Source organism: Aquimarina macrocephali (genome assembly GCF_051627225.1).
GTDB lineage: Bacteria > Bacteroidota > Bacteroidia > Flavobacteriales > Flavobacteriaceae > Aquimarina > Aquimarina macrocephali.
The window spans coordinates 518586-575567 of record NZ_CP151795.1 but is presented as its reverse complement, the minus strand read 5'-3'; the positions used below and the strand labels follow the sequence as shown (position 1 = coordinate 575567).

At 33.7% G+C, this 56982-nt stretch carries 67 protein-coding genes (2 of these 67 running past the window's edge); 50 read left to right on the top strand and 17 right to left on the bottom strand.

Translation table 11 applies throughout. The features are described 5' to 3' along the window. The 36 genes from fusA to AAFU52_RS02420 form a co-directional block, all read left to right on the top strand. Window positions 1-1245: the 3' portion of an elongation factor G gene (gene fusA, locus AAFU52_RS02595; RefSeq protein ID WP_438425193.1), read on the top strand. The gene continues 882 nt to the left of window position 1, outside the view; 1245 of the gene's 2127 nt are visible here — the last part of the coding sequence; the start codon falls outside the window, past its left edge; its stop codon occupies window positions 1243-1245. An 11-nt stretch (window positions 1246-1256) separates the two neighbouring features. After that, on the top strand, window positions 1257-1562 hold the full coding sequence (rpsJ, locus tag AAFU52_RS02590) for a 30S ribosomal protein S10 (RefSeq protein ID WP_010181931.1): 306 nt from the start codon (window positions 1257-1259) through the stop codon (window positions 1560-1562). Between the two features lie 179 nt (window positions 1563-1741). Then, window positions 1742-2359, top strand: coding sequence for a 50S ribosomal protein L3 (gene rplC, locus AAFU52_RS02585; protein ID WP_438425188.1), 618 nt, complete (start codon window positions 1742-1744; stop codon window positions 2357-2359). Then, window positions 2359-2988, top strand: coding sequence for a 50S ribosomal protein L4 (gene rplD, locus AAFU52_RS02580; RefSeq protein WP_438425185.1), 630 nt, complete (start codon window positions 2359-2361; stop codon window positions 2986-2988). Before rplC ends, rplD begins: the two co-directional genes overlap by 1 nt. Before the next feature lie 5 nt (window positions 2989-2993). Continuing rightward, on the top strand, window positions 2994-3284 hold the full coding sequence (gene rplW, locus AAFU52_RS02575; RefSeq protein WP_024770878.1) for a 50S ribosomal protein L23: 291 nt from the start codon (window positions 2994-2996) through the stop codon (window positions 3282-3284). Between the two features lie 9 nt (window positions 3285-3293). Next, window positions 3294-4118, top strand: coding sequence for a 50S ribosomal protein L2 (gene rplB / locus AAFU52_RS02570; protein WP_438425182.1), 825 nt, complete (start codon window positions 3294-3296; stop codon window positions 4116-4118). A 7-nt stretch (window positions 4119-4125) separates the two neighbouring features. Further along, the gene (gene rpsS, locus AAFU52_RS02565; protein ID WP_024770876.1) at window positions 4126-4404 is read left to right on the top strand and encodes a 30S ribosomal protein S19; all 279 of its coding nucleotides are present in this window, start codon (window positions 4126-4128) and stop codon (window positions 4402-4404) included. Between the two features lie 8 nt (window positions 4405-4412). Next, the gene (rplV, locus tag AAFU52_RS02560) at window positions 4413-4820 is read left to right on the top strand and encodes a 50S ribosomal protein L22 (RefSeq protein WP_024770875.1); all 408 of its coding nucleotides are present in this window, start codon (window positions 4413-4415) and stop codon (window positions 4818-4820) included. A gap of 8 nt (window positions 4821-4828) precedes the next feature. Continuing rightward, window positions 4829-5557 carry a 30S ribosomal protein S3 gene (rpsC, locus tag AAFU52_RS02555; protein ID WP_024770874.1) on the top strand — a complete coding sequence of 243 codons (729 nt, stop codon included), beginning with the start codon at window positions 4829-4831 and terminating at the stop codon, window positions 5555-5557. Between the two features lie 20 nt (window positions 5558-5577). After that, window positions 5578-5997, top strand: a complete 420-nt coding sequence (gene rplP / locus AAFU52_RS02550; RefSeq protein WP_024770873.1) for a 50S ribosomal protein L16 — start codon at window positions 5578-5580, stop codon at window positions 5995-5997. A 12-nt stretch (window positions 5998-6009) separates the two neighbouring features. Next, on the top strand, window positions 6010-6204 hold the full coding sequence (gene rpmC, locus AAFU52_RS02545; RefSeq protein WP_024770872.1) for a 50S ribosomal protein L29: 195 nt from the start codon (window positions 6010-6012) through the stop codon (window positions 6202-6204). 12 nt (window positions 6205-6216) lie between these two features. Continuing rightward, the gene (rpsQ, locus tag AAFU52_RS02540; RefSeq protein ID WP_024770871.1) at window positions 6217-6474 is read left to right on the top strand and encodes a 30S ribosomal protein S17; all 258 of its coding nucleotides are present in this window, start codon (window positions 6217-6219) and stop codon (window positions 6472-6474) included. Window positions 6475-6476: 2 nt separating this feature from the next. Beyond that, the gene (gene rplN, locus AAFU52_RS02535) at window positions 6477-6845 is read left to right on the top strand and encodes a 50S ribosomal protein L14 (protein ID WP_024770870.1); all 369 of its coding nucleotides are present in this window, start codon (window positions 6477-6479) and stop codon (window positions 6843-6845) included. Window positions 6846-6858: 13 nt separating this feature from the next. Continuing rightward, window positions 6859-7170, top strand: coding sequence for a 50S ribosomal protein L24 (gene rplX, locus AAFU52_RS02530; protein WP_024770869.1), 312 nt, complete (start codon window positions 6859-6861; stop codon window positions 7168-7170). A gap of 2 nt (window positions 7171-7172) precedes the next feature. Beyond that, window positions 7173-7724 (top strand): 50S ribosomal protein L5, encoded by a 552-nt coding sequence (rplE, locus tag AAFU52_RS02525; RefSeq protein ID WP_024770868.1) that lies wholly within the window; start codon window positions 7173-7175, stop codon window positions 7722-7724. 2 nt (window positions 7725-7726) lie between these two features. Further along, complete coding sequence (gene rpsN, locus AAFU52_RS02520; protein ID WP_024770867.1) at window positions 7727-7996, top strand: 30S ribosomal protein S14; 270 nt, start codon at window positions 7727-7729, stop codon at window positions 7994-7996. A 70-nt stretch (window positions 7997-8066) separates the two neighbouring features. Continuing rightward, window positions 8067-8465, top strand: a complete 399-nt coding sequence (rpsH, locus tag AAFU52_RS02515; RefSeq protein ID WP_438425173.1) for a 30S ribosomal protein S8 — start codon at window positions 8067-8069, stop codon at window positions 8463-8465. Between the two features lie 20 nt (window positions 8466-8485). Continuing rightward, window positions 8486-9028, top strand: coding sequence for a 50S ribosomal protein L6 (rplF, locus tag AAFU52_RS02510; protein ID WP_024770865.1), 543 nt, complete (start codon window positions 8486-8488; stop codon window positions 9026-9028). An 11-nt stretch (window positions 9029-9039) separates the two neighbouring features. Continuing rightward, window positions 9040-9396 carry a 50S ribosomal protein L18 gene (gene rplR / locus AAFU52_RS02505; protein WP_024770864.1) on the top strand — a complete coding sequence of 119 codons (357 nt, stop codon included), beginning with the start codon at window positions 9040-9042 and terminating at the stop codon, window positions 9394-9396. A gap of 6 nt (window positions 9397-9402) precedes the next feature. After that, on the top strand, window positions 9403-9927 hold the full coding sequence (gene rpsE, locus AAFU52_RS02500) for a 30S ribosomal protein S5 (protein ID WP_024770863.1): 525 nt from the start codon (window positions 9403-9405) through the stop codon (window positions 9925-9927). An 11-nt stretch (window positions 9928-9938) separates the two neighbouring features. Then, entirely contained in the window at window positions 9939-10118 is a 180-nt protein-coding gene (rpmD, locus tag AAFU52_RS02495; RefSeq protein ID WP_024770862.1) for a 50S ribosomal protein L30, read from the top strand. A 9-nt stretch (window positions 10119-10127) separates the two neighbouring features. Beyond that, a complete protein-coding gene (gene rplO / locus AAFU52_RS02490) occupies window positions 10128-10580 on the top strand; it encodes a 50S ribosomal protein L15 (RefSeq protein ID WP_024770861.1) in 453 nt (150 codons plus the stop codon). 10 nt (window positions 10581-10590) lie between these two features. Further along, entirely contained in the window at window positions 10591-11928 is a 1338-nt protein-coding gene (gene secY / locus AAFU52_RS02485; RefSeq protein WP_024770860.1) for a preprotein translocase subunit SecY, read from the top strand. Continuing rightward, window positions 11928-12143 (top strand): translation initiation factor IF-1, encoded by a 216-nt coding sequence (infA, locus tag AAFU52_RS02480; RefSeq protein ID WP_008613577.1) that lies wholly within the window; start codon window positions 11928-11930, stop codon window positions 12141-12143. Before secY ends, infA begins: the two co-directional genes overlap by 1 nt. A 117-nt stretch (window positions 12144-12260) precedes the next feature. Further along, on the top strand, window positions 12261-12377 hold the full coding sequence (gene ykgO, locus AAFU52_RS02475) for a type B 50S ribosomal protein L36 (RefSeq protein WP_013621733.1): 117 nt from the start codon (window positions 12261-12263) through the stop codon (window positions 12375-12377). Between the two features lie 2 nt (window positions 12378-12379). After that, window positions 12380-12754, top strand: a complete 375-nt coding sequence (gene rpsM, locus AAFU52_RS02470) for a 30S ribosomal protein S13 (RefSeq protein WP_024770859.1) — start codon at window positions 12380-12382, stop codon at window positions 12752-12754. A gap of 8 nt (window positions 12755-12762) precedes the next feature. Beyond that, entirely contained in the window at window positions 12763-13146 is a 384-nt protein-coding gene (gene rpsK, locus AAFU52_RS02465) for a 30S ribosomal protein S11 (RefSeq protein WP_024770858.1), read from the top strand. 132 nt (window positions 13147-13278) lie between these two features. Then, window positions 13279-13884: a 30S ribosomal protein S4 gene (gene rpsD / locus AAFU52_RS02460; RefSeq protein ID WP_024770857.1), complete on the top strand. Its 606-nt coding sequence runs from the start codon at window positions 13279-13281 to the stop codon at window positions 13882-13884. A gap of 23 nt (window positions 13885-13907) precedes the next feature. After that, complete coding sequence (locus AAFU52_RS02455; protein WP_024770856.1) at window positions 13908-14900, top strand: DNA-directed RNA polymerase subunit alpha; 993 nt, start codon at window positions 13908-13910, stop codon at window positions 14898-14900. A gap of 63 nt (window positions 14901-14963) precedes the next feature. Beyond that, a complete protein-coding gene (gene rplQ, locus AAFU52_RS02450) occupies window positions 14964-15443 on the top strand; it encodes a 50S ribosomal protein L17 (RefSeq protein ID WP_024770855.1) in 480 nt (159 codons plus the stop codon). 222 nt (window positions 15444-15665) lie between these two features. Next, window positions 15666-16781 (top strand): glutamine-hydrolyzing carbamoyl-phosphate synthase small subunit, encoded by a 1116-nt coding sequence (gene carA, locus AAFU52_RS02445; RefSeq protein ID WP_438425166.1) that lies wholly within the window; start codon window positions 15666-15668, stop codon window positions 16779-16781. A 184-nt stretch (window positions 16782-16965) separates the two neighbouring features. Continuing rightward, a complete protein-coding gene (gene eno / locus AAFU52_RS02440; protein WP_438425164.1) occupies window positions 16966-18255 on the top strand; it encodes a phosphopyruvate hydratase in 1290 nt (429 codons plus the stop codon). Window positions 18256-18430: 175 nt separating this feature from the next. Further along, the gene (locus AAFU52_RS02435; protein WP_024770852.1) at window positions 18431-19717 is read left to right on the top strand and encodes a citrate synthase; all 1287 of its coding nucleotides are present in this window, start codon (window positions 18431-18433) and stop codon (window positions 19715-19717) included. A 204-nt stretch (window positions 19718-19921) separates the two neighbouring features. After that, window positions 19922-20884, top strand: a complete 963-nt coding sequence (locus AAFU52_RS02430; protein WP_024770851.1) for an arginase — start codon at window positions 19922-19924, stop codon at window positions 20882-20884. Window positions 20885-20920: 36 nt separating this feature from the next. Beyond that, window positions 20921-21829, top strand: a complete 909-nt coding sequence (ctlX, locus tag AAFU52_RS02425) for a citrulline utilization hydrolase CtlX (RefSeq protein WP_035092098.1) — start codon at window positions 20921-20923, stop codon at window positions 21827-21829. Window positions 21830-21890: 61 nt separating this feature from the next. Next, complete coding sequence (locus tag AAFU52_RS02420) at window positions 21891-22301, top strand: RrF2 family transcriptional regulator (RefSeq protein WP_024770849.1); 411 nt, start codon at window positions 21891-21893, stop codon at window positions 22299-22301. A 14-nt stretch (window positions 22302-22315) separates the two neighbouring features. Here the strand turns inward: AAFU52_RS02420 and AAFU52_RS02415 are convergent, their stop codons facing one another. Beyond that, the gene (locus tag AAFU52_RS02415) at window positions 22316-22960 is read right to left on the bottom strand and encodes a chromophore lyase CpcT/CpeT (RefSeq protein ID WP_024770848.1); all 645 of its coding nucleotides are present in this window, start codon (window positions 22958-22960) and stop codon (window positions 22316-22318) included. 344 nt (window positions 22961-23304) lie between these two features. Here AAFU52_RS02415 and argS point away from each other — a divergent pair, with 344 nt between their 5' ends. The 4 genes from argS to AAFU52_RS02395 all read left to right on the top strand — a co-directional run bounded on the left by argS (window position 23305) and on the right by AAFU52_RS02395 (window position 28289). Beyond that, entirely contained in the window at window positions 23305-25083 is a 1779-nt protein-coding gene (argS, locus tag AAFU52_RS02410) for an arginine--tRNA ligase (protein WP_438425160.1), read from the top strand. Between the two features lie 149 nt (window positions 25084-25232). Beyond that, a complete protein-coding gene (locus AAFU52_RS02405) occupies window positions 25233-25700 on the top strand; it encodes a GNAT family N-acetyltransferase (RefSeq protein ID WP_084050375.1) in 468 nt (155 codons plus the stop codon). A gap of 338 nt (window positions 25701-26038) precedes the next feature. Further along, on the top strand, window positions 26039-27367 hold the full coding sequence (gene ffh, locus AAFU52_RS02400; protein WP_024770845.1) for a signal recognition particle protein: 1329 nt from the start codon (window positions 26039-26041) through the stop codon (window positions 27365-27367). Between the two features lie 37 nt (window positions 27368-27404). Continuing rightward, on the top strand, window positions 27405-28289 hold the full coding sequence (locus tag AAFU52_RS02395; protein WP_024770844.1) for a bifunctional 5,10-methylenetetrahydrofolate dehydrogenase/5,10-methenyltetrahydrofolate cyclohydrolase: 885 nt from the start codon (window positions 27405-27407) through the stop codon (window positions 28287-28289). Between the two features lie 371 nt (window positions 28290-28660). On the opposite strand, the gene AAFU52_RS02390 is transcribed toward AAFU52_RS02395, so the two are convergent. The 3 genes from AAFU52_RS02390 to rho all read right to left on the bottom strand — a co-directional run bounded on the left by AAFU52_RS02390 (window position 28661) and on the right by rho (window position 32889). Next, window positions 28661-29815, bottom strand: a complete 1155-nt coding sequence (locus AAFU52_RS02390; RefSeq protein ID WP_438425155.1) for an SH3 domain-containing protein — start codon at window positions 29813-29815, stop codon at window positions 28661-28663. A 607-nt stretch (window positions 29816-30422) separates the two neighbouring features. Beyond that, a complete protein-coding gene (msrA, locus tag AAFU52_RS02385; protein WP_438425153.1) occupies window positions 30423-31094 on the bottom strand; it encodes a peptide-methionine (S)-S-oxide reductase MsrA in 672 nt (223 codons plus the stop codon). Window positions 31095-31236: 142 nt separating this feature from the next. Further along, complete coding sequence (gene rho, locus AAFU52_RS02380; RefSeq protein WP_024770841.1) at window positions 31237-32889, bottom strand: transcription termination factor Rho; 1653 nt, start codon at window positions 32887-32889, stop codon at window positions 31237-31239. Window positions 32890-33090: 201 nt separating this feature from the next. Between rho and AAFU52_RS02375 the strand changes: the two genes are divergently transcribed. After that, window positions 33091-33501 carry a DUF4293 domain-containing protein gene (locus AAFU52_RS02375; protein ID WP_438425151.1) on the top strand — a complete coding sequence of 137 codons (411 nt, stop codon included), beginning with the start codon at window positions 33091-33093 and terminating at the stop codon, window positions 33499-33501. Window positions 33502-33558: 57 nt separating this feature from the next. Here the strand turns inward: AAFU52_RS02375 and AAFU52_RS02370 are convergent, their stop codons facing one another. Continuing rightward, window positions 33559-34053, bottom strand: coding sequence for a metallophosphoesterase family protein (locus AAFU52_RS02370; protein ID WP_438425149.1), 495 nt, complete (start codon window positions 34051-34053; stop codon window positions 33559-33561). A 181-nt stretch (window positions 34054-34234) separates the two neighbouring features. Between AAFU52_RS02370 and truA the strand changes: the two genes are divergently transcribed. Both truA and AAFU52_RS02360 read left to right on the top strand, forming a co-directional pair. Beyond that, the gene (gene truA, locus AAFU52_RS02365) at window positions 34235-34978 is read left to right on the top strand and encodes a tRNA pseudouridine(38-40) synthase TruA (RefSeq protein WP_438425146.1); all 744 of its coding nucleotides are present in this window, start codon (window positions 34235-34237) and stop codon (window positions 34976-34978) included. 5 nt (window positions 34979-34983) lie between these two features. Continuing rightward, window positions 34984-36747: an ABC transporter ATP-binding protein gene (locus tag AAFU52_RS02360; RefSeq protein WP_024770837.1), complete on the top strand. Its 1764-nt coding sequence runs from the start codon at window positions 34984-34986 to the stop codon at window positions 36745-36747. 14 nt (window positions 36748-36761) lie between these two features. On the opposite strand, the gene AAFU52_RS02355 is transcribed toward AAFU52_RS02360, so the two are convergent. From AAFU52_RS02355 to folP, 3 genes are all read right to left on the bottom strand, one after another. Then, window positions 36762-37544, bottom strand: coding sequence for a DUF3667 domain-containing protein (locus AAFU52_RS02355; RefSeq protein ID WP_438425142.1), 783 nt, complete (start codon window positions 37542-37544; stop codon window positions 36762-36764). Beyond that, window positions 37544-38320 carry a diadenylate cyclase gene (locus AAFU52_RS02350; protein ID WP_024770835.1) on the bottom strand — a complete coding sequence of 259 codons (777 nt, stop codon included), beginning with the start codon at window positions 38318-38320 and terminating at the stop codon, window positions 37544-37546. The genes AAFU52_RS02355 and AAFU52_RS02350 overlap by 1 nt, the downstream gene beginning before the upstream one ends. Window positions 38321-38433: 113 nt before the next feature. Next, a complete protein-coding gene (gene folP, locus AAFU52_RS02345) occupies window positions 38434-39258 on the bottom strand; it encodes a dihydropteroate synthase (protein WP_024770834.1) in 825 nt (274 codons plus the stop codon). Between the two features lie 169 nt (window positions 39259-39427). On the opposite strand from folP, the gene AAFU52_RS02340 reads away from it, so the two are divergent. From AAFU52_RS02340 to AAFU52_RS02310, 7 genes are all read left to right on the top strand, one after another. Beyond that, window positions 39428-39973 carry a DUF1599 domain-containing protein gene (locus AAFU52_RS02340; protein ID WP_024770833.1) on the top strand — a complete coding sequence of 182 codons (546 nt, stop codon included), beginning with the start codon at window positions 39428-39430 and terminating at the stop codon, window positions 39971-39973. A 160-nt stretch (window positions 39974-40133) separates the two neighbouring features. Continuing rightward, the gene (locus tag AAFU52_RS02335; protein WP_438425139.1) at window positions 40134-41798 is read left to right on the top strand and encodes a BT_3928 family protein; all 1665 of its coding nucleotides are present in this window, start codon (window positions 40134-40136) and stop codon (window positions 41796-41798) included. Continuing rightward, the gene (locus AAFU52_RS02330) at window positions 41798-42871 is read left to right on the top strand and encodes an ABC transporter permease (protein WP_024770831.1); all 1074 of its coding nucleotides are present in this window, start codon (window positions 41798-41800) and stop codon (window positions 42869-42871) included. Before AAFU52_RS02335 ends, AAFU52_RS02330 begins: the two co-directional genes overlap by 1 nt. Window positions 42872-42934: 63 nt before the next feature. Then, complete coding sequence (gene tpiA / locus AAFU52_RS02325; RefSeq protein ID WP_438425137.1) at window positions 42935-43687, top strand: triose-phosphate isomerase; 753 nt, start codon at window positions 42935-42937, stop codon at window positions 43685-43687. A gap of 118 nt (window positions 43688-43805) precedes the next feature. Then, a complete protein-coding gene (prmA, locus tag AAFU52_RS02320) occupies window positions 43806-44645 on the top strand; it encodes a 50S ribosomal protein L11 methyltransferase (protein WP_024770829.1) in 840 nt (279 codons plus the stop codon). A gap of 62 nt (window positions 44646-44707) precedes the next feature. Further along, window positions 44708-44983, top strand: coding sequence for an ATP-dependent Clp protease adaptor ClpS (locus AAFU52_RS02315; protein ID WP_024770828.1), 276 nt, complete (start codon window positions 44708-44710; stop codon window positions 44981-44983). Window positions 44984-45531: 548 nt separating this feature from the next. After that, window positions 45532-46383, top strand: a complete 852-nt coding sequence (locus AAFU52_RS02310; RefSeq protein ID WP_024770827.1) for a M57 family metalloprotease — start codon at window positions 45532-45534, stop codon at window positions 46381-46383. A gap of 75 nt (window positions 46384-46458) precedes the next feature. Here the strand turns inward: AAFU52_RS02310 and AAFU52_RS02305 are convergent, their stop codons facing one another. The 9 genes from AAFU52_RS02305 to AAFU52_RS02265 form a co-directional block, all read right to left on the bottom strand. After that, complete coding sequence (locus AAFU52_RS02305) at window positions 46459-47667, bottom strand: hypothetical protein (RefSeq protein WP_438425133.1); 1209 nt, start codon at window positions 47665-47667, stop codon at window positions 46459-46461. Then, window positions 47657-48040: a hypothetical protein gene (locus AAFU52_RS02300; protein ID WP_438425131.1), complete on the bottom strand. Its 384-nt coding sequence runs from the start codon at window positions 48038-48040 to the stop codon at window positions 47657-47659. The genes AAFU52_RS02305 and AAFU52_RS02300 overlap by 11 nt, the downstream gene beginning before the upstream one ends. A 10-nt stretch (window positions 48041-48050) precedes the next feature. Then, window positions 48051-48824, bottom strand: a complete 774-nt coding sequence (locus AAFU52_RS02295) for an outer membrane lipoprotein-sorting protein (protein ID WP_438425129.1) — start codon at window positions 48822-48824, stop codon at window positions 48051-48053. Between the two features lie 29 nt (window positions 48825-48853). Then, the gene (locus tag AAFU52_RS02290) at window positions 48854-51241 is read right to left on the bottom strand and encodes an efflux RND transporter permease subunit (RefSeq protein WP_438425127.1); all 2388 of its coding nucleotides are present in this window, start codon (window positions 51239-51241) and stop codon (window positions 48854-48856) included. Window positions 51242-51508: 267 nt separating this feature from the next. Further along, the gene (locus AAFU52_RS02285; protein ID WP_438425126.1) at window positions 51509-52105 is read right to left on the bottom strand and encodes a TetR/AcrR family transcriptional regulator; all 597 of its coding nucleotides are present in this window, start codon (window positions 52103-52105) and stop codon (window positions 51509-51511) included. Between the two features lie 294 nt (window positions 52106-52399). Beyond that, window positions 52400-52915, bottom strand: a complete 516-nt coding sequence (locus AAFU52_RS02280; protein ID WP_438425124.1) for a cupin domain-containing protein — start codon at window positions 52913-52915, stop codon at window positions 52400-52402. A gap of 6 nt (window positions 52916-52921) precedes the next feature. Next, on the bottom strand, window positions 52922-53536 hold the full coding sequence (locus AAFU52_RS02275) for an FMN-dependent NADH-azoreductase (RefSeq protein WP_438425122.1): 615 nt from the start codon (window positions 53534-53536) through the stop codon (window positions 52922-52924). A 55-nt stretch (window positions 53537-53591) separates the two neighbouring features. Next, window positions 53592-54446, bottom strand: coding sequence for a sigma-70 family RNA polymerase sigma factor (locus tag AAFU52_RS02270; RefSeq protein WP_438425119.1), 855 nt, complete (start codon window positions 54444-54446; stop codon window positions 53592-53594). Between the two features lie 188 nt (window positions 54447-54634). Continuing rightward, window positions 54635-56982 carry the 3' portion of an ATP-binding protein gene (locus tag AAFU52_RS02265; RefSeq protein WP_438425117.1) on the bottom strand. The gene runs 1747 nt beyond the window's last position, so only the last 2348 of its 4095 coding nucleotides appear in the window; the start codon falls outside the window, past its right edge — the gene reads right to left on this strand; its stop codon occupies window positions 54635-54637.

Here is a 56982-nt window from a genome sequence, read left to right as displayed (position 1 = left end):
ACGGATAAAGAAGGTATTGCAGGTATAAATCCTAATACAGATCAAGAAGAAATACGTAAACCAGATGTAAAGGAGCCTTTTGCGGCTTTAGCTTTTAAAATTGCTACAGATCCTTTTGTGGGACGTTTGGCATTCTTTAGAGCTTATTCTGGTCGTTTAGATGCAGGTTCTTATGTGTTAAACAATCGTTCTGGTAAAAAAGAACGTATTTCTCGTATCTATCAAATGCATGCTAATAAGCAAAATGCAATTGACTATATAGAAGCTGGAGATATTGGAGCTGCTGTTGGATTTAAATCTATCAAAACAGGAGATACACTTACAGATGAGAAAAACCCTATTGTTTTAGAATCTATGGACTTCCCTGATCCCGTAATTGGTATCGCGGTAGAGCCTAAGACTAAGGCAGATGTTGATAAATTAGGGATTGGCTTAGGAAAATTGGCTGAAGAAGATCCAACATTTACAGTACGTTCGGATGAAGCTTCAGGACAGACTATTATATCTGGAATGGGTGAACTTCACTTAGAAGTTATTGTAGATCGTTTAAAACGAGAATTCAAAGTTGAAGTAAATCAAGGTCAACCACAAGTAGAGTACAAAGAAGCTATTACTGCTGTAGCAGAACATAGAGAAGTGTACAAGAAGCAATCTGGTGGACGAGGAAAATTTGCAGATATTGTATTTACAATTGAACCAGCAGATGAAGGTGTAGTTGGACTTGAGTTTATTAATAAGATAAAAGGAGGAAACGTACCAAAAGAATTTGTTCCTTCTATAGAGAAAGGTTTCAAAATGGCAATGGTAAATGGGCCTTTAGCTGGTTATGAAGTGGATGCTATTAAAGTAACATTGACTGACGGATCTTATCACGATGTGGATTCTGATCAACTATCTTTCGAATTAGCTGCTAAATTAGGTTTTAAAAATTCAGCAAAAGCTGCTAAAGCCGTAATTATGGAGCCAATTATGAAATTAGAGGTTATTACTCCAGAAGAAAACATGGGTGATATCGTAGGTGATCTTAACCGTCGTAGAGGGCAAGTAAGTGATATGGGAGACCGTGCAGGAGCAAAAACTGTAAAAGCAACTGTTCCGCTTTCTGAAATGTTTGGATATGTGACAACATTAAGAACATTGTCATCTGGTAGAGCAACGTCTACAATGGAATTTTCTCACTATGCAGAAACTCCTTCTAATATTTCAGAAGAAGTAATTGCTGCAGCAAAAGGAGTTAACGCTTAATTATTACAGAAATGAGTCAAAAAATCAGAATAAAACTAAAATCTTACGATCATAACTTAGTGGATAAGTCTGCTGAGAAAATCGTAAAGACGGTAAAGAGTACAGGAGCTGTAGTAACTGGGCCAATTCCTTTGCCAACACATAAGAAAATTTTTACGGTGCTTCGTTCTCCACACGTAAACAAAAAATCCAGAGAGCAATTCCAATTAAGTTCTTATAAAAGACTTTTGGATATCTATAGCTCTTCTTCAAAAACGATTGATGCGTTGATGAAGCTGGAATTACCAAGTGGAGTAGAAGTGGAGATTAAAGTGTGATAAAACTTTAAGAGTAAGTGCGCTTACAATAAAATGTCCCAAGCTGTATGCAAGGGAAAAACGGCAAAAAAATACATTCAGGGTTGAAAGTATTTTGACCCTGTTTTTTTGTAAAAGAATAAAATAAATTGAAAGTAATTTCAATAGAGAATAAGTAAATCATTAATAAATAATTAAATATGTCTGGGTTAATAGGAAAAAAGATCGGCATGACCAGCATCTTCGATGAAAATGGAAAGAACATTCCATGTACAGTAATCGAAGCTGGACCATGTGTGGTAACCCAAGTCAGAACTGAAGAGGTTGACGGTTATGAAGCTGTTCAGCTAGGTTTCGATGACAAAGCAGACAAAAATGCTACTAAAGCGGCTTTAGGTCACTTTAAAAAAGCAGGAACTGTTGCTAAACGTAAAGTTGTCGAATTCAAAGGTTTTGATGAGGAGTACAAATTAGGAGATACAGTAACTGTTGGGCACTTTGCCGAAGGAGAATTTGTTGATGTGTCAGCAACCTCAAAAGGAAAAGGTTTTCAAGGAGTTGTGAAGAGACACAATTTTGGTGGTGTTGGTCAAGCAACTCATGGTCAGCATAACCGTTTAAGAGCTCCAGGTTCTATCGGTGCTGCATCATATCCTGCAAGAGTTTTCAAAGGAATGAAAATGGCAGGAAGAATGGGTGGAGAGCAAGTAAAAATTCAAAACTTAAGAGTGTTAAAAGTAGTTCCTGAAAAGAATATACTTGTTGTTAAAGGATGTGTTCCTGGACATAAAAACGCTTATGTAACGATTCAGAAGTAATGAAAGTAGCGGTAATTGATATAAACGGAAAAGAAACAGGAAGAAAGGCAGACCTTTCAGACGCTGTTTTTGGTATAGAACCAAATGATCATGCTGTATACTTAGATGTGAAGCAATACTTGGCTAATCAACGTCAAGGTACTCATAAGGCTAAGGAGCGTGCAGAGATTGTAGGTAGTACTAGAAAAATAAAGAAACAAAAAGGGACAGGTACCGCGAGAGCAGGTAGTATAAAGTCTCCTATATTTAAAGGTGGAGGTAGAGTTTTTGGTCCAAGACCACGTAGCTACTCTTTTAAATTAAATAAGAACTTGAAGAGATTAGCGCGTAGATCTGCGCTAAGTATTAAGGCAAATGACAAAGCAATAACTGTAATCGAAGACTTTACTTTTGATACAGTAAAAACTAAGAATTTTACAGCAGTTTTAAAGTCTTTAGGACTTGAAAACAAAAAATCTTTGTTTGTGTTGGCAGAGTCGAATAAAAATGTATATTTGTCGTCACGCAATTTGAAAAGTTCAGATGTCATAACTTCCTCAGAATTAAGTACTTATAAAATACTTAATGCGAATAATGTTGTGTTTTTGGAAAGTTCTTTGAAAGGAATTGAAACGAATTTAAGTAAATAGAAGCCATGAGTATCTTAATAAAACCTATTATTACAGAAAAGGCTACTGCAGATAGTGAAGTGTTTAATCGCTATGGTTTTGTAGTAGACAAGAAAGCGAATAAGGTAGAGATCAAAAAAGCAGTTGAAGCTGCTTATGGTGTATCTGTTACTAAGGTTCGAACAATAAATGTCCGTCCAGACCGTAATACTCGTTATACAAAAACAGGTATGGTTACTGGTAAAACAAGTGCCTATAAAAAGGCAATTGTACAGGTGGCGGAAGGTGAAGTAATTGATTTATATAGTAATCTTTAAGACTAAGAAATGTCAGTAAGAAAATTAAAGCCAATTACCCCAGGTCAGCGTTTTAGAGTAGTAAATGGATATGACGCCATTACTACTGATAAGCCGGAAAAAAGCCTATTGGCTCCGAAAAAAAGATCTGGTGGTAGAAACAGTCAAGGAAAAATGACCATGCGCTACAAAGGTGGTGGTCATAAAAAAAGGTATCGTATCATTGATTTTAAACGAGATAAGCAAGGAGTTCCTGCTACCGTTGCTACAATAGAATACGATCCAAACAGAACTGCATTTATAGCGTTGCTAAATTACCAAGATGGTGAAAAGCGCTATGTTATCGCTCAAAATGGTTTACAGGTAGGTCAGAATATCGTTTCTGGTAGTGATATTGCTCCAGAAATCGGTAACGCTATGCCGCTTAGTGATATTCCACTAGGTACGATCATTTCTTGTATAGAGTTACGTCCAGGTCAAGGTGCTGTTATGGCGCGTAGTGCTGGATCATTCGCTCAGCTTATGGCTAGAGATGGTAAGTTTGCTACGGTAAAATTACCTTCTGGTGAAGTGAGAATGATATTAGTTAACTGTATGGCTACCATTGGTGCTATATCTAATAGTGATCATCAATTGATCGTTGGAGGTAAAGCTGGTAGAACAAGATGGTTAGGTCGTCGTCCTCGTACAAGACCAGTAGCGATGAACCCTGTTGATCACCCAATGGGTGGTGGTGAAGGACGTTCTTCTGGAGGTCACCCACGTTCTAGAAAAGGTCTTCCTGCAAAAGGATTTAGAACCCGTTCTAAGACGAAAGCGAGTAATAAATATATTGTAGAACGTAGAAAGAAATAATTAAGATATGGCACGTTCATTAAAAAAAGGACCTTACGTTCACTATAAGTTAGAGAAAAAAGTAGCTGCAAATGTAGAAGCTAATAAGAAGTCTGTTATTAAGACTTGGTCTAGAGCATCTATGATTACTCCTGACTTTGTAGGGCAAACAATTGCAGTTCATAATGGTCGCCAGTTTGTACCGGTATACATTACCGAGAATATGGTAGGTCATAAATTAGGAGAATTTTCGCCAACACGTTCCTTTAGAGGACACGCTGGTGCTAAAAATAAAGGTAAAAAATAATTTAAGTCATGGGAGTTCGTAAAAGAGAAATGGCAGAAAGAATTAAGGAAGAGAAAAAGCAAATTGCTTTTGCTAAACTTAATAACTGCCCTACGTCACCTCGTAAGATGCGTTTAGTAGCAGATTTGGTTCGTGGTGTAAAAGTTGAAAAGGCGCTTCATATTCTTAGATTTAACCCTAAAGAAGCATCACGTCGTTTAGAGAAGTTATTGCTTTCGGCAATAGCAAACTGGCAGGCGAAAAATGAAGACGCTAGCATCGAAGATGCAGATCTTTTTGTAAAAGAGATTCGTGTAGATGGAGGAAGTATGTTAAAAAGACTTCGTCCTGCTCCACAGGGTCGCGCGCACAGAATAAGAAAACGCTCTAACCACGTAACAATAGTGGTTGCAGCAAACAATAATACACAAAGCTAATATAAACTATGGGACAGAAGACAAATCCAATCGGAAATCGCCTTGGTATTATCAGAGGATGGGAATCCAACTGGTACGGAGGTAATGACTACGGTGATAAACTTGCCGAAGACGATAAGATTAGAAAGTATGTACACGCACGTTTATCAAAAGCTAGTGTATCTAGAGTAATTATTGAGCGTACGCTTAAACTTGTAACCGTTACTATCACTACTGCCAGACCTGGTATCATTATCGGAAAAGGTGGTCAAGAGGTAGACAAGTTGAAAGAAGAGCTTAAGAAAATTACTGAAAAGGAAGTTCAGATCAATATTTTTGAAATCAAAAGACCAGAACTTGATGCATTTTTGGTAGGATCGAGTGTTGCAAGACAAATCGAAAGCCGTATCTCATATCGTCGTGCTATTAAAATGGCTATTGCGGCAGCAATGAGAATGAATGCAGAAGGTATCAAAATCCAGATTTCGGGACGTTTGAATGGTGCAGAAATGGCACGTACAGAGTCTTATAAAGATGGTCGTATTCCTTTATCAACATTTAGAGCCGATATTGATTATGCTTTAGTAGAATCTCACACTACTTATGGTAGATTGGGTGTTAAAGTATGGATCATGAAAGGTGAAGTATATGGTAAAAGAGAGCTTTCTCCTTTGGTTGGTTTATCCAAAAAACAAGGAAAAGGTGACAGAGGTGGACGAAGTGGTGGAGGTAATAACAAATCACGTCGTAGAAAGTAATTTTTTAAAGTAAATTAACAATGTTACAGCCTAAAAGAACAAAATTCCGTAAGCAACAAAAAGGACGTATGAAAGGTCTTTCTCAAAGAGGACACACGCTTTCTAACGGTACTTTCGGAATCAAATCATTAGATTCAAGTTTTGTTACTGCTAGACAAATAGAAGCAGCTCGTATTTCTGCTACTCGTTATATGAAGAGAGAAGGTTCTCTGTGGATTAAAATTTTCCCAGACAAGCCGATCACCAAGAAACCTCTCGAAGTACGTATGGGTAAAGGAAAAGGTGCTGTTGAGTATTGGGCAGCAGTAGTAAGACCAGGAAGAATATTATTTGAAATAAGTGGAGTGCCATATGACGTAGCGAAAGAAGCTTTACGTCTGGCCGCTCAAAAACTTCCTGTAAAAACTAAGTTTATCGTAGCTAGAGATTATCAAGCTTAATATTTGAGGATTATGAAACAATCAGAAGTAAAAGAATTATCTACAGCTGAATTACAAGAGGAACTTGGTAAAACTCAAAAAGCGTATTCAGATTTAAGAATGGCTCACGCTATGTCTCCGTTAGAAAACCCTTTACAATTACGTAAAGTGAGAAGATCTATTGCAAGAATGGCTACAGAGCTAACAAAAAGAGAATTAAACGGTTAATTCTGCTGAAAGATGGAAAAAAGAAATTTAAGAAAAGAGCGTATAGGAGTTGTTACTAGTAACAAAATGCAGAAATCCATTGTGGTTGCTGAAGTTAAAAAAGTAAAACACCCTATGTACGGAAAGTTCGTGTTAAAAACGAAAAAATACGTTGCACACGACGAGAAAAACGACTGCAATATTGGTGATACTGTAAAGATCATGGAAACAAGACCTATGAGTAAAACCAAATGCTGGAGATTAGTAGAAGTAATTGAAAGAGCGAAGTAATTATGGTACAACAAGAGTCTAGATTAAAAGTAGCCGATAACACAGGTGGAAAAGAAGTTTTAGTCATTCGTGTTTTAGGCGGTACAAAAAGAAGATACGCCTCTGTAGGAGACAAAATCGTTGTCAGTGTAAAAGAAGCAACTCCAAATGGAAACATTAAAAAAGGAGCAGTTTCAACTGCAGTTGTAGTTCGTACCAAAAAAGAAGTGCGCAGACCAGACGGTTCTTATATCCGTTTTGATGATAATGCGTGTGTTCTATTGACTCCTACAGGAGAAATGAGAGGAACACGTGTATTTGGTCCTGTTGCAAGAGAACTTCGTGATAAGCAATTCATGAAGATTGTTTCACTAGCGCCAGAAGTGCTTTAAAACATTTGTAAAGATGACAAAGCTAAAAATAAAATCAGGAGATACAGTACGAGTTATCGCTGGAGACAATAAAGGTCAAGAGGGAACAGTACAAAAAGTATTGAAAGATAAAAACAAGGCGATCGTAGAAGGTGTGAACTTAGTGTCAAAACACCAGAAGCCTAGTGCTACAAATCCACAAGGTGGTATTGTAAAACAAGAAGCAGCTATTCATATTTCTAACTTATCATTGTTAACCGCTAAAGGTGAAACTACAAGAGTTGGATATAGAGTAGAAGGAGATAAGAAAGTGAGATTTTCTAAAAAATCTAATGAAGTAATATAATTATGGCTTATATCCCAAGATTAAAACAAGAGTATAAAGACAGAGTAGTGTCAGCTCTTACAGAAGAATTCAGCTATGATAATGTAATGCAAGTACCAAAGCTTAAAAAAATAGTTTTAAGTAGAGGTGTTGGAGCAGCAGTAGCTGATAAGAAGTTAATCGACTATGCAGTAGACGAATTAACAAATATAACAGGTCAGAAAGCTATATCAACGATTTCTAAAAAAGATGTTGCTTCTTTCAAATTACGTAAAGGAATGCCAATTGGGGCAAAAGTTACGTTAAGAGGAGAAAGAATGTATGAGTTTTTAGATCGTCTAATTACTTCAGCTTTACCACGTGTTAGAGATTTTAACGGAATTAAAGCTACAGGTTTTGATGGTAGAGGTAATTACTCTTTAGGAGTTCTGGAACAGATTATTTTCCCTGAAATCGATATCGATAAGGTAAATAAGATTTCTGGAATGAATGTTACCTTCGAAACTTCGGCAAAAACCGATAAAGAAGCAAAATCATTGTTAACCGAACTAGGATTACCTTTTAAAAAGAATTAATTATGGCTAAAGAATCAATGAAAGCCCGTGAGGTGAAGAGAGCTAAAACTGTAGAAAAATATGCAGAGAAACGTAAAGCTTTAAAAGAAGCTGGAGATTATGATGCATTACAGAAATTGCCTAAAAATGCTTCACCAGTTCGTAAGCATAATCGATGCAAGTTAACAGGAAGACCAAAAGGATATATGCGTCAATTTGGAATTTCTCGTGTAACATTCAGAGAGATGGCAAACAAAGGATTAATTCCGGGAGTAACAAAAGCTAGTTGGTAATAATAAAGTAAATTAATTGGTTTAAGGTTCAATTAAAAAAATTGAAAACCAAAACCATAAATTATAAACAATGAATACAGATCCTATAGCAGATTATTTAACCAGAATTCGTAATGCAAATAGTGCTCAACACAGAGTAGTTGAGATTCCTGCATCGAAGGTTAAAAAAGAGATCACTAAAATATTATTCGATCAAGGATATATTTTAAGTTATAAATTTGAAGATAATACAACACAAGGTACTATCAAAATAGCGCTTAAATACGATAAGATAACTAAAGAACCAGTTATTAAAGAATTACAGAGAATCAGTAAGCCAGGATTACGTAAGTATGCTGGGTCTAATGATATCCCAAGAATTCTTAACGGATTAGGTGTTGCGATAATCTCTACTTCTCATGGTGTAATGACCGGTAAACGTGCAAAGCATGAGAATGTAGGTGGTGAAGTACTTTGTTACGTATATTAACAGTATAAAAGACAAAAGAAATGTCAAGAATAGGAAAAAATCCAGTAACTATTCCGTCTGGTGTCACTGTTGAAGTGACAGGTAATGTTGTTACTGTTAAAGGAAAATTAGGAGAGCTTTCTCAAGAAATCGATAGTATCGAAGTGAAAGTCGAAGATGGCCAGGTTGTTTTTGAAAGACCTAGTGAAGCCAAAGATCATAAAGCAAAGCACGGTTTATATAGAGCTTTGATTAATAATATGGTCAATGGTGTTTCTGAAGGATTTAGCAAAGAGTTAGAATTGGTAGGGGTTGGTTATAGAGCTTCTAATCAAGGTCAAAAATTAGACTTGGCTTTGGGATTCTCTCATAATATAGTTTTAGATATAGCACCAGAAGTTAAGGTCGAAACTATTTCAGAAAAAGGTAAAAACCCTATAGTAAAATTAACCTCTCATGATAAGCAATTGGTGGGTCAGGTAGCAGCTAAGATTAGAGGCTTCCGTAAACCAGAGCCTTATAAAGGAAAAGGTATCAAATTCGTAGGAGAACAATTAAGAAGAAAAGCAGGTAAATCTGCATAATAACTAACGTTATGGCATTCTCAAAAGATTTAAGAAGATTAAAGATAAGAAAGCGTATCCGCGGAAATGTAAGCGGTACAGAACAACGTCCTAGATTATCTGTTTTTAGAAGTAATAAAGAAATCTATGCACAAGTCATAGATGATGTAACTGGTAAAACAATCAGTGCTGCTTCTTCAAGAGATAAAGACATTGCTTCAGCAACAGGAAGTAAGATAGAAAAAGCAAACTTAGTAGGTAAAGCGCTTGCTGAAAAAGCTAAGAAAGCTGGTGTAGAAACAGTATCCTTTGATAGAGGAGGGTATTTGTATCACGGTAGAGTAAAATCATTAGCAGACGGTGCTAGAGAAGCAGGACTTAAATTCTAAGAAAATATGTATCAAAAATATAAAAACGCAGAATTAGTAAAACCAAGCGGGCTTGAACTTAAAGATCGTCTAGTTGGTGTACAACGTGTAACTAAAGTAACTAAAGGTGGTAGAGCATTTGGTTTCTCGGCTATAGTTGTTGTAGGTGACGAAAACGGTGTTGTAGGTCACGGTTTAGGTAAGTCTAAAGAAGTAGCAGAAGCTATCTCTAAGGCAGTAGAAGATGCAAAAAAGAATTTGGTTCGTATTCCATTACATAAAGGTACATTACCTCATGAACAAAAAGGTAAGTACGGTGGTGCAAGAGTATTACTCTTACCTGCTGCTACAGGTACCGGGGTAATTGCTGGTGGAGCAATCCGTGCAGTATTAGAATCAGTAGGAGTGCATGATGTACTTTCTAAAAACCAAGGATCGTCTAACCCTCACAATGTGGTGAAAGCAACGTTTGATGCTCTGTTACAATTGCGTAGTGCGCAACAAGTAGCAACTCAACGTGGAGTTTCACTAGAGAAAGTGTTTAAAGGATAAATTCAGGAACGATGGCAAAGATTAAAATTACTAAAGTAAAAAGTGCGATTAACCGTACTCAAAGACAGAAGAGAACCCTAGAGGCTCTAGGTCTTAAAAAGATCGGCCAGGTTGTGGAGCATGAAGATACTCCTAATATCCTTGGGATGGTAAATAAAGTTAAACATTTAGTTTCGATAGAAACAAAATAATAAAAGCACATGGATTTAAGTAACTTAAAACCTGCTGCAGGTTCGGTAAAAAACAATAGCAAACGAGTAGGTCGTGGACAAGGTTCTGGAAAGGGAGGAACTGCTACTCGTGGACATAAAGGAGCAAAATCACGTTCTGGATATTCTAAAAAGATAGGTTTTGAAGGAGGGCAAATGCCACTTCAAAGACGTGTGCCAAAATTTGGTTTTAAAAACATTAATAGAAAAGAGTATCAAGGGATTAATTTAGACACACTACAGAAATTAGTAGATGATGGCAAAATTAAAGATACTGTTGATCTAGATGTTATTTTAACTACAGGCTTGGCGGGGAAAAATGATTTGGTTAAAATATTGGGAAGAGGTGAACTGAAAGCAAAATTAAAAGTTTCAGCTCACAAATTTACAGCCACTGCAAAAGCTGCTATAGAAGCAGCAGGTGGTGAAGCAGTAACCTTATAATAGACAATTCATGAAATTTATTGACACAATAAAAAACATTTGGAAAATCGAAGAACTAAAGAATAGAATCTTAGTTACACTGGGATTACTTTTAGTATATCGATTTGGGGCGCAAATAGTACTTCCAGGAATAGATGCTTCAGAATTAGCAAACCTGGGAACACAAACTCAAGATGGTTTGTTGGGGTTACTTAATGCGTTTACAGGAGGAGCTTTCGCTAACGCTTCAGTATTTGCATTAGGTATTATGCCGTATATATCAGCCTCGATTGTAGTTCAGTTAATGGGAATAGCAATTCCTTATTTACAAAAACTACAAAAAGAAGGAGAAAGTGGTAGAAAAAAGATCAACCAAATTACTCGTTGGTTAACTATCGCTATTACTTTGGTTCAAGGACCAGGATATATTTATAACCTGTTTGCAACACTTCCGGCAGAAGCTTTTGTAGTTCCTAATCAAACAGTTTTCGTTGTGTCTTCTGTAATCATTATATCTACAGGTTGTATTTTTGCAATGTGGTTAGGTGAAAAAATTACAGATAAAGGTATAGGTAATGGTATCTCCCTATTAATTATGGTTGGTATTATTGCTACGCTACCACAATCATTTGTGCAAAACTTTGCATCAAGAACTTCAGGAGATGGAGGAGGAATGATTATGGTATTAATAGAACTGGTTATCTGGTTTGTGATTATACTAGCATCAGTGTTATTGGTTATGGCTGTACGTCAAATACCAGTTCAATATGCTAGAAGAACAGCCGGAGGAGGATATGAGAAGAATGTCTTTGGATCTCGTCAGTACATACCTTTAAAATTGAACGCTTCAGGAGTAATGCCTATCATTTTTGCTCAAGCAATTATGTTTGTGCCTGCTGCTGTAGCTGGTCTGTCAGATTCAGAAACCTCTCAAGGTATTGCTGCAGCATTTAGTGATATTTTTGGATTTTGGTATAATGTTTTGTTTGCAGTATTGATTATCATATTTACATATTTTTATACGGCTATCACGGTGCCAACTAATAAAATGGCGGATGATTTGAAGCGTAGTGGTGGTTTTATTCCGGGTATTCGACCAGGAAGTGAAACATCAGAATATTTAGATAAAATCATGTCTCAGATCACATTACCAGGATCAATATTCTTAGCGTTAATTGCAGTATTTCCTGCAATAGCAGTTAAGTTATTGAATGTACAACAAGGTTGGGCATTGTTTTTCGGAGGAACTTCTCTACTTATTATGGTAGGTGTAGCGATCGATACAATGCAACAGGTTAATTCATACTTGTTAAACAGGCATTATGATGGATTAATGAAAACTGGTAAAAACCGTAAAGCAGTAGCATAATGGCAAAACAACCAGCAATAGAACAAGACGGAAGTATCATCGAAGCATTATCAAATGCAATGTTTCGTGTAGAACTGGAAAATGGTCACGTAGTGACAGCTCATATATCTGGTAAAATGCGTATGCATTACATTAAATTATTACCAGGAGATAAGGTGAAGTTAGAAATGAGTCCTTATGATTTAACAAAGGCTCGTATAACATATAGATACTAAATAATTTAAGATTATTGTAAATTAAGATTTTTTGTGTACTTTTGCAGGCCGAAAAATCTTGTTACTGATACCTCCAAAAGATATAATTTGTATGTTTTGGAAACTAAAAACAAAGAGATGAAAGTTAGAGCATCAATAAAAAAGAGAAGTGCCGAGTGCAAGATTGTGCGTAGAAAAGGCCGACTTTACGTAATTAATAAAAAGAATCCTAGATTTAAACAAAGACAAGGGTAATTATGGCAAGAATTGCAGGGGTAGATATACCTAAACAAAAGCGAGGAGTTATAGCATTAACCTATATCTTCGGAATTGGTAGAAGTAGAGCTAAAGAAATTTTAGAAACTGCCAAAGTAGATGAAAGTGTAAAAGTTTCAGACTGGGATGATGATCAAATAGGTCGTATCCGTGAAGCTGTTGGAGTCTATACTATTGAAGGAGAATTACGTTCTGAGGTACAATTAAACATCAAACGTCTTATGGATATTGGGTGTTATAGAGGTATCCGTCATAGAGCTGGTTTGCCACTTAGAGGACAACGCACTAAGAACAATTCTAGAACACGTAAAGGAAGAAGAAAAACAGTTGCTAACAAGAAAAAAGCAACTAAATAATAAGTAGTATGGCAAAGTCAACTTCAAAAAAACGTAAAGTAATTGTTGAATCTGTAGGAGAAGCGCACGTAACAGCTTCTTTTAACAACATAATTATTTCGTTAACAAATAAAAAGGGAGACGTTATTTCTTGGTCTTCTGCTGGTAAAATGGGTTTTAGAGGTTCTAAGAAGAATACTCCTTATGCTGCCCAATTAGCCGCAGAAGATGCTTCTAAAGTAGCTATCGAGGCTGGACTTAAGAAGGTGAAAGTATATGTTAAAGGTCCTGGTAATGGTAGAGAATCAGCAATACGTTCTCTTCATAATGCTGGTATAGAGGTTTCAGAAATTATTGATGTTACTCCAATGCCGCATAATGGATGCCGTCCTCCAAAAAGACGTAGAGTATAATTTTTATCCCGAATTTTAATTTCGGGATCTTTTATATATAAACAACAATAGGTAAATCTAAATTAGGAATATTGATTATCGAAGGAAAGAGACCTTAATTCATAATCATCCTAAGTAACTAAATTATTAATAATGGCAAGATATACTGGTCCAAAAACTAAAATCGCTCGTAAATTTGGTGAAGCGATCTTCGGAGACGATAAGTCATTCGAGAAAAGAAATTACCCACCGGGACAACACGGGAATAACAGACGTAGAGGAAAGAAAAGTGAATATGCTATCCAGTTAATGGAAAAGCAAAAAGCAAAGTATACGTATGGTGTTTTAGAACGTCAGTTCCGTAACATGTTCGAAAAAGCAACACGTTCTCAAGGAATTACTGGTGAAGTATTACTTCAACTTTGTGAATCTCGTTTGGATAATGTAGTATTCAGAATGGGATTAGCAAATTCTCGTAGAGGAGCAAGACAGTTAGTTTCTCATAGGCATGTAACTGTTAACGGACAACAAGTTAACATCCCTTCTTATCAATTAAAAGCAGGAGATGTTGTTGGAGTAAGAGAAAAATCAAAATCATTAGAAGTAATTCAAAACTCACTAGCTAATAATAGCAAAGTGTATGAGTGGATTACGTTCAATAATGATACTAAAGAAGGTACTTTTGTATCTGTTCCGGCAAGAATTCAGATTCCGGAAAATATCAATGAACAATTCATCGTCGAATTATACTCTAAGTAATAACTCAAAGAAGAAACAATAACATGGCAATATTAAATTTTCAGAAGCCCGATAAAGTTATCATGATCGACTCCACAGAGTTCGATGGTAAATTTGAATTTAGACCATTAGAACCTGGGTACGGATTAACAGTTGGTAACGCTTTGCGAAGAGTTTTGCTATCTTCTTTAGAGGGATTCGCTATAACTTCTCTTAGAATAGAAGGTGTAGATCATGAGTTCTCTACGATCTCTGGAGTAGTAGAAGATGTTACCGAGATTATCTTAAATCTTAAGCAAGTACGTTTTAAGCGTCAAATAGAAGATATAGATAATGAATCTGTTACAATCTCTATTTCGGGTCAAGAGCAATTAACTGCTGGTGATTTTCAGAAATTTATTTCTGGATTCCAGGTGTTAAACCCTGATCTTGTAATCTGTAACATGGATAAAAAAGTAGCACTTAACCTAGAAATTACTATCGAAAAAGGTAGAGGTTATGTTCCTGCTGAAGAAAATAAGAAAGCTAACGCTCCTATTGGAACCATTTTTACAGATTCTATTTACACTCCAATCAAAAATGTTAAGTATAGCATTGAGAACTATCGTGTAGAGCAAAAAACAGATTACGAAAAATTAGTTTTCGAAATTGTAACAGACGGATCTATTCATCCAAAAGACGCATTAACCGAAGCTGCTAAAATATTAATCCATCACTTCATGCTATTCTCTGATGAGCGTATTACATTAGAAGCTGATGAAATTGCACAAACAGAAACTTATGATGAAGAATCACTTCACATGAGACAGTTGTTAAAAACTAAATTGATCGATATGGATCTTTCTGTACGTGCTCTTAACTGTTTAAAAGCTGCAGAGGTAGATACTTTGGGAGATTTGGTATCTTACAATAAAAATGACTTAATGAAGTTCCGTAACTTTGGTAAGAAATCTTTAACAGAACTTGAAGAATTAGTGAATGTTAAAGGGCTTAACTTTGGTATGGACCTTTCAAAATACAAATTAGATAAAGACTAACTCATCATAGTTTGCTCTCTGCATGAGGCGGATTGAGCAAGATGATGATTAAAATAAAATGTCATGAGACACGGAAAAAAAGTAAATCACTTAGGGAGAAAAACAGCACACCGTAAAGCAATGCTTGCGAATATGGCTTGTTCTCTAATTGAACATAAAAGAATCAATACTACAGTTGCAAAAGCAAAAGCGCTTAAGCAATTTGTAGAGCCATTAGTGACAAAATCTAAAGATGATACTACACATAATCGTCGTATCGTATTCAGTAGATTGCGTAATAAATACGCAGTAACAGAATTGTTTAGAGATGTTGCTCCTAAAGTAGGAGATAGACCAGGAGGATATACAAGAATTATAAAACTTGGTAATCGTCTTGGGGATAATGCAGATATGGCTATGATCGAATTGGTGGATTACAATGAGCTATACAATGCTGGTAAGCCTGCTAAGAAGAAATCAAGAAGAAGAGGTGGTAAAGGAAAAAAAGCTGAGACTGCTCCTGTAGCACCAGTAACCGAAACCGCTAGTTCTGAAGAAGAGTAAATGAGAAATGCGAATCGCACATAATAAAAAAAGGATAAACGTTCGTCGTTTATCCTTTTTTTTTGAATAATTCTAAAAGGTTTGGTTTCCGCCAAAACGGAAATTTTATAATCAAATAAAGTTAAAAATGATGAAATAAACATAGTAATAAAGATTGAAATACCAATCAAAATAAATACTATGTGAATTTTGTCGGACCATTAAAAACAATAGGTATAACAAATGAAATATCAATCTCGAAAAAAAGCAGTTCTTTTATTAGCAGACGGTACTATTTTTCATGGCAAAGCTGTGGGAAGAGAAGGTAGTGCTTTTGGTGAAGTATGTTTTAATACTGGTATGACAGGTTACCAGGAAATTTTTACAGACCCTTCGTATTATGGGCAATTAATGGTGGCTACCAATGCACATATAGGTAATTATGGAACTAATGAAAACGAAATAGAATCTGATTCCATTAAAATTGCAGGTTTGATTGTTAAGAATTTTAGTTACGAATATTCACGGGATCTCGCAGATAGTTCGTTGCAAGAATTTTTAGAAAAACATAATCTGTTGGCAATTTCTGATGTAGATACCAGAGCATTGGTAAGTTATATTAGAGATAATGGAGCAATGAATGCTGTAATCTCTACAGAGGTAGATGATATAGATAAACTTAAAAAAGAACTAGCAGCAGTTCCTGATATGAATGGGTTAGAGCTAGCTTCAAAAGTTTCTACTACAACACCCTATTTTGTAGGTGATCCTAATGCTACTTATAAGATTTCAGCTTTGGATATAGGAATAAAGAAAAATATACTTCGTAATCTGACTAACAGAGACGCATATATAAAAGTATTCCCTTATAATGCTACATTCGAAGAAATGAGCGGATGGGAACCAGATGGATATTTCCTTTCTAATGGTCCTGGTGATCCAGAACCATTAACTCAGGCAATTGCAACAGCAAAAGAGATTCTTGAAAAAGATTTACCACTATTTGGTATTTGTTTGGGGCATCAGGTAATAGCATTGGCTAATGGGATAAGCACATATAAAATGCATAATGGGCATAGAGGAATAAACCACCCGGTTAAAAACCTGATTACTGGCAAAGGAGAAATTACTTCACAGAATCATGGTTTCGCAATACATAGAGAAGAAACAGAAAAACATCCTGATGTAGAAATAACTCATGTGCATCTTAATGATGATACTGTTGCAGGAATCAAAATGAAAAATAAAAACTGTTTCTCTGTACAATACCATCCAGAGGCTAGCCCTGGGCCCAATGATTCAATCTATTTGTTTGATCAATTTATTGAGAATATTAAGAAAACAAAAGTTATAACATAATATAACAGTAGCATGGTAGCTTTTGGCTCTTTTGGTAAAACTATAACCTATAACGTTATAGTTGATAACTTGACTGTTATATCATGGTTTCTATGGTAAATTATGGTTTTTTTGAAGAGCTTAAAGGATACTGGTTTTGTATATTGCGAAGAATTAAAATTATCCAACAAAATAAATTAAAAACATGAGTGTAATTATTAATATTCACGCTAGACAGATTTTAGATTCACGTGGTAACCCAACTGTAGAAGTAGACGTGATTACCGAAAACGGTGTTTTGGGAAGAGCAGCTGTTCCTTCGGGAGCATCTACAGGAGAACACGAAGCTGTAGAACTACGAGATGGTGGTGCAGCATATATGGGTAAAGGAGTTCTTAAAGCTGTCGAAAATGTAAATACAATAATTGCTGAGGAGTTATTAGGATATTCTGTATTTGATCAAAATTTATTAGATCAAACTATGATCCAATTAGATGGCACTTCTAACAAATCAAAACTTGGTGCTAATGCAATATTAGGAGTTTCATTAGCAGCAGCAAAAGCAGCAGCAAACGAACTAGGTATGCCACTATATCGTTATGTTGGAGGAGTAAGTGCTAATACGCTACCGGTACCAATGATGAATATTATCAATGGAGGTTCGCATAGTGATGCTCCAATAGCATTTCAGGAATTTATGGTTATGCCAGTAAAAGCCAAAAATTTTACACATGCAATGCAAATGGGAACCGAGATCTTTCATAACCTTAAAAAAGTATTACATGACCGAGGTCTGAGTACTGCTGTAGGTGATGAAGGAGGATTTGCTCCAGCATTAGATGGTACAGAAGATGCTTTAGATTCAATTGCTCTTGCAGTAGAGAAAGCCGGATACAAGTTTGGTGATGAAATAATGGTTGCACTAGACTGTGCAGCAGCAGAGTTTTTTGTTGATGGTAAATATGACTATACAAAATTTGAAGGCGATACAGGAGTAATACGAACGAGTGAAGAGCAAGCAGATTATCTTGCCGAACTAGCTTCAAAATACCCTATTATTTCTATAGAAGATGGTATGGATGAGAACGATTGGGAAGGGTGGAAATACCTTACAGATAAGGTAGGAGATAAAGTTCAATTGGTTGGCGATGATTTATTTGTTACTAATGTAGAACGACTTTCAAGAGGAATTGAAAATGGTATCGCCAATTCAATATTGATTAAAGTTAATCAAATAGGAACGCTTACCGAGACTATTGCAGCAGTAAATATGGCACATAATGCAGGATATACCTCTGTGATGTCACATCGTTCTGGTGAAACAGAAGATAATACTATTGCCGATCTGGCCGTTGCCTTAAATACAGGGCAAATCAAAACAGGATCTGCTTCTCGTAGTGATAGAATGGCAAAATACAATCAATTACTTCGTATTGAAGAAGAGTTGGGAAGTATTGCGTATTTTCCAAAAGAAAATGCATTTAAAGTAAAGTAACAAAGGTTATAAATAGAATATAAAGCGACTATCTAAATTAGGTAGTCGCTTTGTTTTTTATATAATTTTGAAAATGAGTGTAAGGGTGAAAATGATCTTACGATTAATACTATGTTAACACTATATTTCGTAATTTAGCAATCCTACAATAATAGCAAAATTCTAAAATAATCAAATGTCAAAAATAGCAACGTTAGAAATCGACGGTAATAAATATGAGTTTCCGATAATAGAAGGAACAGAGAAAGAATTAGGAATTGATATTAAAACACTTAGAGGGGCAACTGGAGGGGTTACAACCATTGATCCCGGGTATAAAAATACCGGAAGTTGTGAGAGTGGTATTACATTTCTAGATGGAGAAAAAGGAATTTTAAGATACCGAGGATATTCTATTGAAGAATTGGCAGAAAAGGCAGATTTCTTAGAAGTTGCTTATTTATTGATTTTTGGGGAACTACCTACAAAAGTAGAATTAGAAAAATTTGATAGTGATATAAAAGAAGAATCTCATGTCGATGAGGATATGAAGAAAATCTTGGACGGATTTCCTAAAAGTGCACACCCAATGGGAGTGTTGTCTTCTTTGACTAGCGCATTGATAGCTTTTAATCCAGGATCAGTAGATGTTGATTCTGAAGAAGAAATGTATAATGCTATTGTAAAAATATTAGCAAAATTTCCAGTACTAGCGGCCTGGACAATGAGAAAAAGAAAAAGTCTTCCATTGGATTATGGAGATAACTCATTAGGATATGTAGAGAATTTACATAAAATGATGTTTGCAAGACCTAATAAGGCTTATGAGCCAAATAAGCTTGTATATGATGCACTGGATAAATTATTGATACTTCATGCAGATCATGAGCAAAACTGTTCTACTTCTACCGTTAGAATTGTAGGGTCTTCTCATGCTGGATTATTTGCGTCATTATCAGCAGGGATGTCTGCATTATGGGGTCCGCTTCATGGAGGAGCAAACCAGGCTGTTATAGAAATGCTTGAAGCAATCAAAGCAGATGGAGGAGATACGGCTAAGTATATTGCTAAAGCTAAAGATAAGAGTGACCCTTTCCGTTTAATGGGATTTGGTCATAGAGTATATAAAAATTTTGATCCAAGAGCTAATATTATCAAAAAATCTGCAGAAGAAGTATTAGGCGATTTAGGGATTGAAGATCCGGTTCTTGATATTGCCAAAGGACTAGCTAAAGTAGCTCTCGAAGATGAATACTTCGTAAAAAGAAAACTATATCCTAATGTAGATTTTTACTCAGGTATTATTTATAGAGCTTTAGGTATACCAACAGAAATGTTTACTGTGATGTTTGCTTTAGGGAGATTACCAGGATGGATAGCTCAATGGAAAGAGATGAGACTTCGTAAAGAACCAATCGGAAGACCAAGACAAATATATGTTGGTGAAAACTACAGACCTTTTGTGAAAGTAGAAAATAGATAAAAGTTAGATATTTAAAATATAAAGGCCTTACGTTATAATTAATAGTAGTAAGGCTTTTTTATTTTATCTTTATACGCCTCTAAAGAGAGATGGATTATTAAAATTAGTTATGAATTCATGATGAGTTCAATAAAACAGATTGTATAAAGATGTTTTAATTGTAGAATATATTTCTGAAAGCGATTAAAAACAGTAGCATAAGTAATGAAAGAAATTAAATTAGTTAAAAATAGATCAGATATTGGCGCAGGAACAAGAGGTTCTGATCTGGGAGTTGATGCAATAGAAATTGCAGCTATTAATAAAAATGATGATTATTTTAATCTGTATTCTTATGAAAATGTAGAAACAGAGAATGAAACTATTTATAATAAGGTAAACAACTCATTCGCTAAGCGAATAGGTAGTGTACTTAACGTGTGTACTCGATTAAGTGATAGCGTGTCAAGAAACCTTAAAAAAGATATATACCCGATTGTGTTATCGGGAGATCACTCATCAGCTTTGGGTACAATTAGTGGAGTAAAAGCAGCTTTTCCCACCAAAACATTAGGAGTGGTGTGGATAGATGCTCATGCCGATGTACATTCACCGTATACATCACCATCAGGGAATATTCATGGCATGCCATTGGCAGCAGCACTTTCTAATGATAATTTGAATTTTAAGATCAATGAGGTGTCAGAAGAGACAGCCGATTTGTGGAACAAGATGAAAAATATTGGCATTGAAGGGCAAAAAATTGAACATCAAAATATTGTGTATTTTGGAGTAAGAGATACAGAAGAACCAGAAGAAGGAGTAATTGCAGAAAATGGGATTAAAAATTATATGGTAGAAGAAATGCGCTACCGTGGATTTGAACAATGCCTTGAAGAAGCAATTCAAAGATTAGAATCCTGCGATATGATATATATATCTTTTGATGTTGATAGTATGGATTGTGATTTGATTTCTAAAGGAACAGGAACACCTGTTTCTAGAGGATTTGATATTAATGAGGCAATTCGTATTATTCAGGCATTTGTGAGAACAGAGAAAACAGTTTGCTTTGAAGTAGTAGAAGTTAACCCTACATTGGATAATAAAGGGAATAAAATGGCAGAAGCTGCTTTTGATGTATTAAAAGCGACAACAGCAACGATTACAGAAAAAATGATAAGCTAAATTTATTTGGAAAAACAGATAACCAATACCATAGTAATGATTCGTCCGGTTCAATTTAGGATGAATGAACAAACTGCTGTAAATAATTACTATCAGGAAACTGCAGGTATAGATCCAAAAGCAGCTAATATCAAAGCTCAACAAGAATTTAATCAATTTGTAAAAGTATTAAGAGAAGCTGGAGTACAAGTAATTGTAATCGACGATGATCCTCAAAATGATACTCCTGACTCTATTTTTCCTAATAACTGGGTGTCTTTTCATGCAAATGGAGATGTGGGATTATATCCAATGTTTGCAGTAAATAGGAGAAAAGAACGTAGACCCGAAGTTTTGGATCAAATAGAAGTTTCTGGTTTTGAAATAAATAATATTATAGATTATACCAGTGCTGAAGATGAAGAACTATTTCTTGAAGGTACTGGTAGTTTGGTGTTAGATAGGGTAAATAGAAAAGCATATTGCGCATTATCTCCTCGCGCAGATGAAGATTTGTTTATAGAATTTTGTGAAGACTTTGAATACACACCTGTTGTCTTTACTGCTTATCAAACTGTTAATAAAAAACGATTACCAATATATCATACCAATGTTATGATGGGAGTAGGAGAAACATTTGCAGTTATATGTCTGGAATCTATAGATGATAAAAAAGAACGTAAAAATCTTGTTAATCATTTAAAAGATGATGGTAAAGAGATTATTGCAATTACAGAAGATCAAGTAAACAACTTTGCGGGTAATATGCTCCAAGTTGTTGGTTTGGGAGATAAGCGCTATATTGTCATGTCATCCGCAGCATTTAAGAGCCTAACTAAAGATCAGATTGTCAAGATAGAAAAGCATTGCGCAATTCTTCATAGCGATCTGAATACAATTGAAACATTAGGTGGAGGGAGTGCACGTTGTATGATGGCAGAAGTTTTTCTTCCGAAAAGTTTGTAGTTCTATAAGCTGTAGTTAAAACTTCACTAGTAACTATAAATTACAAGAAATCAATTAAAGTATGCTTTCAAAAAAAACTAAATATGGCCTAAAGGCACTTACATATATTGCAAAAAAGAGGTGCGATGACCCCGTACTAATCTCAGAGATTGCATCTAATGAGAATATTTCTCAAAAGTTTTTAGAAAGCATTCTATTAACACTAAGAAAAACAGGTTTTTTAGGATCTAAAAAAGGAAAAGGAGGAGGATATTATTTGATTAAAGAACCAGAAAATATCACAATGGCATCTGTAATTAGAGTTTTAGAAGGGCCTATTGCTATGGTGCCTTGTGTGAGTCTTAATTTCTATGAAAAGTGCGACGATTGTCCCGATGAAGATAAGTGCGCGGTACATAGTGTTATGATTGAGGTGAGAGATAGCACGTTAAAAGTTCTGGAAAATAAAACATTAGCAGATTTTGTGAAGTAATCACAAAGTGATCTTTAATTGCTGATTCTTTTGTATTTATAAGGTCCTTTGATTTTACCCCATACTTGTTTTCCACTGTTGTTATATCCTTTAGTCCATATAGATATTTTGCTTTTACTAACCACATAGGTGCTCATGATATAATCAATATAATCAATATTGTTATTGCAAGATCCTTTACCTGTTTTACCAGAATATATTGTTGAAGTCTTTTTCTTGAAATATACTTGGCATCCGGTTTTCATTTTCAGGCTATCCAAAGTTAATCTATCGAAGAGTTCGGGCGAAGGTTTGCTAGAAAATTCAGGATTGTCTAGATCTGTAGTATGATCTTTTACACTAATGATTTTATAACTTGTGCTTTTAATAGTCGAGGAATCTAATCTCTCATAGTTTAATATAGTCTGATTGTATACGTAATGATCTCCTTTTGCATCTGATACTTCAGAATATATCCAATACCCAGGTTTGTCTTTCCAGATTCTAATATTAATTAAGTTAAGATGGGCAAAGCTAGAATCATTTTCAGCTTGTTCTTTATTAGAAAATTCACCAATTAATAAAGCTACCAAATTGTGTAATTCAAGATCTTTTACAGGATTAGAATTACAGGATGAAAGTAATGTTGATAGAAAAATAATTAGTAATAGTTGCCTCATATGATTGTTTTAATAAATATATAAAAAATACGAAAAAAAATGCAATTTATCGATAAAACTTAGCGTTTTGTCCTAGTAAATTTGATTTAACTATACAATCTTGCAGATCGAAACCTCAAATGCAAAATAATAAATAGATATCATTTGTGTCATAAATAATCAATCTACCTATGCTGATACAAAAGGAAGGATGATTTCTAGATATGTTTTCTAATTTAACTCAGGGGGTTTTTGTACGAGTTGTTGACTAGTGTTTTTTTATGTACAATATAATGAAATGATGTGAAAACACGTAGTATCGCTGTGTAATTTCTATTATCTTTACAGCTTAATTTTTTAAGAAGATGAGTTTACAACAAACCATTTCAGAAAAAGTAAAAGATGCGATACGACAATTGTATAGTGCTGATCTGGAATCTGTAGAATTACAAGCCACCCGAAAAGAGTTTGAGGGAGATGTTACCGTAGTGGTATTTCCTATGCTTCGTGTAGTAAAAGGAAATCCTGTGCAGATAGGAGAATCTATAGGTAAATATTTGATAGAGAATGTAGAAGAAATTGACGCTTATAATGTGGTTAAAGGGTTTCTGAATTTAGTAATTTCGGATTCATATTACCTTAATTTTTTTACAGAAATCAGAAATATTGAGCATTATGGTTTTGTTACCCCTTCAGAAGGAGATAAAGCGATTATGGTAGAGTATTCCTCACCTAATTCAAATAAACCTTTGCACTTAGGTCATGTAAGAAACAACCTTTTGGGGTATGCTGTAGCAGAGATTATTAAAGCTAGTGGTAAAAGAGTGCTTAAGACCCAAATTATTAATGACCGAGGCATACATATCTGTAAGTCTATGTTAGCCTGGCAGAAATATGGTGAAGGAAAAACACCAGAATCTACTGGGTTAAAAGGAGATAAATTAGTTGGAAATTATTATGTAAAATTTGATCAAGTCTATAAGGGTCAAATTGCACAGTTAGTTGCGGATGGTAAAACAGAAGAGGACGCAAAAAAAGAAGCTTCAGTTATAGTAGAAGCCCAGGAAATGCTTCGTAAATGGGAAGCAGGAGATGAAGAAGTGGTGAAGCTTTGGGAAATGATGAATGGTTGGGTGTATGAAGGTTTCGACCAGACGTATAAAACTTTGGGAGTAGATTTTGATAGTTATTATTATGAAAGTAGTACATACCTCCTTGGTAAAGATAATATCGAAGAAGGGTTAGCTAAGGGTGTATTTTTTAAAAAAGAAGATGGGTCGGTATGGTGTGATCTTACCGATGAAGGTCTTGATGAAAAAATAGTACTACGTAGTGATGGTACTGCAGTGTATATGACTCAGGATATCGGAACAGCCATACAACGGGTTAAGGATAATCCAGATATAGGAGGGATGATTTATACTGTAGCGAATGAGCAGGATTATCATTTCAAAGTGCTATTTTTAATTTTGAAGAAATTAGGATATGATTGGGCACAATATTTACACCATCTAAGTTATGGTATGGTTGATTTGCCTAGTGGTAAAATGAAAAGTAGAGAAGGAACCGTAGTAGATGCTGATGATTTAATTAATCAAATGGTAGTAACTGCTGGTGAGATTTCTAAAGATTTGGGTAAGTTAGATGGTTATACCGAAGATGAGAAAACAGAAATTTACCGTACTATTGGACTTGGGGCATTAAAATATTTTATTTTGAAAGTAGATCCCAAAAAACGCATTCTTTTTAATCCTGAAGAATCAGTAGATTTTCAAGGAAATACAGGCCCATTTATACAATATACCTATGCACGTATTCAAGCAATTCTACGCAAAGCAGACTTTGATTACAATAGCCCGATTGTCGATATAGCATTACATGAAAAGGAAAAAGAGCTCATTAAACAATTAGAGCTTTATCCAGAAGTTATTCAAAATGCTGCGAATGAACTTAGTCCAGCTATAATTAGTAATTATACCTATGATCTGGTAAAGAGTTATAATTCGTTTTTTCAGAATGTATCTATATTTGGAGCAGATACAGATCAGGAAAAAGCATTTAGAGTTCAGATTTCTAGTCTGGTAGGTAACACTATTAAATCGGCATTTAAACTTTTGGGGATTAGCGTGCCTAAACGAATGTAGTTTTTGATATAGGTGTAAAACCTTTAGGATCGATATTTTTTGAATAAAAAGGAGAAGAATATCGATTTTTTATTCCTTTTGTCTAAATATGTAGTAAAAATCAATAGTAAAATGCTAAATTAAATCATCTGTTTTTTTATTTTAGTATTATGAAGTGTCAAATATCAAGAGCAACTGACCAAGATTTACCGTTGATGCAACATTTGTTTTATCAGACGGTTATTACTTATGGTTCTATGGTATTTACAAAATCTGAAATCAAAATTTACTCTCGATTGGCCATAAACAAAGTATACTGGCAAAAGAAATTTAATAAAGACTTTATCTATAATGCTAAGTTAAATGGTGAAATCGTAGGTTCTTTTTCTATGGATTCAAAAGGAAATATTGAGTATATATTTGTTCATATGAATTATCATGGACGAGGAATTGCTAGTGAATTATATCACACTATTGAAGAGATAGCACAAAAAACAAATATAAAGACATTAACTACACAGGTTAATATGTTAACCCGTTCGTTTTTTCAGAAAAATGGCTTTGAAATTATAAAAAATGCTTCAAAAGTAGTTGGGGGAGAAGAAATAATAAGCTATAGTGGAGTAAAACATCTCTAAGACTAATATCAAAAATCAAATCGGATGTAAATTCTAGTTCTACTTCATTTAGAACACATTTTCTATGAATAATTTTGGAAGAATACTTTTATTTTGAAAGAATTTTGAAAAATAGATTCATGATTTAGATATATAAATGGTCTTCAGTTTTTTATAGTAAAATAAAACGCAAAACCTTATGCAGATCTTGTTTTTGGTAAAAAAAATGCATGCGTTGCTATATTGTTTGGTATTGATTCTGTAATTCTATAATTCCATCCTTTATTTATACACTTCAAATCCTTAAATTTGCACCGATCTATCGATAAAGGTAGTGTTTTCAAAATACGAGAAAATATATGTTTGATAATTTAAGTGATAAGCTAGATAAGGCTTTACATATTCTAAAAGGTCACGGGCAGATAACAGAAGTAAATGTTGCAGAGACACTTAAAGAAGTACGAAGAGCATTAGTTGATGCCGATGTAAATTATAAAATTGCCAAAGAATTTACTGCAACCGTAAAAGAAAAAGCATTAGGTCAAAATGTTTTGAAAAGCCTTAAGCCTGGGCAGTTGATGGTAAAACTTGTCAAGGATGAATTGACAGAATTGATGGGTGGTGATGTTGTGGATATTGATTTATCTGGTAAACCATCGGTTATTTTGATGTCGGGATTACAAGGTTCTGGTAAAACTACTTTTTCGGGGAAACTGGCTAATTTTCTTGCAACCAAAAAAACTCAAAAACCACTTCTTGTTGCTTGTGATGTATATAGACCTGCAGCGATTGATCAGTTACATGTAGTTGGAGAACAGATTGATGTAGAAGTTTTTAGTGATAGAGGTAACAATGACCCGGTTGCCATCGCTAAAGCTGGTGTGGCACATGCAAAGGCAAATGGATTTAATGTGGTTATTATTGATACCGCAGGGCGTCTGGCAGTTGATGAAGTGATGATGACAGAGATTGCAAATATCCATAAAGCCGTTACTCCTAATGAAACCTTATTTGTTGTTGATTCTATGACAGGACAGGATGCGGTTAATACTGCAAAAGCCTTTAATGATGTGCTTAATTTTGATGGAGTAATCTTAACCAAACTGGATGGTGATACTCGAGGTGGAGCGGCAATATCTATAAAATCGGTTGTCAATAAACCTATTAAATTTATTGGTACAGGAGAGAAAATGGAAGCTATTGATGTGTTCTATCCTTCTCGTATGGCAGATCGTATTTTGGGAATGGGAGATGTTGTATCTCTGGTAGAGCGTGCTCAAGAACAGTTTGATGAAGAAGAGGCGAGAAAACTACAAAAGAAAATTGCCAAAAATCAGTTTGGATTTGATGATTTCCTAAAACAAATTCAGCAGATTAAGAAAATGGGTAATATGAAGGATTTGATCGGAATGATACCAGGAGCAGGAAAAATGATGAAAAACATGGATATCGATGATGATGCGTTTAGACATATTGAAGCTATTATACATTCTATGACGCCAGAAGAACGATCAAAACCGCAAATCATAAATTCTAGCAGAAAGAAACGTATTGGTAAAGGTTCGGGAACATCCATACAGCAGGTGAATCAATTGTTAAAACAATTTGATCAGATGAGTAAGATGATGAAGATGATGCAAGGTGGCGGTGGAAAACGAATGATGCAGATGATGGGTAAAATGAAATAATTATAATTTTTTTGGAAATAACTGGTAATTTAGGCAAATGGAAATATTAGATGGAAAAAAGGTAAGTAACGATATTAAAGATGAAATAGCTGTTGAGGTCCAGAAAATGAAAGAACGTGGTGAGAAAGTACCACATCTTGCAGCAGTTTTGGTAGGTAATGATGGTGCAAGTTTAACCTATGTGGGTAGCAAAGTTAGAGCGTGTGAACGAATAGGTTTTGAGTCTACTTTGGTTAAAATGCCTGATACTACCAGTGAAACAGAATTGTTGGCAAAGATCAAAGAGCTTAATGAAGATGATGATATCGATGGCTTTATAGTGCAATTGCCACTACCTTCCCAAATTGATGAACAAAAAATACTTTTAGCAGTACACCCTGATAAGGATGTAGATGGTTTTCATCCTATGAATTTTGGGAAAATGGCACTAGAGATGCCAGCTTTTATTTCTGCTACACCATTTGGTATTTTAGAATTATTAGAGCGCTACAATGTAGAGACCAAAGGAAAACATACTGTGGTAATTGGTAGAAGTCATATTGTGGGTAGGCCCATAAGTATTTTAATGGGAAGAAAAGGTTCTCCTGGTAATTCTACAGTTACATTAACCCATAGTCATACCAAAAATATTGAACAAATCATTGCTCAGGCAGATATTGTTATTTCTGCATTGGGAGTTCCGAATTTTTTAAAGGCAGAGATGGTGAAAGAAAATGCGGTTGTTATTGATGTTGGGATTACAAGAGTTTCTGATGAGTCTAACCCAAAGGGATATAGGATTGTTGGGGATGTGGATTTTGAAAATGTAAGCAAAAAAGCGTCTTTTATTACTCCTGTACCAGGAGGAGTAGGACCAATGACAATAGCGATGTTGCTTAAAAATACATTATTAGCAAGAGAAAGACACCGTAGTAATAAATAGGTATCGGCTGTTTAGGTTTAATAGAGTAAATCAGTCTAAGTTTTTTTACAACAGTAAAGGTGTGTCAATACTTAGAGTCTTTGTTAAAAAGAGCTAACGTGGATTTAATTTTTCTGCATTATGTTTGAAATCCTTGATTTGGGAGCTTTTAATCATCTGTATTCTTAGAATCTAAGGAATATCATAACTAATAACTAAAAAGCCTGTATATACGATCGTATATACAGGCTTTTTAGTTATGTAAAAGGATTTCCTTCTAAAAAATCCTTACTGTGCTTATATACAAACGCCAGAACTCAAAAAGTCCTGGCGTTTATTATATGTTACATTTATATTTTGGTGATTATAAAATGTATATTGTATTTTTATTCCTATTCGTCAACATTAAACTGATCTGCAGAGATATTATCTTTGCTACCAGTACTATATCCACCTCCACTAGGAAGAAGGTCTAATGCTAAGTTATAAGAAGGAACGTTAATACCTTTAGATGTTTTAACTGTATTAAAATCTAAGATTTGCTCACTTTTTTCATATAGTGCATTCTTAGTAAAAGTTCCATATTTCTTACCATTCTTAGTAGTTTCTGCCCACTGCTTACCGTAAGCAATTTTAAGATAGTACTCTCCTTCGGGAACGTTTCTGATAAACTGAGTAGCGTTAGAGTTGATAAAGGTTACACGTACTAACTGATCATCAGCTTTGGTTTTACCCATTTTGTACATCTTAACAACTACCTCTGTATTTTTTCCTACTTTAATTTTAAGGTAGTTATCTAGTTTGTAGTCAAACTTACCTTTAAAGTTAAATGATTTTGGAGTAGCACCAGACTTATAAGTCTTTTTCTCCCAGCTAGAGTATTTATCCTCTCTAGATACTTCTATAGAAGCAGCTTTAGGAGAACTCGTATTTGAGCTAGAACCATAAGATGGTGTTGTAGATTCGATAGGATTAGAGGCTACATTCGAACCTCTTGCAGCTCTTTTGTTAGCTTCTTCTACCGCTCTTCTTGTTTCTTCTGTATCTGCAAGAGCTCTTTGTGCAGCAACGTCTTTTGATCGTTTTGCTGCTTCTGCATCGGCAATAGCTTTTGCAGCCGTTGCTTCTGCTTCTCTTTTTAGACGTTCTGCATTAGCAATCGCTCTTCTTGCTGCTTCTTCTGCAGCTTTCTTGGCAGCTTCTGCCTGTGCAATCGCTTGTGCTGCAGCTTGTTTTGCTGCTTCTCTTTTTGCTGCTGCCTCTTGAGCAGCTTTTTCTGCATCTGCAATTCGGCTATCCTCGGTTAATAGGCTACTAAGTACAAAACCGTTCATTTTCTTGAACTGTATTGCACTCCACTCTCCATAATTAGAGCTCATTACATACACCTGAGTTCCTTGAGGAACCTCGGCGATGGTATTAAATTGTAGACCTGGACCACTTCGAACTTCTAATTTATTAGAAGACATTAAGTATTGCCCATCCTGAGCATGAGCAGACGAGAAAGTAATCACCAAAAGCAGAATAAATGTAAAAATAGACTTCATATCGCTTGTTTTAAGTAGATTGGGTTATAATTCAAATTTAATATTACTATTTCTTTAATTAAAAATTTATAAAAAAACATAATTTACCGTCAAAAATCGATCTTCAAAAAAGATGCCAAAAATATTTTAGCTCTAATTTCTTCTTTTAAAACGTTCTAATGAACAATAAAAGAATTACAATTTTTTAAAGAACAATCTAATCTGTAATGATCTGTTTTTCAATAATTTAAAGTGTTTTTGCTCTAGCAAAACTTCAATACTTTCGATTAAAATACTGAAAAGAAAACCATTAAATCAGACTCAAAAGTAATGTTTTAATATGAAAAACACAACTTGTTTTCATTTTATTTCAATAAAAATAACAATTTATTTTCATCGTTTTGTGTTTTTCAACGATTTTTTTTGTCAATACAACCGATTTAATTATAATTCTTCAATAGCATTGTCGGTTTTGTAAGTCATGTATTAAAGATGTATGTAAAAGTGAAAAAGGCTTGATTTGATGGGGGCAACGACTATATTTGTTTTAACATAGGTTTAACACGCGGTCTGTGGGCTCTGGTAATAACGTTTAAATCCGATCCTTAAATTAAAATGTGAGCAAACTCTAATGTTTCTCTTTAATAAGGTCAGGGAACTTTGCTTGAAATCTTTTTAATCTGGGAACAGATATATTGCGTATGTAGGGATTACCTGGATTTCTTTTTTCATAATCCTGATGATAAGCTTCTCCTTTCCAGAATTTTTGAAATGGTAAAACTTCTGCTGCTATTCTTCTGTTTAGTTTTTTACCCAATACTTCTTTTTTGTCGTCGACTATTTTTTTCTGTTCTTCATTTTGATAAAAGATAATTGATCTGTATTGAGAACCATGATCTGGGCCTTGTCCGTTAACCTGTGTTGGGTTTTGTGATCCAAAATATACGTCTACCAAAGTCGAGAAAGAAACAGTTTTTGGGTCATAGATAATCTCTACCGCTTCTGCGTGCCCTGTTCGTCCTGTATTGCTGGATTGGTATGTTGGGTTTGTAGTATGACCTCCTGAGTAACCAGAGATAGATTCTTTAACACCTTTTACGCTTTCATAAACAGCTTCTACACACCAAAAACATCCACTTGCAAAATAAGCTCTTTCTAAACCGTCTACAGGTTCAACTCTCACGGGAGTGATGTTTTCATTTTGTGTTACTTCTTTTTTGTTTTTAGCAGATTGACTATTGCTCTGGCAACTTGAAAATAATAAAACGGCACTCCATATTATATATAATATATTTTTCATAATAATTTAGGTTTTAATACTTGGTCAATTTCTTCTCAGAAAACTTTCAGTTAATTTATTAAAAATGATGAAAATAAAATGATAAAGCAAAGGCGGCTTATCAATTTGATAGCCGCCTTAGTTATTTATTATAAATGTATTGTTATCCGTTCATAGAAATAAGGAACTCATCATTATTTCTTGTTTGCTTAAAGCGTTCATTAATGAACTCCATTGCTTCTACAGGATTCATGTCTGCAAGATATTTTCGCATTACCCACATTCTTTGGATAGTTGTTTCGTCTAGTAGAATATCATCTCGACGAGTACTTGAGGATGTAAGATCGATAGCAGGGAAAATTCTACGGTTAGAGATTTTACGATCTAATTGTAGTTCCATATTACCAGTTCCTTTGAATTCTTCAAAGATTACCTCATCCATTTTAGAGCCTGTTTCTGTTAATGCTGTTGCAATAATAGTTAATGAACCTCCATTTTCTATGTTACGCGCAGCACCAAAGAAACGTTTTGGTTTGTGTAAAGCATTTGCATCTACACCACCACTTAATATTTTTCCACTAGCTGGTTGAACAGTGTTGTATGCTCTGGCTAGTCTTGTGATTGAGTCTAATAGGATTACTACATCATGACCACATTCGACCAATCTTTTTGCTTTTTCCAGTACGATGTTAGCTACTTTTACATGTTCGTTAGCTTCTTTGTCAAAAGTAGAAGCAATTACTTCTCCTTTTACATTACGTTGCATGTCGGTAACTTCTTCAGGTCTTTCATCTATAAGAAGAATCATTTGGTATACTTCAGGATGATTAGCGGCAATCGCATTGGCAACATCCTTAAGTAGCATTGTCTTACCAGTTTTAGGTTGTGATACTATCATACCACGTTGTCCTTTTCCGATAGGAGCAAATAAATCCATTATCCTGGTAGAAATTGTGCTTTGTCTTTCTGCAATATTGAATTTTTCTTGCGGAAATAAAGGAGTCAAATGTTCAAAAGAAACTCTATCACGAACTACTTGTGGGTCAAGACCATTAATTTTATTTACCTTAATAAGAGGGAAGTATTTTTCGCCTTCTTTAGGGGGTCTTACTTGTCCTAATACTGTGTCACCTGTTTTAAGCCCAAAAAGTCTGATTTGTGATTGTGATACATAGATGTCATCTGGAGAAGAAAGATAGTTATAATCACTAGATCTTAAAAATCCATATCCATCTTGCATAATATCCAATACACCTTCACTTTCGATTATAGCGTCAAACTCAAAATCTGGTTCTTTATACCGATTTCTGTTGTCGCGATTTCCGTTCTCTTTTTTGTTAGAGTTGTTAGGATTATTATTTCGAGACTTATTTTGTTGAGGCTTATCATTACCTCTGTTTCGATTGTCCTTTTTATCGTCTCTATTTTGGTGAGGTTTATTTTTTTTATCGCTGCTTTCTTTCTCTTTAGAAACAGTTTCCTCTGAAGGAAGTGGTTTGGTCACTTCGCTTTTCTGTTCTTGAGGAGCTTTATTGTCTTTGTTGTCTTTTTTGGCAGGATTTGTAGGTCCGTCTGGTTTGCGAGCACGAGGTCTTCTTTGACGAACATTGGATTTGGGTTTTTCAGAATCTGTTTTTTCTGAAGCATCCTCAGCTACCACTTGCTTTACCTTGTTAGGGTTTGTGGCTTGATAATCTAGTATTTGGTATACTAAATCTAATTTTTTTAAGGTACGAAACTTTGGTACATTAAGGTTTTTTGCAATTTCTTGCAATTCAGGAAGCTTTTTTGCTTTTAATTCGGAAATCTCTAACATTTATATTTGTTATATAATTTTACGTTTTAGGTATAAATTTTCTAAAGAAGAAATCTAGGAAAATTTTATTTTCGAAGGTAAGTAACCTTAGTTGAGAAGGTTACAGGTTTTGTGCTGCAAGTATACGACTTTATTTTTATTTTTTACACATATTTATAAAAAGAAACTCTTATTTTTGCTTTTCTCTAAGGAAAAAAATTAATGTTACAACGAATTCAAACCATATACCTTTTATTAGCTGCTGCAGTTTCTGGAGGGCTTTGTATGTATTTACCATATGGGATAGATGCTAATGGTGTAGAGCTTTATGCTAAGGGAGAATTATTTCTTTTAGGAATGTTTTTGGGATCAGCGACTTTGTCTCTGATTTCGATTTTTTTATTTAAAAATAGAAAGCTTCAATTTGTATTGGGGCGTATCAATATCTTATTAAACTTTATTTTACTAGGAGTATTTGTTTATTGGTCACTAACGGTATCTGGAGGGACTCAGGTTTCAGAGAAAGGTATTGGGATGATCATTCCTGTTATTTCTATCGTTTTATTAGTAATGGCCAATAAGGCCATTAAGAAGGATGAGAATCTTGTAAAATCTGTAGATCGATTACGATAAACCTAAAATCTTAGTAGTATTAGTGCGTTAAGACCCGGAGTATGCCAACTCCGGGTTTTATTTTTTTCCTAATTCAATCACTTCTAGGTTTTCGATATTACCAGAATCTACCGTGAACCTAAGCATTGTTCTAACTTTGTGAAATCCATGTTTGCCTGCAGCTCCGGGATTCATATGTAACACTCCGTTTTTTTTATCGGGTATTACTTTTAGAATATGCGAATGGCCACAGATAAATAGTTGAGGAGGGTTTGATTTGATCTCATCTCTGGTGTTAATATTGTATTTAGGAGGATATCCTCCTATGTGAGTGATCCATACAGAAACTCCTTCGCAATCAAATCTTTGGTGTAAAGGGTAAGTGGCCCGAGCTTTATCGTCATCAATATTTCCATATACCGCTCTAAGAGGTTTTAAAGCTTCAATAGTATCGGTAACTTTAAGGTTCCCGATATCTCCGGCATGCCAAATTTCGTCGGCTTCATTAACATAATGCAATATGCGGGAATCAATATAACTATGGGTGTCGCTAAGTAAAAGTATTTTTTTCAAAGTTGAATAATAAAATTGAGTTATCGCACGATAGAAAAACAGGAAGTATACCATAACTTCTATCTCTGTTTTATAAAGTATATTTGCGCTTAGTTTTTATACAAAAATAGAATATTGCTTTTGAAATAAGCTACAGAATCTAAGTAAAGAAACGGTATTAAAAATAATAGATACGAGTAGAATGAAATATTTTTTAGAACTTTCATATAACGGAACTCCATATCATGGATGGCAACGGCAGCCTAATGCAATTTCTGTACAGGAAGTTCTTGAGGATTCATTATCTACTATTTTAAGAAATAAAATAGATGTAGTTGGAGCAGGAAGAACAGATGCAGGCGTTCATGCGAAACAAATTATGGCTCATTTTGAATGCGAGGATATATTAGATCCAGATCAATTCAAATATAAACTTAATGCAATTTTACCAGCAGAAATTGCAATCCAGAATATACATCATGTGCAAGAAAATGCCCATGCGAGGTTTGGTGCAGTAAGTAGGTCATATGAGTACCATATTACCTTAATAAAAGACCCTTTTAGTATTCATAAATCTTATTATTTAAAAAAACCATTGGATGTAGATTTGATGAATGAAGCTGCTAAATTACTGTTAAACTATACTAATTTTAAATGCTTTAGTAAGTCCAAAACCGATGTAAAAACGTATAATTGTACAATCACAAATGCTACTTGGGAGAATCATGGTAATCAATTAGTTTTTAAGATTTCGGCCAATCGTTTTCTTAGGAATATGGTGAGAGCAATTGTGGGAACACTTATCGAGATTGGAGAACATAAATTAAATAATGAGGATTTAATAGCTATTATTAAAAGTGAAGACCGTGGTCAGGCCGGATATTCGGTTCCTGCTCATGGGCTTTACTTAACAGCTGTAGAATATCCTAATGATATATATATATAATATAGATGGCAGAAAAGAGTGGTAAAGCTTTTGATTTTAAACTTTTCAGACGGTTGATTACATATACTAATCCTTACCGGCTGACTTTTTATTTTGTTGGTTTTTCAGCTATTATATTGGCTGTTTTGTCAATTGTTAACCCTTATTTGCTTAGAGAAACAATAGATAGAACTATTATTCCTCAGGATGGAGAACTATTGATTTATTTCATTTGTCTGATGCTGGGAGTTTTGTTCCTGGATGTGATCACCCAATTCTTATTTATCTATTTTGCTAACTGGTTGGGGCAAGAAGTAATTCGGGATATTAGGGTTAAGTTGTTTGAGCATATGCTTGGCTTTAAAAAACAATATTATGATCGGTCTGCAGTCGGTAGATTGGTTACCAGAGCTGTAAGTGATATCGAAACTATAGCCAGTATTTTTAGTCAGGGATTGTTTATGATTATGAGTGATCTGTTAAAAATGCTAGCAATCTTATGCTATATGTTGTATCAGAGCTGGCAACTTGCATTACTGGTATTTGTTGTATTGCCCTTGGTTGTCTATGCAACAAGAATTTTTCAAAAGAAAATGAAAGTGGCTTTTGAGGAAGTGAGAACGCAAGTCTCTAATCTTAATTCATTTGTGCAGGAACGAATTACCGGAATGAAGATTGTTCAATTATTTACAAGAGAGGAAACCGAATACTCCAATTTTAAAGAAATTAACGAGAAGCATAAGAAAGGTTGGGTAAAAACAGTTTGGTATAACTCTATATTTTTTCCTATTGCAGAGATGTCTAGTTCTGTAACTATAGGGTTAATAGTTTGGTTCGGAGGACTTAAAGCTGCACAAGGAGATGAGATCACCCTAGGGTTGGTTATCGCATTTATTCAACTCTCTCAAATCTTGTTTAGACCATTGCGACAGATAGCAGATAAATTCAATACACTGCAAATGGGAATGGTGGCAGCTAATCGTGTGTTTGCTATTCTGGATACAGATTCTAAAATTGAGAATAATGGAGAGGAGTTATTAGAAAAGATAAGAGGTAAGATTACATTTGATGATGTACGATTTAGTTATGTAGAAAACGAAGAAGTATTAAAAGGAATCTCTTTTAATGTTGAAGTAGGTGAGACAGTAGCAATAGTAGGAGCGACAGGAGCAGGGAAATCTACAATTATTAATTTACTTAGCAGGTTTTATGAAATAGATAGCGGAGTAATTTCTATTGATGATATCGATATTAAAACTATTGAGTTAAAATCATTACGAAACCATATTGCAGTGGTGCTTCAAGATGTGTTTTTGTTTGCAGATACTATTTTTAATAATATCACTTTGAATAATGGAGACATTTTGGAGGAACAGGTATATCAAGCTGCAAAAGAGATAGGAATTCATGATTTTATCATGAGTCTTCCGGATGGGTATAACTATAATGTAAAAGAAAGAGGAGCTATGCTTTCTTCGGGACAACGACAACTTATTTCTTTTTTAAGAGCCTATGTTACTAATCCAGGTATTTTGGTATTAGATGAAGCTACATCATCGATAGATTCGCATAGTGAACAACTAATTCAGAACGCAACAAACAAGATTACCAAAGGAAGAACTTCTATTGTTATTGCTCATCGATTGGCAACTATTAAAAAGGCAGATAAAATTATTGTAATGGATCAAGGTAAGATCGTAGAACAAGGTAACCATAATGAATTACTTCAAATAGAAAAGGGGTATTATAGAAAATTATACGAGGTACAATTCGCTAATGTGATCGAATAAACAATTTGTTGCTTTTACTTGGTAGGGATTTCTATTGCTCCTGATAGAATCATTATTATAAAGACTACTAATCCTGTAATCATATACAGTATTCCACCATAGATAAGAAACAGTAGTGTTTTGATCAGGATTTTCTTCAAGCTAATTTGATAAAGTCTCTTTAAAACATAAGCCATGTAAAAAATGTATACTGGAAATTGCACCATACCTACAAACATAAAGTTATCTACCATAAATGTTAATGGGAGTAAAATTAATGTCATGGTTCCCACAATATGGGAGTAGGCGTATAGATAGATTACAAAATGCTCTGTTAGATTATATTTTTTATAATTCAAAAAAACTAACCGTGATAATAAAGCTAGTAGCGGAATCATTAAAAAACTTAATATAGACTGATACTGAAAAGTAGTGTCAAAAATTGAACTTTGCATTTCAGCTTGTTGTTCAGAAAAATCACCAAACGACATAATTTCCTTTAGCCTATCTTTTACCAAAAAAGCGTAGATTCCTGTGATTGTTATTGTAATGGCAAAATATCCAAAAGCATTTACATAGCGTTTTCTAAGTCCATGAATATAACCATCAATTACTTCTTCAGGTTTTGTGAATAAATGAATAAATGTTTTGATGAATGAATTGTCCAGATTGAGGAAACGATCAACAAATTCTAAAACCAGATTTTTAAAAGTAATTCGTTTTGTAATCTTTTTTGCACCGCAATCAGGGCAAAAATTATGAGTTTCAATTTGTTGTCCACAATTTTTGCAATTGGTAATACTAATTAAATTATTCATTAAACTAAATCCCTTTTTATTTTTTCTATTAATTCTTCTTCTGTTTTAAATATCACAAATTCCCCATTTTTGATATATGATAATTTACCAGTTTCCTCACTTACTACAAGAGCTAAAGCATCTGTTTTTTCACTAATACCTACAGCTGCACGATGCCTTAGTCCAAAACGTAAAGGCATATTATTATCGTTGGTAACTGGTAGGATGACTCGTGTCGCTACTATACTATTATCTTCTATGATCATAGCCCCATCATGAAGAGGGCTGTTTTTATAAAAAATACTTTCGATTATAGGAGTATTTACAAGGACATCCATAGCATCTCCAGAGGTTTTAACAAAGTCCAAAGATGTACTTCTTTTAATAATAATAAGTGCCCCGGTATGAGTTTTTGCCATTTCGCTACAGGCAGTTACGATAGCAGTAATATTGGTAACACTGTCTTCGGGTGCATCTCTGATAAATTTTAATTGCCTTAGAAATTTACGTCTTCTTCCAAAATTAGTAGAACCAATCATTAAAAGGAATTTTCGTATTTCTTGCTGAAAAACTACAATTAAAGCAAACATTCCGACACCAATAAATTCACCCAGAACGCTACTTAACATTTCCATGGCAAGGAATTGTGTGAGTTTCCATACCAGATAAATCATAACTATTCCTATAAAAATATTGATAGCTGCAGTACCTTTAACTAACTTATAGATATAGTACAATAAGAAGGCAACAAGTACAATATCAAGTATATCTAATATTCTTAGGTTTATTAAATCCAAATGTCTGGTGTTTTTGTAAAAATAGAAAAATTAGTGAAACCTTGTTTTGAAAAGCTGTATAAAAGAGTGTATTCAAAATAATGATGAGTCAAATTCATTTGTGGATAGTTTCTCTAATTAGAATAAGCATCTACCAGATGAATACATTCTACAGCTTCTTTAACATCATGTACTCTTAAAATAGAGGCTCCATTAAGCAAGGCTATAGTATTAAGGGATGTAGTGCCATTTAATGCTTCTTGCGGAGTGCTATTTAATGTTTTGTATATCATTGATTTTCGAGAGACCCCAACCAGTATAGGCAAATTATGTGCCTCTAAGAGTTTTAGGCTTTTTAAAAGATCGAAATTCTGATGTATATCTTTAGCAAACCCAAATCCAGGATCAATGATAATATCACTTACACCATGTTTTCTAGCTTCTGCAATTTTTTCTGCAAAATAAATGTTCATTTCATGAATTAGGTTATCATAATGATTTAATGATTTCATGGTTTGCGGAGTTCCTTTCATGTGCATCATAATGTATGGAACTCTCAATTTACCTACCGTTGAGATCATATTTTTATCTAAATTTCCGGCAGAGATATCATTAATTAATGCGGCTCCAGCTTCAATACATAGTTTTGCAACTTCACTTCTAAATGTATCAATAGATAACAGGATTTCAGGAAATTCATTAACCAATAATGACACTATGGGCAGGATTCTTTTTTCTTCTTCTTCAACGGCAATATGATCTGCTTCTGGTCTTGAGGAGTAAGCACCTAAATCAATAAAAGTTGCACCTTCAATGAGCATTTGCTCGGTATATTTTAATATCTCGTTTTCATTTTTATATTTTCCTCCATCATAAAAAGAATCAGGAGTAAGGTTAAGGATACCCATTACTTTTGGCGCAGATATATCGATTAATGTGCCTTTACAGTTGATTGTCATTTTTGAGATTTCATTTGTTTGCGGTTGTTGTTTTCAGAGGTAAGCCTATATTTTGGTTAGAATTTATAAAATTGTGATGTCACATTTCGTGTTTTTTATTTTTAAACTTTAGATATGATTTTTTTAATTCCCATATTAAAGCGAAATTTACGCAAAATTCAACAGTTTTATGCAAGATACATCCACACAATATGATACAATAATTAGTAATTGTCGAGATCTTTTTAATCAAAAGATGATAGATTATGGCAGTGCGTGGAGAATTCTAAGATTACCATCCTTAACCGATCAAATTTTTATTAAAGCACAACGGATCAGAAGTCTTCAGGAAAATGAAGTGCGTAAGATAAATGAAGGTGAAGTTTCCGAATTTATCGGGATTATTAACTATTGCTTAATGGCATTGATACAACTAGAGAAAGGAGTTGCAGAACAACCCGATTTATCTCCAGAAGATGCAGTCGCTTTGTATGATAAACATATTGGGATTACCAAAGAGTTAATGATGAATAAAAATCATGATTATGGAGAGGCTTGGCGTGATTTAAGAGTGAGTTCTCTTACAGATCTTATTATTCAGAAATTACTTAGAGTAAAACAGATAGAGGATAACAAAGGAAAAACGTTGGTAAGCGAGGGTATCGATGCAAACTATCAGGATATGATCAATTATGCAGTGTTTGCTATGATTCATTTAGGTGAAGCAAATAAATAGATATATAAAATACTGTTAAACTAAAAGGAACAAGAATTAATCATATTATCTTGTGCAGATTATACTAAAATATTATGGTCAAAATATGAAAAACAGGTAATTAAAATAGTTATTACATTGATTCTATATTGACTTTTTGAAAAAATAAATATATACGTAGATGAAAATATTGGTTTCTTTCTCAAGAATATTTGTAGCAGCACTTTTCCTGTTTTCTGGGTTTATAAAACTTAATGACCCTGTAGGGTTTTCATATAAGCTTCAGGAGTACTTTGGTGAAGGTGTACTTAACTTAGAATTTTTAATTCCCTTTGCATTATTAATAGCGATTTTTTTAGTGATTTTTGAAATCGTATTAGGTATTACATTGCTATTAGGGTACTTGCCAAAGTTTACAGTGTGGTCATTGTTATTAATGATAGCCTTTTTTACGTTTCTTACTTTTTATTCGGCATATTTTAATAAAGTTACAGATTGCGGGTGTTTTGGTGATGCATTACCCTTAACTCCATGGGAATCCTTTACCAAAGATGTTATTTTACTGGTTTTAATATTGATATTGTTCTTTGGAAGAAAATATATAACACCACTTAAACCTTTTGCAACGCATAAATGGATTGTTTTTGCAACTTTTACTGCATGTTTGGGTTTTGCATATTATGTTTTAATGCATTTACCAGCTTTTGATTTTAGAGCATATAAAGAAGGAGTCAATATCCAAGAAGGGATGGAGATTCCAGAAGGAGCTCCAAAAGCAGAATTTGCCTATCACTGGAAATTTGATGTTAATGGAGAGGAGAAAATTATCACCACTAGTGGAGATTACCCCAAAGTAGAAGGTAAATTTATCGAAGTTGAAACCAAGACAGTAGATGAAGGATATGAACCCCCGATTCATGACTTTGCAATAGAAAAAAATGATACAGATTATACAGCAGAATTTCTCGAAAAAGAAAATCTGATATTGATTGTAACGTATAACTTGTCTAAAAGTGAAGCAGAAGGATTTTATGCAATAAAAGAAATCACTAATAAAGCTATATCTCAAGGATATGATGTAATTGGTCTTACAGCTTCTACACCAAAAGACATAGCACAGGTGCAACAACAATATAACCTTGATTTTGATTTTTATACAACCGATGAGACAGCATTAAAAACGATATTGCGATCTAATCCGGGGATTGTAAAACTTAAAAAAGGAACGATAGTAAAAAAGTTACACTGGAATGATGCAGAAAAACTTAGCATGGAAAAGGTAGAGCCTTCAAAACCTAAAATTAATGTAATACTAAAAGCACAGCTAGACAGTATTATGAAGTTGGATCAGGAAGGAAGAAGTTCTGGGGAAATTTCTTGGGAAGAACAAAAAATAGTTGATAGTACCAATACAATATTTGTAGAAGAAGTTTTTAAAAAGTATGGCTACCCGGGTAAAACTTTGGTTGGTCAAGGGACAAATATAGCTGCATGGTTGGTGATTCAACATTCGGATAAGATTGGAGAGTATTTACCTCTTATAAAAGAAGCCGGACAAAAAGGTGAACTGGACATGGCATCGGTAGCAATGATGGAAGATCGATATCTAATGCAACAAGAATTAGAACAGGTTTATGGTACACAAGGCATGACTTTGAATTCTAATAGCAAAAAACCAATCCCTTTAATATGGCCGATTAAAGATCCGGAATCTGTAAATAAAAGAAGAAAAGAAGTTGGTTTTACAGAAACAATAGAAGAATATAGTGAACGTCTTTTAGGTGTTCCATACAAAGCATATACACTAGAAGAAGTAAAAAAAATTAAGGAAAACTCTAATCAATAATGGGCAGTTATCTCATTAGTAAAATAGGATATGCTTTGCTTACTTTATTGGGAGTGGTGACTGTTATTTTTTTATTATTTACAATTCTTCCTGGTGATCCTGCACAGATGATGCTCGGGCAAAATGAGACCGAAGAGCAATTAAAAAATGTGAGAAAGAAATATGGTTTTGATAAACCATTATCAATGCAGTATCTATATTATATCAATGATCTTTCTCCTATATCATTTCATAGTACAAACCCTGATGATTTTTCATATTTTGAGACTAAAAAGCATAAAGGAAATCAATTATTTAAAACAGGAGATGTTGTTACGATACTTAAGTTTCCATATTTAAGAGAATCATTGCAAAAGAATGGTAAAAAAGTAAGTGAAGTAATTAAAGAAACGCTTCCCAATACCGGGATTCTTGCTGTTTTTGCTATATGTATTGCGATAGTTATAGGGATTTTATTAGGGGTTATAAGCGCTATGACCAAAGATCAATGGCCAGATAAGTTGATTCAGTTATTGAGTACTTTAGGAATGAGTGTTCCTTCTTTTTTTAGTTCAATTATTTTTGCCTGGTTGTTTGGATATGTATTACAAGAATTTACCAATTTAAATATGACCGGTAGTTTATATGAAGTAGATGATTTTGGTGAAGGGAGCTATATACAGTGGAAAAATCTAATTCTCCCTGCAGTTGTCTTAGGAATACGACCACTTGCTGTCGTGTCTCAGCTAATGCGTAATTCATTACTCGAAGTGATGGGACAAGATTATATTCGTACAGCAAAGGCAAAAGGACTTTCGATGTTTCAGGTGATAAGAAAACATGCTTTAAAAAATTCATTAAACCCGGTTGTTACTGCAATTTCAGGTTGGTTTGCATCTATGCTTGCCGGAGCAGTATTTGTAGAGTATATATTTGGATGGAACGGATTGGGTAAAGAGATTGTAAACGCCTTAAACACATCGGATCTTCCTGTAATAATGGGAGCTGTGTTAGTGATAGCAACTATGTTTATACTAATCAATATATTTGTCGATATTATCTATGGATGGCTTGACCCGAGAATTAGGGTTTGAGTTATTAATAATTACTAGTAATATATAACCACACTATTAACCAAAAACGTAAATTTTAAATTAATGAGAAAAAAAATTGTAGCCGGAAACTGGAAGATGAATAAGAATCTGGCAGAAACCAAGACATTGCTATCTGAGTTAAAATCCAAACTTAAAGCATCGTCTGAAGCAGAAATTATTGTAGCACCTACATTTACCAACTTGTATAGTGCAACTGAAGTTTTAAAGCCCTCTGGGATTACTGTTGCTGCACAAAATATGCATGAAGCAGAAAATGGTGCATATACAGGAGAAATTTCTGCAGATATGCTTAAAAGTATTGGAGTAGAGACTGTAATTTTGGGACATAGTGAGCGTAGAGCTTATTTTGGAGAGACAGATCAATTATTAGCTAAAAAAGTTAATACTGCATTACAACATAAAATGACTATAATTTTCTGTTTTGGAGAGGAATTACAAGATCGAAAAAGCGATAATCATTTCTCTGTTGTAGAACAGCAATTAAAAAATGGTCTTTTTCATATAAATAAAGCAGACTGGAAAAATGTAGTCCTTGCGTATGAGCCTGTTTGGGCAATAGGAACCGGAGAAACGGCATCTCCAGAGCAAGCTCAGGAAATGCATGCGTTTATTAGAAAAACCATAGTTAATGCCTATGATCAGGAAATTGCTGATGGGGTTTCTATCTTATATGGTGGAAGTGTAAAACCGAATAATGCTCAGGAAATTTTTGCAAAAACTGATGTAGATGGAGGATTGATAGGAGGAGCTTCATTAGATGCAGAGAATTTTACTGCAATAGTAAACGCTATTTAAGAATTAACAGAATACATAAAAGCATCCCATGACAAGATGGGGTGCTTTTTTATTAAGACTTACTTTGGTACCAGCATTAAGGTAAAAGAGTAACTTTGCAAAATAATAAAAGATCAGTATGTCAAATACAAAATACATTGGGTATTATTTTAAGGTTTCACCATTACAACCAGCTACAGAAATATTAATCGCAGAGTTAGGATATGTTGGATTCGAAAGCTTTGTAGAAACCGAAAATGGAGTTAACGCTTTTATTCAGAGTACAGAGTGGGATGAAAATATTTTGGAAGGCATTTATGTATTAAATTCTGGAGAGTTTGATATACAATACACTATTGAAGAAATAGAGCAAATAAACTGGAACAAAGAATGGGAAAAGAATTTTAACCCTATTGTAGTTGATGATATCTGTAGTGTAAGAGCACCGTTTCATGAAAAACCAAATACAAAATATGATATTATTATAGAACCCAAAATGTCTTTTGGTACGGGGCATCATGAGACTACGCACATGATGATCCAGCATATTTTGAAAACAGATCTAAACGATAAAACAGTATTGGATATGGGTTGTGGTACTGGGGTTTTGGCAATTCTTGCTAAAATGAGAGGAGCTGGACCAACAGATGCTATTGATATTGATAATTGGTGTTATTTAAATACCATAGAAAATGTAGAGCGCAATAATTGTGACGATATTACTGTTTATGAAGGTGATGCCTCACTTTTGCCAGGAAAAAGCTATGATGTTATTATCGCTAATATTAATCGTAACATACTGCTAAATGATATTCAACAGTATGTAAAATGCTTAAATCCTAATGGTAAATTATTTTTGAGCGGGTTTTATAAAGAAGATTTAAATATAGTTACAGAAGAATGTAAAAAGAATCATCTTGGTTTTATAGAAAACATCGATAGAAATAATTGGATAGCAGCATCTTATGAGTTAAAATAATCTTTTTATTAATGCATATAATACTCTAAGTTATTATATTTGCATAAAACAATTACCCCCTTATGAGTACCCAGGAGAAAGTTTTAGAAGAAGTTTTAGAAAAATCTGTTGATCAAAGCAATAGTGAGATTGTTTTGTATAATGATGATGTGAATACATTTGATCATGTTATAGAAACTCTAATTTATACTTGTGAACATACACCGGTGCAGGCAGAGCAATGTGCTATGTTAGTTCATTATAAGGGGAAATGTACTGTAAAAACAGGTGTTTATGAAGAATTGGTGCCAAGGTGTTCTAAATTATTAGATGCAGGCCTTAGTGCAGAGATTGTGTGACCGAATGCAGATAAAAATTTATGCCATTTATAAGATTATAAGTCCATATTATGGACTTTTTTTATGCCTTAAATTGTGTTTTTCAGAATGGATTAAGTACTAATATTGTTTTTTATAAGTATGTTTTTTTGATTTTTGTTAAATATTTAAAATATGAATTTTTGAAATCGAAACTTTATGATATGTAGGAAAAAACCTTCTACACCTCGCGCTTCCTATATTTAATTAAGTTTTCTTTAACATCCTTAGTAATCTCTTGCCTTAACACTTTGTTAACATATTGACTGGACACGAGAATTGTGTATTTGATCGATTTTTTGTGTTATTTGAAAATTGCTTTTTTCGCATTTTCTTTAGAAGAATCTTACGGTTTTACCGTATTTGCAATAAATAGTTCAAAAAATTAACTTATTTTTCAAAAAAAATATCATATCTTCAAACCGCAAAAATTTAGAAAAGTTCAAAGCTTTCTACATAATTGTATTTAAAATAGGGCTTAACTACTCTATTTTTAGTTTTAATAACTACACAAATTCAACTTAATTAAAATGAAAAAAATCAAAGTATTGGCGCTTTGCGCTATCGTTGCAGGATTTACTACATCTTGTGAAAAAAAAGAAGTTTCTAACGAAACACAACCAGAAGCTGTTACAGAACAACTTTCTAAAGCTCATATCCAGGCATTACATGATGCAGGAGTTAATGATTTTGGAGCAAAATATGTAACGGTAAAACATCCTGATGGGTCAGTAGAAGAAGCTATACAATCTAGCGATCTTATTTTGGCAATCAATAAATTAGCAGAACAAAAACTTGCTGAAGTAGACAATGGTAACAAGCAGTACAGAACTAATAACCTTGTATCTAGTGGTAATAGAAATATTAGCATTATTGGATATACGGGATCTGGATATGCTTTAACCAGTAAAATGCGTACAGGACTTCAGTGGGCTGTTAACAATTATAATGCATTAAATAATACATTAAATTTTACACTATCTTTTGCGGCATCTACAAGTGCTGATATGGTAGTATATAACAATGGTGCTTCTGGAGCAGGAGGATCTGCAGGTTTCCCTAGTGGTGGAAGACCATATAAGTGGATTCAGATTAATGCAGGTAGTAACAGTTTAAATAATAATGTTATGGAGCATTTAATGACTCATGAAATGGGACATTGCGTAGGATTCAGACATACTGATTATGCTAAAAGAAGATGTGATGGTAGTAATGAAGGAGCTGCTGGTATAGGAGCTATTCATATTCCTGGTACACCTACAGCAAATCGTTGGGGTCAGAGTGGTTTAGATACTGCTTCTATTATGATTTCTTGTTTCTCGGGTAATGAAAATGGAGAATTTAGTAGCAGAGATAGAACTGCTTTAAACTACCTATACTAAAAATTAGTTATTGAAAAGCTTTGAACTTTTTGTAAAAGCCATCCTGTTAACTAAGGATGGCTTTTTTATTTTATTTTAAAAATATTTAGAAATAGAAATTCTAAAAAAACTATCTTCTCTAAAATTTGATAAGATCAATTCATTATCATCAATTTCATTAAAAATACGAGCTTCAATTGCTGCAGTCCAAGTACTGCCAAAACGCCTTGATGCTTCGAGGCTAAAAATTGTAGTGCTAGATTCTAGATCAGCAATCCCTCCAATTAATATTGATGTATCCTGGGTGTCATTAAAAGCAATACGGCTTCCGAAGAATACATCATTTTGCAATGCATTTAGTGCCAATTCGTCTCGTTCATCATACAAATACTCACCCAAAAGACCTATATCAAGTCCATTTCCATCGATATTAGAGAATGTATACTCGAGACCAGCTACCATAGCAAAGAAATCCTGAGCATCTGCATTGCGATAAATAGATTCTAGTTTCCATAAAAAAGCATTATGGGTAATCTGTAAATCCAGACCAGTTTGATGTATTACGGGATAAAAGGCATTGATATTTCCTGTGGTATCAAATACAAAAAGAGGCTCTCTACCGGTTCCGTAAAAATGAGAGATGCCAATATCAAAAATATCAAAATAGTGTTTCCAGCGAAAAGCAACATCCTGTCTCCATTCTTCTGCACTACTTTCATACCCCAGATCATCTTTATCAATTACTACCGGGAACCGCAATCTTCCTTTTTTGCCAGAGAAGGTACGTTTACGATGATAGGGAAGGTAAAAGAAATCAAAAGTTCCAAATTTTTCAGTAATCCATGTAAACTGGGCCATAGGTTGACCTAATTTTTCTTCACCGTCAAAAGTTTCAACGGCATCGGTTTGATTAATGATATCTACCAAGTGATTACTTTCGGCGACGCCCCAATAGACCTTTTTAAGCCCGAGGTTAAATTCCCAGTTTTTTTTAGCTTTTTGATAGTATAGTTCGCGTATATCCCAATGTGTTCGCTCATCATCGACGTCTAGCCTAAAAAAACCTTTAAAGTTAATACTTTCATATCCGGCATTCCATTCGGCTTTATATTCTGGTCGTATTGCCAGAGAAGGAAAATGATCTTCCTGATCTTCAAAAAGAGCATTATCATAGAAATAGCGATATTCTCCTTCTAATTCTAACTCAAAATCGTGATTTACCTTTTTAGGTTTTTCGTTTTGAGCATATATTGTATTACCAATGCATAGTAGCAGAATTATACAATAGATAAATTTAATCTTCATGTATTAGTTTTTTTATTTCCTGATCTTTAACCAGACCAAGAATTGTGATCAATACTCCAATAAGGATGATAAAAAGTAAAGCAATAAAAAGCGGGTTTTGATACACGTAATACAATCCAATTGAGCAAAGGCTAAAAAAAATCCGTATTACTATGGTCCATTTGTATATTTTTTGAACCTGATACTTATAAATAAGAATCATCAAAAACCCAAATCCTAAAAAAATCATTCCCAATAAATTTGCAAGTTCAGATGGGTATGTGGTATTACTTTGCATAAGGGAAAACACAAGACCAGGTCGTGATAACAATAAAAATCCAGTAACCAAAAGAACTACTATAGGATATAACAGACTGAGCCTTGTGTATTTCATTTATTTAGATTTATCGCCCTGCTCGTTTAAGAGCAACTTGCGTAAAATCTTCATCGGCAAGTGCTGCCTCAAAATTATAGTCACTAAATTTTAGTACGGTTTCTTTATTACTTTGGTGATTTACCATATGAAGGGTTAATGCTCTCCAGAATTGCCCTTTATATAATTTATAGTCACTGTAGTTAAGTGTTTTTAGCAGTGAATTTTTGCGATCATAGAATTCAACCTTTTCTATTCGATATCCTTTATCTTTATTGTAAGTAACAATTCTTCTTGTGTAACCAGATTTTGGATCAACCGGATCTTGTTCTACCATCAATAAATTTCCTTTTTCTTTCAGAAATTTATAACCGTATTTTTCTACTTCTTGCGAAGAAAGATCCTCGTATGCAAACTCACTACCTACAAAAGGACCGGATTTATTATTAGAAGATATTCTTTTTACTCTTTTGATTGAAGGTAAGAAAAGCCATTGATCATCTGCTCCAATTTTATGTGTAAAAGTTAATGTCGAGGTTCCTTTCACGTCTTTTGGACTATTAAAAACAATCAGTGATTTATCTCCGTCTGTTGTTTGTTCTAAAGTTCTGGTGATTAATAGCCGTTCACTGGTTTGCCCGTTTTTATTTTTTAGGGTCATTTTTAGATTTACAATAGTGCTATTGAAACCTTGATCTGCCTGATCTGCTGTTTTAGCAATTTGTAAACCTCGTTCTTCTGCATTTTGTGCTGTTATAGTTGCGATACTTAGTACTGCAAGTCCAGCTAAAATTAGTGTTCTCATACGAATAGATTCTTTATTGTTTTTATTTATTATTTATCAAGTTGCATTTGTGGTTCTAATTCTTTCACTGGTGTTTCTGATATAACCTTATCTTTTTTACTAATAAGAATTAGTAGTGAAGGAAGTAATATAAAGTCGATTATTAAGGCCGACAGGATGATGATAACTGTAATCCTTGCCATATAGCTATTTAAAGCAAATGATGAGGTGGATAGTACAGCAAACCCGGCCAGAAGTACAATTGTAGTAGTTACCAATGCTTTTCCAACGGTTTCAAAAGCATAGATAACTGCCTGTTTGGCGTCATAACCTAACTCTCTGCGAGCTCTTAAGAACTTACTCATAAAATGAACAGTATCATCTACTATTATTCCTAAAGTCATTCCGAAAACGATAACCATTCCTGTGTTAATCTGAGCTTTGTACATTGCCCAAAATCCAAATCCAATAAAAACCGGAGTAACATTGGGAATGATACTAAGGAGCCCAAGTTTAAAGTTTCTTAGAGCAAACATTAATACCAGAGAGATCAATATTAGTGCTATTATGTTTCCTTTAAGCATGCTATCGGCTTGTCTAAAACCTAGTTTAGAAAACATAAGGGTAGGGCTTACTCCAATAGTATGCATAGGTTTTGGGGTATTATCCTGCAACCATTTTTCGGCTCTTTTTGAAAAGGCTATCATCTCGGCACTAGAGATATTCTGTAATGTTATAGTAACCCTGCTTTCAGACTTATCTACATTAATTTGATTGTTGAGGTCTAATCCGAAGGGTAAAGAAAGTTCGTATAGCAATAAGTACTGTGCTGCTTCTTCACGATTATTAGGAACCTTATAATAAGATTCATTATCTCCATGCATAGATCGGTTTACTCTTCTGGCAACCTCGCTAAACGCATTTACATGAATCACTTCGGGTTGCTCACTAAGCCAATCTTCAAAATCATTTAATTTCTTCAGATACTCAGGATTATTGATTCCTCCACTTTCTCCACTTCCAACAGAAAATTCAACATTATAAATTCCCGTTAAGTTCTTACTTATATAATCAGTATCACTTCTAAATTGTACTGTTTCATCAAAATAGTTAATGAATTCATCATTAAACCGGTTTTTTGTAGCCATAAATGTGAAGGCACCAATTACAACTAAAGATATTATCGCAAGTTTTGTAGGTTGTTTTGCCACAAAAACCCCGAGATTAGTATACCAGCTTGATTTTTCTATAGGAGTACCTTTCTTTTCTTTAACTTTTACAGGTAGAACCGCCATAAGTGCAGGTAATGCTGTAGTAGAATAGAAAAAAGCCATTGTCATCCCAAAAGCAGTAATGTTTCCTAAATTCCAAAAGGGAGGTACATCTCCAAAATTCATAGTTAAAAAACCTATAACAGTGGTTAAACTAGTGATGAAAACCGGCATGAAATTAAGACGCATAGATTCGACAAGAGCCTCCTTTTTTGTATAACCATCTTTACGCATTTTTTGAAGCATGGTAATCAGGATATGAATACTGTCTGCCACAGCCAATGTTAATATCATTGTTGGAAAAACAGAAGACGGCGGAGTAAGTTTAATTCCCATAATCCCAACAAAGCCAATTGCACTCATAATAGAGAATAGTACAACAATTAGAGTAGCTAGAGTGCTAAAAAAGTTCCTGGTAAGAATCAGTGTGGTTAAAATCACAATAACTAACATGATCAGAGTTAACATCATATCTCTCATTGAAGATTCGAAGAATGCTGTATTAAGAGGTACTAGCCCTGATGAGTGTATCTGAAAATTTGGATATTTTTCTTGAAAATCAGAAATTGATTTTCTAATAAAAGCAGTTACTTCTGGTATCTCCTTGGCACTATCCTTTCCTGGTAATCGTACTGTTACATTAATTGCAGTAACACTTCCTTTTTCATTAAGTAAACGATTAACCAAAAGAGGCTCTTTTAACGCTTTTTCTTTAATCACTTTAATTTCTGAATCGGTTTTAGAAGCGGATTCATAAGATAGATCATCTACATATAGATCATCACCTTGGGCACTTGTATGCTGAAAATTTGTTACCGCATCTACACGAGAAGAATAGGGAGTATTCCAAGCTTCAGCAGTGAGTTCTTCAATAGCAATTAAATTCTCTTTGGTAAATATATCACCATTAGAAGGGGAGAGTACAATAACAATATTGTCATCTTTAGTGTATTTATCCTGCAAGGCGTCAAAAGCTTCAAGTTCTGGGTTAGATTCACTGAAAAATACGTGATAATCACCATCAAATTCCATGTTACCCTGTGAACCAAGCCCCATCGCAATGACTAATGTGGTAATTAATACGGGCCATTTGAATTTGATTACAAATTCTGCCCATTTTTTTGCAAACGCATTAGTAGCGTTACTTGCTTTTTTTAGTGCATTCATATAATTATTAGTTGTTAGTTGACCAGTCGACTTGTGATATATTACAAATCGATATGATACAGATTATTATGAGTTTTTATGTTTAGACGATTTGGATATCGATATTAGGACATGGTCTTTGATAAAAATTTTTGGAAACAATTAAATTTTATAATTGACCAGTCGACTATTATTATAATTGGATTTGCTAAATTATGGTTTATATCATATTTCAAGATTATTTAAACATTAATAATTGACCGGTCGTCTATTGGTAATTAAAAAAAATTATTTTAAAAATAACTGCCTGGTCATATTCATTACATTATCTATTGGATAAGCACTTTGGGTTTCTTTCATAGTTGTCATTGCTCCTTTACCTGCATCTTCAATAAATTCTACCATGTTTATTATATCAATCGAGGAATCTATTTCTCCTTGTTTTTGAGCTTCTAAAGCAACTTTAATAATTTCTGCTTTTATTTTACCATGTTTTTCTAAGACAGCTTCTCGTATTTTTTCATTATGTTCGGCCATTTCATTACTTAGATTGCAGGCCATACATCCATTCTTACATTCTAATTCTTTTTTGACTACTTCAATTCTATATTCGTAAAAATTAATCAGACGCTGTTTTGCAGAAAGTGATTTGTCACGTAAAATCACTAGAGTAGGAGTAACCTGCGTTGTAAAATACTTGTCTAAAGCTTTAATTACAAAATCTTCTTTACTATCAAAATAAAAATAAAAAGAGCCTTTAGGAACATCAGCGGCCTTAACAATGTCATTTACACTAGTACCATTATAACCTTTAGACCAAATGATTTCCATCCCTTTCTCCAGAAGGGAATCAGCTTTGATCTCATGTTTTACGGTTTTAGACATTATTTTCATTTTGGGACGACAAAAATATGACCAGTCGTCTAGTAAAGCAAATTTTTCACTGTTAAAGTTTTCTTTATTAAATTTAAGTATTTGATTTTAAGTGTGTTAAATTGGGGTAATGTAAAATGTGAGCTCAGAAATACTTTTACAGTGTAATATGCAATTAATATTGCACATTTGTATTGTTTGCTATTACAATTTATGAAATAGTATTGATATTTTTATCAAGTTCTAATGTACTCACCCCTAATAATGGATAGAAAACAAATAAAGGTATGACCAACCATTCTGTAATTAGCGATCTCTAATAGGTAACATATTAGAAGTATCCACAGGAAAACTGTCGTATTTGTTGTAAAGTTTTAAATACTTTTCTGGATCAATAGTGTCTTCGTTAAGAGTTTCATATAATCCTCTAAAAAAACCTTCTCTTTTCTGTGAAGGATTAAAGAGCAGGGTAAGCCAAACTTCTTCATCGGTATCATTTTGGAATCCGTGTGGAGTAAATCGTGGAGCATAGGCTACAGTACCTGATTCAATAAGATGTTTATCACCTTTAGTTCCTGTAAAAAGAGTGAGTGTTCCCTTATTAACAATAAACGTTTCGTCCATAAACCTATGATAATGTAACTTGGCGCCAATGGCCCGAGGTGCTAAAACTATTTTATAAACTTCTAGTTGATTATTCGATAATTCGCTAGTTAATTTAAAGGTAAAAGAAATACCATTCATAGTGAATGTTTCTCCTTCATTAGGTAGGATTAATACTTCTTTATTTTCTAAAGTGTCATTAAAAAAATCTTCTTTCATTGTATTTTAGTTTTTAAAAATGGTTTCTATTTGTTTATGGATGTTGATTATATTATTCTGTAGAATACTTGTTTCACTGGTTCCTTCTAGCGAAAAAATATTATTCACAACTATACCCATATGATGTAGTATTGCTTTTAAATAGGGTTTTTGAAAATCATAAGCCTCCATAGGAGTACCGGTATAAGTGCCTCCTTTTACTAGTGCGAGGTAAGCATTTTTATTTCTTAATAACCCGTAATATGAACCATCTTCGCGTATACCAAAAGTGTGATTTATTCTAACAACATGATCTATATATGCTTTTAGATTAGATGGGATATTCAAGTTGTATAAAGGACTGCTTATCAATATTTCATCTGCATCACTCAACTCTTTGATTAGTTCATCGGATAGGGCAGTAGATTTTAAGGTTTCCTCAGATATACATTCTTTTGGAGTATAAAACCCTTCAATTGTTGTATTGTGTATGTGCGGAATAACAGAAGTTACAAGATCTCTATAAATAACCTTGCCAGATGGATATAACGCTTTCCATTTTGCTTCCAGATAATCTGCCAATTTTCTCGAGTGAGATCCTTGTGTTCTAGAGCTTGTATCAATTCTTAATAATGTTTTCATAGTATATAAATTTGTCATTTACCTGTATGACAAATTGCAATATGAAAACGTGACGCTAACTTATCTTTTTTGCAATATTTTTGAGTTTTTCGGGATCAACTATAGAGCTGATTTCATATATTTTTTGATCTTGATTAATTGAAAACACTTGACAAGATGATACTATATCGTTATCAAAATATACTATTGCAGGTTGGTGATTAATTTTAATATGTTTAAAGCTTTGTTGGGATTGAAATTTATCAAAAACTTTAAAAATGAGCTCGATACAGTTCTGTTTTCCAATAGTCAAATTTCTAAGAACTTTAATTTTGTCACCACCATCAGCTACCATTGTGATATCATCGGTAAAAAGTTGTTCTAACTTTTTCAAATCCTTTTCCCGTATTGCAGTACTGTACTTGTTAAGATATTCTTCTGTTTTTTTATTTTTGAAGATCGAATTGGTTTGACTTGATTTTTTCAATTTAATTTTTGCCCGGCTCAATAATTTTCTGGAGCTCTCAGGAGTACTAGAAAGGACTTCAGCAATATCATTATGAGAATAATTAAATGCTTCTTTTAGTACAAAAACAGCTCTTTCTTTTACTGTTAACTGATCTAATAAAATCAATAATGAGTATGAAACGATATCTTTTAGGTATAAATCATTATCAGCAGTATCGGTAGCAATGGGCTCTGGAAGAGAAATTGTTTCTGAAACAAATTTTTTCTGTCGATTTTTTTTATTGATCGAAGTATTAATAACCGATTTGATCAGGTATGCTTTGGGATTATCTATATTTTTGTTTTGAAGCGCAATAAAAGTGTTTAAAGTATCCTGAATAGCATCTTTTGCATCATCGGCAGAGCCAAGAATATTATAAGCAAACGGAAATAAAAATTCTTGATATGTGTTGAAATCAAACATTGGTTTTTTAGTGTATGAATAATAAATATGTTTCTTTACTACATAAAAGCATTATTATATATGACAAATAAGCGACCAAAAATGTGACAGGAAAAGATAATACTACAATTTTTTGATAAAAATTTATATACCATCAGTATTTGGTTATCAAAAATATATGATATTGAATGGCTCTGGATTGCTTCGGATTAAAAAGTAACATCAACTCGATGCTTTTTTAGGTATGCAATAGCTCCCATTTCTTTTGCTTCTTTTTTGAATACTGCAGGAGTTTTCTTAAAATATTTTTTAAAGCATTTTGAAAAGTATTTTGGATCATTAAATCCAGTCATAAAGGATGCTTCAGAAATATTATAGCCGTATTTTGTGATTAAAACTGCAGCCTTTTTTAAACGAAGCAATCGTACAAAATCAACTAGACTATTTCCCGTTAGTGCATGGCATTTTCGGTAAAGACTAGAGTACCCCATATGTAAGGATTCGGCAAGTTCTTCCATTTTAAAATCAGCATCATCTATCCTTAAATTTATATTGGATACAAGATTTTCAAGAAAAATCTCATCTTGTGACTTTTCTAATTTGACTTTGGGACTACTAATGATTTCTTTACGATATTTTGATATTATATGCTCTTTAGATAAAATAATATTTTTCACCTTTAACAATAACTCATTAGTATTAAACGGCTTATTGATGTATTCTATAGCGCCAGATTTTAGCCCTGATATTTTAGCATTTGTAGAATTTTTAGCGGTAAGTAATATAATAGGAATATGCATTGTTACCTGATCTTTTTGAAGTTTTTTACACATTTCTATCCCATCTAATTTTGGCATAACAATATCACTTAAAATCAGATCAGGAAAATTGTTTTTAGCGTAATAATAACCTTCTTCACCATTTTCGGCCATGATAATATTATATTCAAAATGTAAAAGCTCTTTTAGAAAAGTTTGCAGGTCAAAATTGTCTTCTACTATTAAAATAGTTTTCTTTGATAGATCTAATTCATTTTCTTTAATCAAAGTGTCGTTTTCTACTAAAGAAAAATTATTTGGTTCTTCATAATCATCGGTTATGATTCTTTCGTTCTCTGTATAAGCATTTTCTGTAATTGGAAACTTAATAGTAAATGTAGTGCCTTCTGTAGAGTTAGAATTAACTTTGATTTTACCTTTGTGTAAATCCATTAATTCTTTAGTAAGTGCTAATCCTATCCCTGTACCTTTATTTTTTTTACCGACATCGGATTGATAAAATAGCTTAAAAATATGCTGTAGTTCTTCATCGGGAATCCCTGGTCCAGAATCTATAACCGATAATTTGATAAACTTTTTGTTACTGACTGGTACAATATTTAAAAGAATATTGCCTTCTTTAGGAGTAAACTTAAAGGCATTAGAGAGCAAATTATATATTACATGTTCCAGTTTTTCTTTGTCATACCAAGTTGCAGATAGATTTTTAGGACAATTCACAACAAAATCAATTTTTCTTTTTCTTGCGAGTTCCTTAAACGAGATAGAAATATCCTCTATGTCTTTATATAAATCATTTTTGGTAACAGTTAATCTTAAGGTTCCTAATTCTTTATTCCTAACTAGTGTTAATTCTTGTGCAATTTTAGAAAGGCGTTTGGTATTGTATGACATGATATCCAAACGCTGTTTTAATAACAGGTTTCCATTCTTTTCGGCTTTTTTCAACATGTCATCAATAGGCCCAAGGATTAGTGTAATTGGTGTCTGAATTTCATGAGACATTTTTGCAAAGAAATTCATTTTCAAATCATGCAATTCATTTTCTTTTTTATGACTAACCTTTTCTAGAAATAATTTTTTCCTCAAAGAATACCATCGCCTTATTCCGTAAATCATTAATACGAGGATAAGTATATAAAAAATATAAGCCAAAGGTGTATTCCATAAAGGTTGCTCTATTGTAATTGCTATGTTTTTTTCGGGAAGGTCCCAAACTCCTTTTTTTGTTCCTGTTTTTACTTCAAAAGTATAATTTCCGGGAGGTATATTAGTATATGTAGCTAAGCGTTCTGATTGGCTGGTTATCCAGTTTTCATCGAATCCTTTTAGTCTATATGTATAATAATAACTAGGATTTAGAATATTATCTATTGCATAAAATCTAAATGAAAAATGAGATTGATTATGTTTTAGTTTTAGAGATTCGATATTAGCTATTCCAGTAGTAGTTTTATGAGGTAATAATGAGTAAACGGGTTGGTTAAGTATTTCTATACTGTTTATATATAATTTGGTGTCAGATGCTTTCTTATTCAGATGTTTTGGGTCAAAACTATTTAATCCTTTGACACCTCCATAATATAAGAGTCCTTGCGCATCCTTAAAGTTACTTCTTGGCAGAAATATATTGTCTTGAAGACCATCTGTGTCATAATACGTTTTTATAATAAGATTCTTAACGTCTAGGTGACTTATACCATTATTTTTGGAACTCAACCATAAATCATTTCTACTATCTTTCAGAATTGCAATAAATATTTTTTCATCAATAGATT

Coding starts and splice junctions, on each gene's coding strand:
- rpsJ (WP_010181931.1), top strand. CDS start 1,257: ATGAGTCAAAAAATCAGAATAAAACTAAAATCTTACGATCATAACTTA.
- rplC (WP_438425188.1), top strand. CDS start 1,742: ATGTCTGGGTTAATAGGAAAAAAGATCGGCATGACCAGCATCTTCGAT.
- rplD (WP_438425185.1), top strand. CDS start 2,359: ATGAAAGTAGCGGTAATTGATATAAACGGAAAAGAAACAGGAAGAAAG.
- rplW (WP_024770878.1), top strand. CDS start 2,994: ATGAGTATCTTAATAAAACCTATTATTACAGAAAAGGCTACTGCAGAT.
- rplB (WP_438425182.1), top strand. CDS start 3,294: ATGTCAGTAAGAAAATTAAAGCCAATTACCCCAGGTCAGCGTTTTAGA.
- rpsS (WP_024770876.1), top strand. CDS start 4,126: ATGGCACGTTCATTAAAAAAAGGACCTTACGTTCACTATAAGTTAGAG.
- rplV (WP_024770875.1), top strand. CDS start 4,413: ATGGGAGTTCGTAAAAGAGAAATGGCAGAAAGAATTAAGGAAGAGAAA.
- rpsC (WP_024770874.1), top strand. CDS start 4,829: ATGGGACAGAAGACAAATCCAATCGGAAATCGCCTTGGTATTATCAGA.
- rplP (WP_024770873.1), top strand. CDS start 5,578: ATGTTACAGCCTAAAAGAACAAAATTCCGTAAGCAACAAAAAGGACGT.
- rpmC (WP_024770872.1), top strand. CDS start 6,010: ATGAAACAATCAGAAGTAAAAGAATTATCTACAGCTGAATTACAAGAG.
- rpsQ (WP_024770871.1), top strand. CDS start 6,217: ATGGAAAAAAGAAATTTAAGAAAAGAGCGTATAGGAGTTGTTACTAGT.
- rplN (WP_024770870.1), top strand. CDS start 6,477: ATGGTACAACAAGAGTCTAGATTAAAAGTAGCCGATAACACAGGTGGA.
- rplX (WP_024770869.1), top strand. CDS start 6,859: ATGACAAAGCTAAAAATAAAATCAGGAGATACAGTACGAGTTATCGCT.
- rplE (WP_024770868.1), top strand. CDS start 7,173: ATGGCTTATATCCCAAGATTAAAACAAGAGTATAAAGACAGAGTAGTG.
- rpsN (WP_024770867.1), top strand. CDS start 7,727: ATGGCTAAAGAATCAATGAAAGCCCGTGAGGTGAAGAGAGCTAAAACT.
- rpsH (WP_438425173.1), top strand. CDS start 8,067: ATGAATACAGATCCTATAGCAGATTATTTAACCAGAATTCGTAATGCA.
- rplF (WP_024770865.1), top strand. CDS start 8,486: ATGTCAAGAATAGGAAAAAATCCAGTAACTATTCCGTCTGGTGTCACT.
- rplR (WP_024770864.1), top strand. CDS start 9,040: ATGGCATTCTCAAAAGATTTAAGAAGATTAAAGATAAGAAAGCGTATC.
- rpsE (WP_024770863.1), top strand. CDS start 9,403: ATGTATCAAAAATATAAAAACGCAGAATTAGTAAAACCAAGCGGGCTT.
- rpmD (WP_024770862.1), top strand. CDS start 9,939: ATGGCAAAGATTAAAATTACTAAAGTAAAAAGTGCGATTAACCGTACT.
- rplO (WP_024770861.1), top strand. CDS start 10,128: ATGGATTTAAGTAACTTAAAACCTGCTGCAGGTTCGGTAAAAAACAAT.
- secY (WP_024770860.1), top strand. CDS start 10,591: ATGAAATTTATTGACACAATAAAAAACATTTGGAAAATCGAAGAACTA.
- infA (WP_008613577.1), top strand. CDS start 11,928: ATGGCAAAACAACCAGCAATAGAACAAGACGGAAGTATCATCGAAGCA.
- ykgO (WP_013621733.1), top strand. CDS start 12,261: ATGAAAGTTAGAGCATCAATAAAAAAGAGAAGTGCCGAGTGCAAGATT.
- rpsM (WP_024770859.1), top strand. CDS start 12,380: ATGGCAAGAATTGCAGGGGTAGATATACCTAAACAAAAGCGAGGAGTT.
- rpsK (WP_024770858.1), top strand. CDS start 12,763: ATGGCAAAGTCAACTTCAAAAAAACGTAAAGTAATTGTTGAATCTGTA.
- rpsD (WP_024770857.1), top strand. CDS start 13,279: ATGGCAAGATATACTGGTCCAAAAACTAAAATCGCTCGTAAATTTGGT.
- AAFU52_RS02455 (WP_024770856.1), top strand. CDS start 13,908: ATGGCAATATTAAATTTTCAGAAGCCCGATAAAGTTATCATGATCGAC.
- rplQ (WP_024770855.1), top strand. CDS start 14,964: ATGAGACACGGAAAAAAAGTAAATCACTTAGGGAGAAAAACAGCACAC.
- carA (WP_438425166.1), top strand. CDS start 15,666: ATGAAATATCAATCTCGAAAAAAAGCAGTTCTTTTATTAGCAGACGGT.
- eno (WP_438425164.1), top strand. CDS start 16,966: ATGAGTGTAATTATTAATATTCACGCTAGACAGATTTTAGATTCACGT.
- AAFU52_RS02435 (WP_024770852.1), top strand. CDS start 18,431: ATGTCAAAAATAGCAACGTTAGAAATCGACGGTAATAAATATGAGTTT.
- AAFU52_RS02430 (WP_024770851.1), top strand. CDS start 19,922: ATGAAAGAAATTAAATTAGTTAAAAATAGATCAGATATTGGCGCAGGA.
- ctlX (WP_035092098.1), top strand. CDS start 20,921: ATGATTCGTCCGGTTCAATTTAGGATGAATGAACAAACTGCTGTAAAT.
- AAFU52_RS02420 (WP_024770849.1), top strand. CDS start 21,891: ATGCTTTCAAAAAAAACTAAATATGGCCTAAAGGCACTTACATATATT.
- AAFU52_RS02415 (WP_024770848.1), bottom strand. CDS start 22,960: ATGAGGCAACTATTACTAATTATTTTTCTATCAACATTACTTTCATCC.
- argS (WP_438425160.1), top strand. CDS start 23,305: ATGAGTTTACAACAAACCATTTCAGAAAAAGTAAAAGATGCGATACGA.
- AAFU52_RS02405 (WP_084050375.1), top strand. CDS start 25,233: ATGAAGTGTCAAATATCAAGAGCAACTGACCAAGATTTACCGTTGATG.
- ffh (WP_024770845.1), top strand. CDS start 26,039: ATGTTTGATAATTTAAGTGATAAGCTAGATAAGGCTTTACATATTCTA.
- AAFU52_RS02395 (WP_024770844.1), top strand. CDS start 27,405: ATGGAAATATTAGATGGAAAAAAGGTAAGTAACGATATTAAAGATGAA.
- AAFU52_RS02390 (WP_438425155.1), bottom strand. CDS start 29,815: ATGAAGTCTATTTTTACATTTATTCTGCTTTTGGTGATTACTTTCTCG.
- msrA (WP_438425153.1), bottom strand. CDS start 31,094: ATGAAAAATATATTATATATAATATGGAGTGCCGTTTTATTATTTTCA.
- rho (WP_024770841.1), bottom strand. CDS start 32,889: ATGTTAGAGATTTCCGAATTAAAAGCAAAAAAGCTTCCTGAATTGCAA.
- AAFU52_RS02375 (WP_438425151.1), top strand. CDS start 33,091: ATGTTACAACGAATTCAAACCATATACCTTTTATTAGCTGCTGCAGTT.
- truA (WP_438425146.1), top strand. CDS start 34,235: ATGAAATATTTTTTAGAACTTTCATATAACGGAACTCCATATCATGGA.
- AAFU52_RS02360 (WP_024770837.1), top strand. CDS start 34,984: ATGGCAGAAAAGAGTGGTAAAGCTTTTGATTTTAAACTTTTCAGACGG.
- AAFU52_RS02355 (WP_438425142.1), bottom strand. CDS start 37,544: ATGAATAATTTAATTAGTATTACCAATTGCAAAAATTGTGGACAACAA.
- folP (WP_024770834.1), bottom strand. CDS start 39,258: ATGACAATCAACTGTAAAGGCACATTAATCGATATATCTGCGCCAAAA.
- AAFU52_RS02340 (WP_024770833.1), top strand. CDS start 39,428: ATGCAAGATACATCCACACAATATGATACAATAATTAGTAATTGTCGA.
- AAFU52_RS02335 (WP_438425139.1), top strand. CDS start 40,134: ATGAAAATATTGGTTTCTTTCTCAAGAATATTTGTAGCAGCACTTTTC.
- AAFU52_RS02330 (WP_024770831.1), top strand. CDS start 41,798: ATGGGCAGTTATCTCATTAGTAAAATAGGATATGCTTTGCTTACTTTA.
- tpiA (WP_438425137.1), top strand. CDS start 42,935: ATGAGAAAAAAAATTGTAGCCGGAAACTGGAAGATGAATAAGAATCTG.
- prmA (WP_024770829.1), top strand. CDS start 43,806: ATGTCAAATACAAAATACATTGGGTATTATTTTAAGGTTTCACCATTA.
- AAFU52_RS02315 (WP_024770828.1), top strand. CDS start 44,708: ATGAGTACCCAGGAGAAAGTTTTAGAAGAAGTTTTAGAAAAATCTGTT.
- AAFU52_RS02310 (WP_024770827.1), top strand. CDS start 45,532: ATGAAAAAAATCAAAGTATTGGCGCTTTGCGCTATCGTTGCAGGATTT.
- AAFU52_RS02305 (WP_438425133.1), bottom strand. CDS start 47,667: ATGAAGATTAAATTTATCTATTGTATAATTCTGCTACTATGCATTGGT.
- AAFU52_RS02300 (WP_438425131.1), bottom strand. CDS start 48,040: ATGAAATACACAAGGCTCAGTCTGTTATATCCTATAGTAGTTCTTTTG.
- AAFU52_RS02295 (WP_438425129.1), bottom strand. CDS start 48,824: ATGAGAACACTAATTTTAGCTGGACTTGCAGTACTAAGTATCGCAACT.
- AAFU52_RS02290 (WP_438425127.1), bottom strand. CDS start 51,241: ATGAATGCACTAAAAAAAGCAAGTAACGCTACTAATGCGTTTGCAAAA.
- AAFU52_RS02285 (WP_438425126.1), bottom strand. CDS start 52,105: ATGTCTAAAACCGTAAAACATGAGATCAAAGCTGATTCCCTTCTGGAG.
- AAFU52_RS02280 (WP_438425124.1), bottom strand. CDS start 52,915: ATGAAAGAAGATTTTTTTAATGACACTTTAGAAAATAAAGAAGTATTA.
- AAFU52_RS02275 (WP_438425122.1), bottom strand. CDS start 53,536: ATGAAAACATTATTAAGAATTGATACAAGCTCTAGAACACAAGGATCT.
- AAFU52_RS02270 (WP_438425119.1), bottom strand. CDS start 54,446: ATGTTTGATTTCAACACATATCAAGAATTTTTATTTCCGTTTGCTTAT.